The 56288-nt window shown below is 65.4% G+C and carries 52 protein-coding genes and 1 tRNA gene (1 of these 53 running past the window's edge); 19 read left to right on the top strand and 34 right to left on the bottom strand.

Annotated elements, in window-relative coordinates:
- The 10 genes from CO675_RS32790 to CO675_RS32745 form a co-directional block, all read right to left on the bottom strand.
- Window positions 1-157: the start of a divergent polysaccharide deacetylase family protein gene (locus tag CO675_RS32790; protein WP_097675901.1), read on the bottom strand. It extends 1070 nt beyond the left edge of the window; 157 of the gene's 1227 nt are visible here — the first part of the coding sequence; the start codon lies at window positions 155-157; its stop codon lies beyond the left edge, outside the window.
- A 150-nt stretch (window positions 158-307) separates the two neighbouring features.
- Entirely contained in the window at window positions 308-1693 is a 1386-nt protein-coding gene (locus tag CO675_RS32785; protein ID WP_097675900.1) for a S41 family peptidase, read from the bottom strand.
- Entirely contained in the window at window positions 1690-3090 is a 1401-nt protein-coding gene (locus CO675_RS32780; RefSeq protein WP_097675899.1) for a murein hydrolase activator EnvC family protein, read from the bottom strand. Before CO675_RS32780 ends, CO675_RS32785 begins: the two co-directional genes overlap by 4 nt.
- A 40-nt stretch (window positions 3091-3130) precedes the next feature.
- Entirely contained in the window at window positions 3131-3613 is a 483-nt protein-coding gene (rlmH, locus tag CO675_RS32775) for a 23S rRNA (pseudouridine(1915)-N(3))-methyltransferase RlmH (protein WP_097675898.1), read from the bottom strand.
- Between the two features lie 129 nt (window positions 3614-3742).
- A complete protein-coding gene (rsfS, locus tag CO675_RS32770; protein ID WP_092121653.1) occupies window positions 3743-4111 on the bottom strand; it encodes a ribosome silencing factor in 369 nt (122 codons plus the stop codon).
- Window positions 4112-4297: 186 nt separating this feature from the next.
- The gene (locus tag CO675_RS32765; protein ID WP_097675897.1) at window positions 4298-4921 is read right to left on the bottom strand and encodes a nicotinate-nucleotide adenylyltransferase; all 624 of its coding nucleotides are present in this window, start codon (window positions 4919-4921) and stop codon (window positions 4298-4300) included.
- Between the two features lie 45 nt (window positions 4922-4966).
- Complete coding sequence (locus CO675_RS32760; RefSeq protein WP_097675896.1) at window positions 4967-6259, bottom strand: glutamate-5-semialdehyde dehydrogenase; 1293 nt, start codon at window positions 6257-6259, stop codon at window positions 4967-4969.
- A gap of 111 nt (window positions 6260-6370) precedes the next feature.
- A complete protein-coding gene (proB, locus tag CO675_RS32755) occupies window positions 6371-7513 on the bottom strand; it encodes a glutamate 5-kinase (protein WP_097675895.1) in 1143 nt (380 codons plus the stop codon).
- 92 nt (window positions 7514-7605) lie between these two features.
- Window positions 7606-8655: a GTPase ObgE gene (obgE, locus tag CO675_RS32750; protein WP_097675894.1), complete on the bottom strand. Its 1050-nt coding sequence runs from the start codon at window positions 8653-8655 to the stop codon at window positions 7606-7608.
- 203 nt (window positions 8656-8858) lie between these two features.
- Window positions 8859-9338: a MaoC family dehydratase gene (locus CO675_RS32745; RefSeq protein ID WP_097675893.1), complete on the bottom strand. Its 480-nt coding sequence runs from the start codon at window positions 9336-9338 to the stop codon at window positions 8859-8861.
- 157 nt (window positions 9339-9495) lie between these two features.
- On the opposite strand from CO675_RS32745, the gene CO675_RS32740 reads away from it, so the two are divergent.
- Entirely contained in the window at window positions 9496-10410 is a 915-nt protein-coding gene (locus CO675_RS32740) for a DMT family transporter (RefSeq protein ID WP_097675892.1), read from the top strand.
- Between the two features lie 141 nt (window positions 10411-10551).
- Here the strand turns inward: CO675_RS32740 and CO675_RS32735 are convergent, their stop codons facing one another.
- From CO675_RS32735 to CO675_RS32720, 4 genes are all read right to left on the bottom strand, one after another.
- Window positions 10552-11172 (bottom strand): GNAT family N-acetyltransferase, encoded by a 621-nt coding sequence (locus CO675_RS32735; protein ID WP_097675891.1) that lies wholly within the window; start codon window positions 11170-11172, stop codon window positions 10552-10554.
- 169 nt (window positions 11173-11341) lie between these two features.
- Window positions 11342-11611, bottom strand: a complete 270-nt coding sequence (gene rpmA, locus CO675_RS32730; protein WP_024583287.1) for a 50S ribosomal protein L27 — start codon at window positions 11609-11611, stop codon at window positions 11342-11344.
- Window positions 11612-11703: 92 nt separating this feature from the next.
- Complete coding sequence (gene rplU / locus CO675_RS32725; protein ID WP_097675890.1) at window positions 11704-12186, bottom strand: 50S ribosomal protein L21; 483 nt, start codon at window positions 12184-12186, stop codon at window positions 11704-11706.
- 255 nt (window positions 12187-12441) lie between these two features.
- Entirely contained in the window at window positions 12442-13392 is a 951-nt protein-coding gene (locus CO675_RS32720; RefSeq protein ID WP_097675889.1) for a GlxA family transcriptional regulator, read from the bottom strand.
- Between the two features lie 124 nt (window positions 13393-13516).
- Between CO675_RS32720 and CO675_RS32715 the strand changes: the two genes are divergently transcribed.
- Together CO675_RS32715 and CO675_RS32710 are read left to right on the top strand one after the other, a co-directional pair.
- The gene (locus CO675_RS32715; protein WP_097675888.1) at window positions 13517-14320 is read left to right on the top strand and encodes an SDR family NAD(P)-dependent oxidoreductase; all 804 of its coding nucleotides are present in this window, start codon (window positions 13517-13519) and stop codon (window positions 14318-14320) included.
- Between the two features lie 106 nt (window positions 14321-14426).
- Window positions 14427-15584 (top strand): ROK family protein, encoded by a 1158-nt coding sequence (locus CO675_RS32710; protein ID WP_097675887.1) that lies wholly within the window; start codon window positions 14427-14429, stop codon window positions 15582-15584.
- Window positions 15585-15784: 200 nt separating this feature from the next.
- On the opposite strand, the gene CO675_RS32705 is transcribed toward CO675_RS32710, so the two are convergent.
- Window positions 15785-16648 carry an alpha/beta fold hydrolase gene (locus CO675_RS32705; RefSeq protein WP_097675886.1) on the bottom strand — a complete coding sequence of 288 codons (864 nt, stop codon included), beginning with the start codon at window positions 16646-16648 and terminating at the stop codon, window positions 15785-15787.
- A gap of 212 nt (window positions 16649-16860) precedes the next feature.
- On the opposite strand from CO675_RS32705, the gene CO675_RS32700 reads away from it, so the two are divergent.
- Window positions 16861-16950, top strand: a tRNA-Ser gene (locus tag CO675_RS32700).
- A 194-nt stretch (window positions 16951-17144) separates the two neighbouring features.
- Here the strand turns inward: CO675_RS32700 and CO675_RS32695 are convergent.
- Window positions 17145-17897: an ArsR/SmtB family transcription factor gene (locus CO675_RS32695; protein ID WP_097675885.1), complete on the bottom strand. Its 753-nt coding sequence runs from the start codon at window positions 17895-17897 to the stop codon at window positions 17145-17147.
- A 251-nt stretch (window positions 17898-18148) separates the two neighbouring features.
- On the opposite strand from CO675_RS32695, the gene CO675_RS32690 reads away from it, so the two are divergent.
- Window positions 18149-19564, top strand: a complete 1416-nt coding sequence (locus CO675_RS32690) for an MFS transporter (protein WP_097675884.1) — start codon at window positions 18149-18151, stop codon at window positions 19562-19564.
- A gap of 36 nt (window positions 19565-19600) precedes the next feature.
- Here the strand turns inward: CO675_RS32690 and CO675_RS32685 are convergent, their stop codons facing one another.
- From CO675_RS32685 to CO675_RS32665, 5 genes are all read right to left on the bottom strand, one after another.
- Window positions 19601-20470: a sigma-70 family RNA polymerase sigma factor gene (locus tag CO675_RS32685; RefSeq protein WP_097675883.1), complete on the bottom strand. Its 870-nt coding sequence runs from the start codon at window positions 20468-20470 to the stop codon at window positions 19601-19603.
- Window positions 20467-21105, bottom strand: a complete 639-nt coding sequence (locus CO675_RS32680; protein WP_097675882.1) for a flavodoxin family protein — start codon at window positions 21103-21105, stop codon at window positions 20467-20469. Before CO675_RS32680 ends, CO675_RS32685 begins: the two co-directional genes overlap by 4 nt.
- Window positions 21106-21880: 775 nt before the next feature.
- On the bottom strand, window positions 21881-23470 hold the full coding sequence (locus tag CO675_RS32675) for an ABC-F family ATP-binding cassette domain-containing protein (RefSeq protein ID WP_097675881.1): 1590 nt from the start codon (window positions 23468-23470) through the stop codon (window positions 21881-21883).
- 138 nt (window positions 23471-23608) lie between these two features.
- Complete coding sequence (locus tag CO675_RS32670) at window positions 23609-24928, bottom strand: Hsp70 family protein (RefSeq protein WP_097675880.1); 1320 nt, start codon at window positions 24926-24928, stop codon at window positions 23609-23611.
- 174 nt (window positions 24929-25102) lie between these two features.
- A complete protein-coding gene (locus CO675_RS32665; RefSeq protein ID WP_097675879.1) occupies window positions 25103-27478 on the bottom strand; it encodes a glucose/quinate/shikimate family membrane-bound PQQ-dependent dehydrogenase in 2376 nt (791 codons plus the stop codon).
- Between the two features lie 348 nt (window positions 27479-27826).
- Between CO675_RS32665 and CO675_RS32660 the strand changes: the two genes are divergently transcribed.
- Complete coding sequence (locus CO675_RS32660; protein ID WP_097675878.1) at window positions 27827-28576, top strand: class I SAM-dependent methyltransferase; 750 nt, start codon at window positions 27827-27829, stop codon at window positions 28574-28576.
- 18 nt (window positions 28577-28594) lie between these two features.
- Here CO675_RS32660 and CO675_RS32655 read toward each other — a convergent pair whose 3' ends face one another.
- Together CO675_RS32655 and CO675_RS32650 are read right to left on the bottom strand one after the other, a co-directional pair.
- A complete protein-coding gene (locus CO675_RS32655; RefSeq protein ID WP_245453027.1) occupies window positions 28595-29062 on the bottom strand; it encodes an SRPBCC family protein in 468 nt (155 codons plus the stop codon).
- 28 nt (window positions 29063-29090) lie between these two features.
- A complete protein-coding gene (locus CO675_RS32650; RefSeq protein ID WP_097675876.1) occupies window positions 29091-30047 on the bottom strand; it encodes a LysR family transcriptional regulator in 957 nt (318 codons plus the stop codon).
- A gap of 100 nt (window positions 30048-30147) precedes the next feature.
- Between CO675_RS32650 and CO675_RS32645 the strand changes: the two genes are divergently transcribed.
- Both CO675_RS32645 and CO675_RS32640 read left to right on the top strand, forming a co-directional pair.
- Entirely contained in the window at window positions 30148-31329 is a 1182-nt protein-coding gene (locus CO675_RS32645) for an MFS transporter (RefSeq protein ID WP_097675875.1), read from the top strand.
- Between the two features lie 23 nt (window positions 31330-31352).
- Window positions 31353-32387, top strand: coding sequence for an aldo/keto reductase (locus CO675_RS32640; RefSeq protein WP_097675874.1), 1035 nt, complete (start codon window positions 31353-31355; stop codon window positions 32385-32387).
- 30 nt (window positions 32388-32417) lie between these two features.
- Here the strand turns inward: CO675_RS32640 and CO675_RS32635 are convergent, their stop codons facing one another.
- Window positions 32418-33320: a helix-turn-helix transcriptional regulator gene (locus CO675_RS32635; RefSeq protein ID WP_097675962.1), complete on the bottom strand. Its 903-nt coding sequence runs from the start codon at window positions 33318-33320 to the stop codon at window positions 32418-32420.
- 293 nt (window positions 33321-33613) lie between these two features.
- Here CO675_RS32635 and CO675_RS32630 point away from each other — a divergent pair, with 293 nt between their 5' ends.
- Both CO675_RS32630 and acmB read left to right on the top strand, forming a co-directional pair.
- Complete coding sequence (locus CO675_RS32630) at window positions 33614-35254, top strand: flavin-containing monooxygenase (protein WP_097675960.1); 1641 nt, start codon at window positions 33614-33616, stop codon at window positions 35252-35254.
- Between the two features lie 91 nt (window positions 35255-35345).
- The gene (gene acmB / locus CO675_RS32625) at window positions 35346-36539 is read left to right on the top strand and encodes a methyl acetate hydrolase AcmB (protein ID WP_097675873.1); all 1194 of its coding nucleotides are present in this window, start codon (window positions 35346-35348) and stop codon (window positions 36537-36539) included.
- On the opposite strand, the gene CO675_RS32620 is transcribed toward acmB, so the two are convergent.
- Both CO675_RS32620 and CO675_RS32615 read right to left on the bottom strand, forming a co-directional pair.
- Entirely contained in the window at window positions 36536-37891 is a 1356-nt protein-coding gene (locus CO675_RS32620) for a sensor histidine kinase (RefSeq protein WP_097675958.1), read from the bottom strand. The genes acmB and CO675_RS32620 overlap by 4 nt on opposite strands.
- A gap of 5 nt (window positions 37892-37896) precedes the next feature.
- Complete coding sequence (locus CO675_RS32615; RefSeq protein WP_097675872.1) at window positions 37897-38571, bottom strand: response regulator transcription factor; 675 nt, start codon at window positions 38569-38571, stop codon at window positions 37897-37899.
- 327 nt (window positions 38572-38898) lie between these two features.
- Between CO675_RS32615 and CO675_RS32610 the strand changes: the two genes are divergently transcribed.
- The 4 genes from CO675_RS32610 (at window position 38899) to CO675_RS32595 (ending at window position 42287) form a co-directional block, all read left to right on the top strand.
- Window positions 38899-39477 carry a class I SAM-dependent methyltransferase gene (locus tag CO675_RS32610; protein WP_097675871.1) on the top strand — a complete coding sequence of 193 codons (579 nt, stop codon included), beginning with the start codon at window positions 38899-38901 and terminating at the stop codon, window positions 39475-39477.
- Between the two features lie 10 nt (window positions 39478-39487).
- Window positions 39488-40147 (top strand): DedA family protein, encoded by a 660-nt coding sequence (locus CO675_RS32605; protein WP_097675870.1) that lies wholly within the window; start codon window positions 39488-39490, stop codon window positions 40145-40147.
- A 263-nt stretch (window positions 40148-40410) separates the two neighbouring features.
- A complete protein-coding gene (locus CO675_RS32600) occupies window positions 40411-41247 on the top strand; it encodes a UDP-2,3-diacylglucosamine diphosphatase (protein ID WP_097675957.1) in 837 nt (278 codons plus the stop codon).
- Entirely contained in the window at window positions 41247-42287 is a 1041-nt protein-coding gene (locus CO675_RS32595) for a glycosyltransferase family 4 protein (protein ID WP_097675955.1), read from the top strand. Before CO675_RS32600 ends, CO675_RS32595 begins: the two co-directional genes overlap by 1 nt.
- Here CO675_RS32595 and CO675_RS32590 read toward each other — a convergent pair whose 3' ends face one another.
- Genes CO675_RS32590 through CO675_RS32580 form a run of 3 tightly spaced genes read right to left on the bottom strand, consistent with a single transcriptional unit; the run spans window position 42288 to window position 45266 of the window.
- Window positions 42288-43418, bottom strand: coding sequence for a threonine synthase (locus CO675_RS32590; RefSeq protein ID WP_097675869.1), 1131 nt, complete (start codon window positions 43416-43418; stop codon window positions 42288-42290).
- A 13-nt stretch (window positions 43419-43431) separates the two neighbouring features.
- The gene (locus CO675_RS32585; protein ID WP_097675868.1) at window positions 43432-44088 is read right to left on the bottom strand and encodes an HAD-IA family hydrolase; all 657 of its coding nucleotides are present in this window, start codon (window positions 44086-44088) and stop codon (window positions 43432-43434) included.
- 17 nt (window positions 44089-44105) lie between these two features.
- Window positions 44106-45266 carry a DSD1 family PLP-dependent enzyme gene (locus CO675_RS32580; RefSeq protein WP_097675867.1) on the bottom strand — a complete coding sequence of 387 codons (1161 nt, stop codon included), beginning with the start codon at window positions 45264-45266 and terminating at the stop codon, window positions 44106-44108.
- 71 nt (window positions 45267-45337) lie between these two features.
- On the opposite strand from CO675_RS32580, the gene CO675_RS32575 reads away from it, so the two are divergent.
- Entirely contained in the window at window positions 45338-46261 is a 924-nt protein-coding gene (locus CO675_RS32575; protein ID WP_097675866.1) for a LysR substrate-binding domain-containing protein, read from the top strand.
- A 15-nt stretch (window positions 46262-46276) separates the two neighbouring features.
- On the opposite strand, the gene CO675_RS32570 is transcribed toward CO675_RS32575, so the two are convergent.
- Window positions 46277-48322, bottom strand: coding sequence for an acetoacetate--CoA ligase (locus tag CO675_RS32570; protein ID WP_097675865.1), 2046 nt, complete (start codon window positions 48320-48322; stop codon window positions 46277-46279).
- A 188-nt stretch (window positions 48323-48510) separates the two neighbouring features.
- Between CO675_RS32570 and CO675_RS32565 the strand changes: the two genes are divergently transcribed.
- Window positions 48511-49512: a glycoside hydrolase family 3 N-terminal domain-containing protein gene (locus CO675_RS32565; protein ID WP_097675864.1), complete on the top strand. Its 1002-nt coding sequence runs from the start codon at window positions 48511-48513 to the stop codon at window positions 49510-49512.
- Between the two features lie 96 nt (window positions 49513-49608).
- Window positions 49609-49791: a hypothetical protein gene (locus CO675_RS32560; protein ID WP_097675863.1), complete on the top strand. Its 183-nt coding sequence runs from the start codon at window positions 49609-49611 to the stop codon at window positions 49789-49791.
- A gap of 89 nt (window positions 49792-49880) precedes the next feature.
- On the opposite strand, the gene CO675_RS32555 is transcribed toward CO675_RS32560, so the two are convergent.
- A complete protein-coding gene (locus CO675_RS32555; protein ID WP_097675862.1) occupies window positions 49881-50303 on the bottom strand; it encodes a hypothetical protein in 423 nt (140 codons plus the stop codon).
- Window positions 50304-50998: 695 nt separating this feature from the next.
- Here CO675_RS32555 and CO675_RS32550 point away from each other — a divergent pair.
- Window positions 50999-51607 (top strand): helix-turn-helix domain-containing protein, encoded by a 609-nt coding sequence (locus CO675_RS32550; RefSeq protein ID WP_097675861.1) that lies wholly within the window; start codon window positions 50999-51001, stop codon window positions 51605-51607.
- 60 nt (window positions 51608-51667) lie between these two features.
- On the opposite strand, the gene CO675_RS32545 is transcribed toward CO675_RS32550, so the two are convergent.
- From CO675_RS32545 to CO675_RS32535, 3 genes are all read right to left on the bottom strand, one after another.
- The gene (locus CO675_RS32545; protein WP_097675860.1) at window positions 51668-51916 is read right to left on the bottom strand and encodes a hypothetical protein; all 249 of its coding nucleotides are present in this window, start codon (window positions 51914-51916) and stop codon (window positions 51668-51670) included.
- 155 nt (window positions 51917-52071) lie between these two features.
- On the bottom strand, window positions 52072-52791 hold the full coding sequence (locus CO675_RS32540; protein WP_097675859.1) for a Crp/Fnr family transcriptional regulator: 720 nt from the start codon (window positions 52789-52791) through the stop codon (window positions 52072-52074).
- Window positions 52792-52986: 195 nt separating this feature from the next.
- Window positions 52987-53697 carry a Crp/Fnr family transcriptional regulator gene (locus tag CO675_RS32535; RefSeq protein ID WP_245453025.1) on the bottom strand — a complete coding sequence of 237 codons (711 nt, stop codon included), beginning with the start codon at window positions 53695-53697 and terminating at the stop codon, window positions 52987-52989.
- A gap of 557 nt (window positions 53698-54254) precedes the next feature.
- On the opposite strand from CO675_RS32535, the gene CO675_RS32530 reads away from it, so the two are divergent.
- Entirely contained in the window at window positions 54255-55853 is a 1599-nt protein-coding gene (locus CO675_RS32530; protein ID WP_097675857.1) for a flagellin N-terminal helical domain-containing protein, read from the top strand.
- The last annotated feature ends 435 nt before the right edge of the window (window positions 55854-56288 follow it).

The following is a 56288-nucleotide window of genomic DNA, read 5'->3' as shown; positions in this document are numbered from 1 at the left end:
TGTCGTTGAACAGCGCGACGCCGGCGAAGCCGACCAATACGAGGCCCAGCAGCACGGCGAGCGCCTGCATCGCCGTGAACGGCAGGCGGATGCGGCGCGTCCTGCCCACGGTCTTTTGCCCAAGCGGCGTGCTCAGTTCATCGGCCGCTTCTGCCATGACCCTCCCCGAATCAACACCGCGAACGATAGCACGATGCGGTGCATTCCCGCGCGCCGGCCGCCCCGTCAAAGCACGGCCGGCGGTGGACGGCGAAAACAGAAAGGGCGGCCCGAGGGCCGCCCTGTTCGCCGAATCAATTGGATGGGATCAGTTCGCCGACTTGTTGGCCGGCTTGTCGGCGGCGGCCTTGTCGCCGGTCGCCTTGTCACCGGACGGAGCGGCCGGTGCCGGCGTCGCGTTCGAGGTCGACTTGATGCCGTGCAAGAGGTCGTCGGCCATCTTCAGCGCCTTATCGTCCTTGGCGTCCGGCGGGACGTAGGACTGCGAGCCGGTCTTCTCGTCGCCGTCGTTCTTCAGATGGCCGCGCAGCGAGGCCTCGCCCTTGGTGTCGGTGCGCGCCTTCAGCTCTTCCGGCACGTCCTGCAGCACCTCGATGTCGGGCACGATGCCCTTCGCCTGGATCGACTTGCCCGACGGCGTGTAGTAGCGCGCGGTGGTCAGGCGCAGCGCGCCGTTGCCCGAGCCGAGCGGGATGATGGTCTGCACCGAGCCCTTGCCGAACGAGCGGGTGCCGACCAGCGTCGCACGCTTGTGGTCCTGCAGCGCGCCGGCGACGATTTCGGAAGCCGATGCCGAGCCGCCGTTGATCAGCACGATGACCGGCTTGCCCTTGGTCAGGTCGCCAGGATGGGCGGCGCGGCGCTGGGTTTCCTCGGCATTGCGTCCGCGGGTCGAGACGATCTCGCCACGCTCCAGGAAGGAGTCGGACACCGTGACCGCTTCTTCGAGCAGGCCGCCGGGGTTGTTGCGGAGATCGATGATGTAGCCCTTCAGCTTGTCGCCGATCTGGCCCTGCAGGTTGGCGACCTCCTTCTTCAGGCCTTCGGTGGTCTGCTCGTTGAAGGTGGTGATGCGGATATAGGCGATGTCGTCGGCCTCCACGCGCGCACGCACCGAGCGGACGCGGATGTTGTCGCGCACCAGCGTGACGTCGATCGGATTGTCCTGGCCCTTGCGGATGATCTTGAGCTTGATCTTGGTGTTGACCGGACCGCGCATCTTCTCGACGGCCTGGTTCAAGGTCAGGCCCTGCACGGCTTCGTCGTCGAGCGTGGTGATGATGTCGTTGGCCATGATGCCGGCCTTCGAGGCCGGGGTGTCGTCGATCGGCGAGACTACCTTGATCAAACCGTCTTCCATCGTGACCTCGATGCCGAGGCCGCCGAACTCGCCGCGAGTCTGCACCTGCATGTCGCGGAAGCTCTTGGCGTCCATGTAGCTCGAGTGCGGGTCGAGGCCGGACAGCATGCCCGAGATCGCGGACTCGACGAGCTTGCTGTCATCCGGCTTCTCGACATAGTCGCTGCGCACCCGTTCGAACACGTCGCCGAACAGATTGAGCTGGCGGTAGGTGTCCGACGTCGCGGCGCGCGCGCTCGATCCCATCAGCACAGCGCGGGGCTGCGTGACGAAAAGCGTCAGGGCCGCGCCGGTGGCGGCGCTAAGGAGAATTACCGAAGTCTTGCGCATCATCCGCGGACCTTTTCGCCTTCATTTGCGGTCCACCATGGACCTGGATCGATTGGAGTGCCGTCTTTCCGGAACTCGACATAGAGCACTGGCTGGCTCGCATTGGTCGCGAGAATGGATGCAACCTGGGACGTCGACCCCATGGTCGCAACCGGCTCCCCCGTTAGCACAAACTGGCCGATGTTTACCGAAATACGCTCCATCCCGGCGATCAGGACATGATACCCGCCCCCGGCATTGAGGATCAAGAGTTGTCCATAGCTGCGGAATGGACCAGCGTAAACAACCCAGCCGTCACACGGGGTTGTGACCTGCGCGCCCGGTTTGGCGGCCAAAGAAATGCCCTTTTGTACGCCCCCCGCGCCGTCGGAACCGCCAAATTCGCGAATCTTGGTGCCATTCACGGGATAGGAGAACAGGCCTTTGGCCGAGGCGAAGGCGATTGCCGGGCTCATGCGGGCCGGGTCCTTGAGAGCCCCCAGATTGGGCTTGCCGTTAACGGTCGCGGGGGCGCCCTGGAGGCTGGCGGTGGCGGCAGCCTTGGCCGCGCTCTTGAGGTCCTGCTCCATCTTGGCGATCAGGCCCTGCAGATCGGCGGCCTGCTTCGACAGCGCGATGGCGCGGGCGCCTTCGGCCTCCATGTCCTTTTCGGCCGCGCTCTGCTGCCGCTGCCGCTCGTCGACCAGCGCCGCGAGGCGGGTCTGGTCTTCCTTCAGCTTGTCGCGGTCGGCCGCCAGCGCATCGCGCTCGGTCGAGATGGTCTTGCGCAGCGCCACCAGTTCGCCGAGATCGGCCGCAAGCTTCTCGGCGCGGACGCGCAATTCCGGCACCACCGCGCCGAGCAGCATCGCGGTGCGCAGCGATTGCAGCGCGTCCTCGGGCCGCACCAGCAGCGCCGGTGGCGTGCGCCGTCCGGCGCGCTGCAGCGCGGCCAGCACCTCGATCACCTCGGAGCGCCGTGAATCGAGCGAGCCGCGGATGTCGCGCTCGCGGCCGTCGAGCGACTGCAGGCGTGCCTCGGCGTCGGCGATCCGCGTCTCGACGCTGCGCACCTGGCCGGCAATGTCGATCAGCTGCTGGTTGAGCTTGCTGCGGTCCTGGCCGATCGCGGCGATATCGGCCTTCAGCTTCTCCTGCAACTCGGTCGCCTTGCGCTGCTGCTCGCGCGCGGCCTCGAGCTCCTGCTCGCGCTGCTTGATGGCGTCGGGCGACGTCTCCGCTGTCGCGGCTTGCTGTGCCGGCGCTGCGGACTGCTGTGCGGGTGGTGTCGCCTGCGCCTGCGCCGCGGTCAGCGGACATGCGGCGAGCATGGCGATCGACAGAGGCAGGGATGCCGGCAGCCAGCGCCGGCGCGCGGTGCCGAGATGCGAATCCGAAGCTGTGTCCCGCTTGTGCTGCATTCGCGTGCGTTCAGCGCTCTCGACTGTCCCTCACCGCGCCTCAGGCGCGATGATAGGGGTGGCCGGCCAAAATGGTCGCGGCCCGATAAATCTGTTCCAGAAGCATGACGCGGACCATTTGATGCGGCCAGGTCGCGGAGCCGAATGCAATACGCAACGAAGCCTTGCGCTGCAATTCAGGCGAAAGTCCGTCGGCGCCGCCGATCACGAAGACGGTATGCGCTGCCCCTTCGTCGCGCCAGCGGCCGAGCTGATGCGCAAAGCTCGCGCTGTCGATGCTCTTGCCGCGTTCGTCGAGCGCGACCAGCATGTGCTTTTCCGGCAGCAGCGCCGCGATCGCCGCGGCCTCTTCAGTGATGCGCGCTCCCGTGTCGCGCGCGCGGCTCTCCGCAATCTCATGGATCTCAAGGCCGCGAAAGCCGAGCTTGCGGCCGATATCTTCGAAGCGCTCGCGGTAGCGCTCGGCGAGCTCCCGTTCAGGGCCCTGTTTCAGGCGGCCGATGCAGATCACGACAAGGCGCATATACGCGTTTTCCGGCAAAGTGGAATCCGGTTTGCCGTAGAAAACGCGTCAAGTCTATAACTCGCGCGCCTCCAGGCGCGCACCCAGACTAGCTGCGCTGCAGCCGATTCGCATCGGCTTCGATACGCCTTAGACCGCCGCGACCGCCGGGTTCTGAGTCCACAACCGCTCGAGGTTGTAGAACTCACGCACCTCAGGCCTGAACACGTGCACGATCACCTCGCCGGAATCGATCAGCACCCAGTCGCAATTGGGCATGCCCTCGACGTGGATGTTCTTGACTCCGTTTTCCTTGAGGCTCTTCGTCACATTTTCCGCGATCGCGCCAACGTGCCGGTTAACCCGGCCGGTGGTGACGATCATGTAGTCGGAATATGCGGATTTGCCGCGAAGGTCGATGGTGACCGTCTCTTCCGCTTTCATGTCGTCGAGGCGGGAGAGGATCAGGCTCAGCGTCTTGTTGGCATCCGGTTTGTCGGCGTCCGGTTGCGCCTGCAAGGCCGCGGTTTTCGTCGATGTTTTACGCGCAGTCTTTGGAACCTTGGGTAAAACAGACTTTGACAATACAGATGTGGCCAGGGACCATTCCTTTCACTGTATCGCGGGTGCCGAATCCTCGACCCCACGCACCATTCTACGCATGTGGGGTTAATGGTTTCAATATTCCAGTAACCCTTTTGCACCTCACGCCGTTCTCCAGCTCCCGTCCGGGTTCCGCAGTCCGGTCGAAGACAGATTGGATTTCATTCCTGTCAGGAACACCCAGGCCGGCGCCCGCTGGTCGGCCAGCCGTGTCGCCTGATTTTCGGGCAGCCGATAGCGCATGAGCGCCTGCGCCGCCGGTGCGGCAAGGGCGCGGAAACTCTGGGGCGGACGGTCGATCACGGCAATCGGCACATCGGACGCGATGCGCCGCCAATCTTTCCAGCGATGAAATTGCGCGAGATTGTCAGCGCCCATGATCCAGACGAAGTGCACGCCGGAAACACGGCGGCGCAAGTGGATGATCGTGTCCACAGTGTACCGGACACCGATGACAGCTTCGAGACAAGAGATGTCGATGCGCGGATCGTCGGCCACCCGGCGCGCGGCCGCGGCACGCTCGTTGAGCGCATGCAGGCCGTCATGGTTCTTCAGCGGATTGCCCGGCGTCAGCAGCCACCACACGCGGTCGAGCTGCAGGCGCTTGAGCGCGAACTGGCTGATGGCGCGATGCGCGGCGTGCGGCGGATTGAACGAGCCGCCGAGCAGCCCGATGCGCATGCCGTTGGTGTAGAACGGAAGCGCCTGGGCTGCGGATGACGGCACGGTGGAAGCTTGTTGCAATGGTCTACCGTGCGCGTGCGACAATAATCACGGCCGTGTCTGCCCGGTGCCGTGGACGCGGTACTTGAAGCTCGTCAGCTGCTCGGCGCCGACCGGGCCGCGGGCGTGGAATTTGCCGGTGGCAATTCCGATCTCGGCGCCGAAGCCGAACTCGCCGCCATCGGCGAACTGGGTCGAGGCGTTGTGCAGCACGATCGCCGAGTCGACCTCGTTGAGGAATTTCTGCGCGGCAGCGGCGTCCTCCGTCACGATCGCATCGGTGTGATGCGAGCCGTGATTTTGAATATGCGCGATCGCATCATCGAGGCTGTTGACGATCTTCGCCGAGATGATCGCGTCCTCATATTCGGTGTTCCAGTCCTCGTCGGACGCGGGCTTCACCCTGGCATCGGCGCCCTGCACGATGTCGTCGCCGCGCACCTCGCAGCCGGCCTCGATCAACAGCTCGACCAGCGGTTTCAGTTTCGTCGCGGCAGCGTTGCGGTCGATCAGCAGGGTTTCGACGGCGCCGCAGACGCCGGGACGGCGCATCTTGGCGTTCAGCACCACCGCCTTGGCCATATCGAGTCTGGCGCTGGCATCGACATAGATGTGGTTGACGCCCTCCAGATGCGCGAACACCGGAACGCGGGCTTCCGCCTCGACGCGTGCGACCAGGCTCTTGCCGCCGCGCGGCACGATCACGTCGATGCCGCCGTTCAATCCCGTCAGCATCAGGCCGACCGCCGTGCGGTCGCGGGTGGGCACCAGGGTGATCGCGGCCTCGGGCAGACCGGCCTCACGCAGGCCCTGCACCAGGCAATCATGGATCGCGCGGCAGGAGCGGAAGCTGTCGGAGCCGCCGCGCAGGATCACGGCGTTGCCGGATTTCAGGCAAAGCACGCCGGCATCGGCGGCGACGTTGGGGCGGCTTTCGAAGATCACGCCGATCACGCCGAGCGGCACGCGGACGCGCTCGATGGTCATGCCGTTCGGCCGCTGCCAGCTCTCGGTGACGGCGCCGACCGGATCAACAATTTCGCGCACCGTAGCTACGCCATCGGCCATGCCGTCGACGCGCGCCGGCGTCAGCGTCAGGCGGTCGACGAAGGCTGCGGTCATGCCGCCCGCGCGCGCCTCGGCGACGTCCTCGGCATTGGCGGCGAGAATGGCCGGCGCGTTGGCGCGGATCGCGCGCTCGATCGCGGCGAGCGCCCGGTTCTTCTGCTCCGGCGGCGCCAGCGCCAGCACCCGCGCGGCGGCGCGCGCCTTGGCGGCGAGGTCGGTCATCAGGGCGACGAGATCGGCGTTGCCGTCGATCGCCTTCAGGGGGGCGCTCATGGAAGTCCCGGCTTTCGATTAAGGCCATGTTCTAGCATGGCAATTGAGGGGTGGCGAGGCGCGGAACCGGCATGGCAGGTGGGCGGCGGGCCGCCCCGCTCGGCCAATGGCCTATTTGGCCGGGATCGCCCCGGCCGGGCCGATCACGAGGTCGTCGCGGTGGATCATCTCGGAGCGGCCGCTGATGCCCAGAATGACCATCACGTCCGGCGAGGAGCGGCCCTTGATCTTCTCGGCGTTCTCGGCGTCGTAGGCGACGAGGCCCCGGCCGATCTCATGGGTGTCGGGACCGCGCACCACCACGGCGTCGCCGCGGGCGAACTGGCCGTCGACCCGGATCACGCCGGCCGGCAGCAGGCTCTTGCCGGCGCGCAGCGCCGCCACCGCACCGGCATCGATGGTCAGCGTGCCCTTCGGCTCCAGCGAGCCCGCGATCCAGCGCTTGCGCGCGGTGACGGGATTGGCCGGGGTCAGGAACCAGGTGCAGCGGCCACCGTCGGCGATCGCCTGCAACGGATGCTCGATCTTGCCGGAGGCGATCAGCATGTGGGTGCCGGCGGTGGTCGCGATCTTCGCGGCCTCGATCTTGGTGGTCATGCCGCCGCGCGACAGTTCGGAGCCGGCCGAGCCCGCCATCCCTTCGATCTCCGAGGTGATACTCTCGACCACCGGGATCAGCTTCGCATCGGGATCGACCGCGGGCGGCGCAGTGTAGAGGCCGTCGATATCGGACAGCAGGATCAGCAGATCCGCGCTCGCCATGGTGGCGACGCGGGCGGCGAGGCGATCATTGTCGCCGTAGCGGATCTCGGTGGTCGCGACCGTGTCGTTCTCATTGATCACGGGCACTGCGCCCCATTCCAGCAGCTTGGCGATGGTCGAGCGCGCATTGAGATAGCGGCGGCGCTCCTCGGTGTCCTGCAACGTCACCAGGATCTGCCCGGCGCCGATGCCGTGATGGCCGAGCACTTCCGACCAGGTTCGCGCCAGCGCGATCTGGCCGACCGCGGCGGCAGCCTGGCTCTCCTCGAGCTTCAGCGGGCCGCGCGGCAGCTTCAGGCGGCTGCGGCCGAGCGCGATCGAGCCCGACGACACCACCATGACCTCGCAGCCGCGCTTGTGGAGCTTTGCGATGTCGTCGACCAGCGCGGCGAGCCAGGACGCGCGGACCTCGCCGGCCTGCGAATCGACCAATAGCGACGAGCCGACCTTGACGACGATGCGGCGAAAGTTCTTGAGCGCGGGGCGTTTCATGGGTTCGGTCTGGCAGGAAGGTGGAAGCAAGAGGCGCCACGATGTGGCTTAGGAAGTGCTTGTGAGGCGCAGGCGTTGTTCGGACTTGCCGTTCAACCCTGCGGCAGCGGCGTCGCCCACGGCTCCGACTGAGCCTTGGCCTTGTTCGACACCGGCGCCTCGCCGATCACCTCGACCAGCGCGCGCAGCGCGTCCTGCACGCCTGCGCCGGTTACGCCCGAGATCAGCAGCGGCGTCTTCTTCGCCGCCCGCTTGAGGCGGTCCTTCTGCTTCTTCAACTCGTCCGGCTCCACCGCGTCGATCTTGTTGAGCGCGACGATCTCGATCTTGTCGGCGAGATGGCCCTCATAGGCTTCGAGCTCGGTGCGCACCGTCTTGTAGGCCTTGCCGGCATGTTCGCAGGTCGCATCGACCAGATGCAGCAGCACCCGGCAGCGCTCGACATGGCCGAGGAAGCGGTCGCCGAGGCCGGCACCTTCATGCGCGCCTTCGATCAGCCCGGGAATGTCGGCGAGCACGAATTCGCGGCCGCCGTAATTCACGACGCCGAGCTGCGGATGCAGCGTGGTGAAGGGATAGTCGGCGATCTTCGGTCGCGCCGCACTGACCACCGACAGGAAGGTCGATTTGCCGGCGTTGGGCAGGCCGACCAGGCCGGCATCGGCGATCAGCTTCAGCCGCAGCCAGATCCAGCGCTCCTCACCTGGCGCGCCGGGATTGGCGTTGCGCGGCGTGCGGTTGGTGGAGGACTTGAAATGCGCGTTGCCAAAGCCGCCATTGCCGCCTTCAGCCAGCACGAATTTCTCGCCGAGTTCGGTGAAATCGTGCAGCAGCGTCTCGCGGTCCTCGTCGAACACCTGGGTGCCGACCGGCACTTTCAGCACGATCGATTTGCCGTTGGCGCCATGGCGATCCTTGCCCATGCCGTTGGTGCCTTTCGGCGCCTTGAAGTGCTGCTGGTAGCGGTAGTCGATCAGCGTGTTCAGGCCGTCGACGGCTTCGATGATGACGTCGCCACCGCGGCCGCCATTGCCGCCGGAGGGGCCGCCGAACTCGATGAACTTCTCGCGCCGGAACGCGACGCAGCCGTTGCCGCCGTCGCCGGAGCGAATATAGACCTTGGCTTCATCGAGGAATTTCATGATCCGTTACTATAGCGTTTTCGAGCGAAGTGGTCGCCGGTTCGCGTGAAGAAAACGCGTCAAAATGAGAATCGAGAGCGCACCGGTTCTGTCATCAGGACCGGTGTGCTCTAGTTAAGGCAGGCCGGTCCCTGCGGCAACCCGCAAGCGCGCCGACTTCGGCGAAAAGCCTTAATTTTCGGGCCTTTTTGCGGCCCGGAGCGTTAGGCAGGCCGCCGCCGCACCAGGAATTTCTGCATCCCCTCCAGCACCAGCTCGCGGCGCTGGTTGTGCACGGTCGAGCGCAGTGTCACGACACCCGTGGTCCGGCCCGGGGCGAGCTCGATCACCTCCAGCGCAGGGTAGATGGTATCGCCGGCATAGACCGGCTTCAGGAACTTGCTCGACTGTTCCAGGAAGCCGACCAGCGACTCCTCCACGACATAGGGAAACAGCCCGGCGCCGGGCGCAGTGTGCACCAGGGTCTGGAAGCCGTGCGCGAGCAGGTCCGGCATGCCGCGCGTGCGGCAATATTCGACGTCGTAATGGATCGGATGGGTATCGCCGCTGGCGGTCTGGAACGCCGCGAACACCGCCGAGGTCTGGGTCCGGCTCGGAATCACGAAGCGCTCGCCGAGCACGAAATCCTCGAACCACCGCTGCGCGGGGACCATGCGATGCTGGGTGGGGTCGAATTCGCTCATGCGGCGTTTCCTGCTCTTTTTGTTGCCGGGATCACCTACCGGTATCGCAGCGATGCGGGTGCGGCAATCCGTTCAATTCGTCCCCGTTCAATTCGTCATGGCCGGGCTTGTCCCGGGCAGCCACGGCTCTTAAACCGGACGACCCGGGAAGCCCGCCATGAGCCTGTTCGCAAAACTGTCCTCCTACGACGATCGATCGGCGCGGCTCGCCGGCATTGGCCTGATGCTGCTGTCGATCTTCATGTTCTCGTTCGGCGACGCGATGGGCAAATTCCTCGTCGCAACCTATTCGGTCGGGCAATTGCTGTGGCTGCGCGCCTGCGCGGCGCTGCTGGTGCTGCTGCCGATCGTGTGGAAGCGGCGCGCGGATTTCCTGCATCTGGAGCGGCCGTGGCTGCAATTGCTGCGCGTCACGCTGTCGACGCTGGAGGTCGCGGCGTTCTTCCTCGCGACCGTCTATCTGCCGCTCGCCGACGTCATCACCTACTATCTGGCCGGACCGATCTTCGTCACCGCGATGTCGGGCCTCGTGCTCGGCGAGCATATCGGCTGGCGGCGCTGGACCGCGATCCTGGTTGGCTTTTGCGGCGTGCTGATCGCGCTCAGGCCATCGGCGCAGACCATCAGCTGGCCGGCGATGATCGCGCTTGGCGGCAGCCTGTCGTTTGCGGTGCTGATGCTGATCACGCGCTCGCTGCGCGCGACGCCCGATATCGTGCTGGCGACGTCGCAATTCGTCGGCACCTTCATGCTGGGCCTCGTGCTCTCGCCGATCGGCTGGGTGACGCCATCGGCCGGCAGCCTCGTGCTGTTCTTCACCGCCGGCATTATCTCGGTCGCGGCGCTGCTGTGCGTGAACCGCTCGCTGAAACTCGCGCCGGCCAGCGTGGTGGTGCCGTACCAGTATTCGATGATCGTCTGGGCGGTGATCTTCGGCTTCGTGGTGTTCGGCGACGTGCCGTCCTGGGCCACCATCATCGGCGCCGCAATCATCATCGCGGCCGGCCTCTACATCTTCGTGCGCGAGCAGCAGCTCGGGCGGGCGGAGACGTCGGTCAATCCGCCGGCGTAACCATCGTTGTCGTCCCGGCGAAGGCCGGGACCCATTACCCCAGCTGGTAGTTGTTCTAGCGCGGCGTCGGCCAGATTGCCTTATTGAGAAGCCGCGGCGTATGGGTCCCGGCTTTCGCCGGGACGACACCGTTATACTAGTCTAGCTCTCCCGCCGCTTCGAGCTATTCCAGCTCTTCAGCGAAGCCCAGACGCCGCGCGACAGCCGGAAGGCATCGACCGGGCTCGATGAGCCCAGCGCCTCGAAGCGGTGCAGCTCGACGCCGCTCCACTGGAAGCCGCACTTTTCGAGGATGTTGCGCGACGACGGATTGACGACGCGGGCGCCCGCGATCAGCTGGTCGAGATCGAATTCCTCGAAGAAATAATCGATCACCGCGCGCGCGGCCTCGGTGCCAAAGCCCTGGCCCCAATGGTCGACGCCGAGCCAGTAGCCGAGTTCGGCCGCGGTCTCCTCGCGCCAGTCGATGCCGTCAGGCTTGCGCCAGTCAATGCCGACCATGCCGATCGGCGTGTGATTGTTCTCGATCAGGAAAACGGTTTCGCGTCCGCCGGCGCCGAGCGCGCGCACGAAGTCGATGGCGTCGTCCTGGGTATAGGGATGCGGCAGGCGGCGGGTGTTCTCCGCGATGCGGCGGTCATTGGCGAGGCGTGCGATGGCTTTTACGTCCGCGAGCGTCGGCTTGCGCAAGGTCAGCCGTTCGGTCTCGAGGACGCATGCTCTTGCCTCGCGCAAGGTCGGCGTCGGGATGTCCTGCAACATGTCGAGCTCCTGTGATGCGACAATCGGTACGCAACGCTTGGAACGTCACGCGCGGTCGAACCGGATCGCGCGCAACGAAAAGGGGAGGCCGGTCATCCCGCCTCCCCTTAGAGCCCTTTGCGACTCCGCCGGTTCAACAGGACCCGGCGGACTCATGTGTGTCCACCGTCTACTCGGCCGCTTCTGCCATCGGAATAACCGAGATGAATGTGCGGCCATTGGCTTTGGCACGGAACTCGACATGACCCTCGACCTTGGCGAAGAGAGTATGATCGGTGCCCATGCCGACATTAAGGCCAGGATGCCAGGTGGTGCCGCGCTGACGCGCGATGATGTTTCCGGGGATCACGCGCTCGCCACCGAACGCCTTGATGCCAAGGCGCTTGCCCTTGGAATCACGTCCGTTGCGCGATGAACCGCCTGCTTTTTTATGAGCCATAGCTCGTCTCCGACTTCGCTTTGATCTCTAGATCAATTCCTTGACGGAATCATTTCACGTTTTGTCACGCTTCAAATCTGAAAGCGCGACGATCACTTCTTCTCGCTCTTGGCCGCGGCCTTCTTGGCCGGAGCCTTCTTCGCGGCCGGCGCCTTTGCGGGCGCCTTCTTCTTGGCCGCCTTCGGCGCTGCGTCCTCGCCATCCTCGGCGGGCGCTGCGACGACCTTTTCCTTCTTCGGCCGCGGGCCGATGGTCGGCTTGGCGTTATCGGCGAGGATCTCGGTGATGCGAAGCACCGTCAGCTCGTCGCGATAGCCGCGCTTGCGGCGTGAATTCTTGCGGCGACGCTTCTTGAACGCGATCACCTTGGCGCCGCGCTTGTGCTGCAGCACTTCGGCCGCAACGGTGGCGCCTGCCACGGTGGGCGTTCCCAGCACCGGCGTGTCACCGCCGAGCACCAGAACTTCGCCTAGCTGCACGATCGTGCCGACATCGCCGGCGATCTTGCCAATCTCGAGTACATCATTCGGAACGACACGGTACTGCCGGCCGCCGGTTTTGATGACTGCGAACATCGTTTGATTCCTTCGTGTTCGGTTCCGGCCTCGGACGGATCGCCCGGGTCGGCTTTTTGTTCAGTCGCTATGGGTTATGTGTTTCGCGCGAAGGGAATGAATTCCCAAACAGGATCGCACAAAAACGATCGGCGCGAGAAATCGCCGCGCCGGATGGGCGGACTTATAGCCGCTGCCGACGCGGAGTCAAGGTAAAGCAGGGCAAAAACCGGCCAAAAATGAAGGGTTTGGCACGATTTTGGCCTGGATTGCCCCTCAGGCCGCGGTCTTGGCCGCGGCCCGCCCGTGCCGGCGGATGGTCTGGGGCGGCTGGCCCAGCACCCGCAGGAACGCCCGCCGCATCCGTTCCCGATCGGCAAAGCCGGTCTCGCCGGCAATTTCGTCCATCGAATGGCGGCCATCGCCGATCAATTCGCGGGCCGCCTCGACCCGGAGCTGCTCGATCGCCTTGGCGGGCGACTGGCCGGTCTCGGCGCGGAAGGCGCGGCTGAACTGGCGCGGGCTGAGCCGCGCCACCTCGGCCAATTCCTCGACCGAGAGCTCGTTGCGCAGATGCGCCTTGGCGTAGTGGAGGGCGTTCTGGATGCGGTCGGATTTCGGGTCGAGCTCGAGCAGTGCCGAGAACTGCGACTGTCCGCCGGTGCGGCGATGATAGACGACGAGCTTGCGCGCCACCGAACGGGCGACCTCGATGCCCAAATCATGCTCGATCATCGCCAGCGCCAGATCGATCGTCGCGGTCATGCCGGCCGACGTCCAGATCGGCCCGTCGACGATGTAGATGCGGTCCTGCTCGACCTTGAGGCCGGGAAATCGGGCCTGCAATTCCGGGGCGAATTGCCAGTGCGTGGAGACACGCCGGCCGTCGAGCAGGCCGGCTTCAGCCAGTGAGAAGGCGCCGATACAGGGCGCGGCGATGCGCTGCGATGTCGTCATGGCGCGCCGCATGTAGTCGATCAGCTTTGGGGATGCCGGATGAAGCTCGTGGCCGGCGCCGATGAACAGCGTGTCGAAGCTGCGCTCGCCGAAGGCTTCGGTTTCGACATTGAAGCCGGCGGAGGACCGCACCGGGCCGCCGTTCTCCGACAGCAGCGTGACCTCATAGAAGGGCGCGCCCGCGATCAAATTGGCGACCTCGAAGGCGGTGATGGCGCTGAAGCCCATCACCTGGAACTCCGGGAAGACGACGAAGCCGATCTCCTGCATGGAACTCTCCGGCGGCAATCTGTGTCCTAAAAAGGTGTATATATGACATTTGAGACATGCAAGGGCGCCTGTAGAACCTGGGCAACGGCCAAGTCCGGCCGTTCAGGTCAAACAGGAGACCAACATGACCAAGTCAGCCAAGGGCACGGCGCTCGTTACCGGTGCGTCGTCCGGAATCGGTGCCATCTATGCGGACCGGCTCGCACGGCGTGGCTACGATCTGATCCTCGTTGCACGTAACCGAGAGCGCCTCGACGGGCTCGCCAAGCGGCTCGCGACGGAGACAGGCCGATCGATCGAGATCGTCGCCGCCGACCTCAGCAAGCGTGCCGATGTGTCGCGGATCGAATCCATTCTGCGCAGCAACGAAGCCATCAGCGTGCTGGTGAACAACGCCGGCGTCGGCGCCACCGCGCCGCTGCTCGCATCCGATGTCGACAAGATGAGCGACATGATCGCGCTCAATGTCGACGCGTTGATGCGCCTCACCTATGCGGCGGTGCCGGGTTTCGTCGCTCGCGGCGGCGGCACGATCATCAACATCGCCTCGGTCGTCGGCGTCCAGCCGGAATTGCTCAACGGCGTCTACGGCGGCAGCAAGGCCTTCGTGCTGGCGCTGACCCACTCGCTGCAGCACGAGCTGAAGGACAAGAACATTCGCGTTCAGGCCGTGCTGCCGGGAGCCACCGCCACCGAGTTCTGGGACATCGCCGGCACGCCGGTCGCGCATCTGCCCGGCGAGATCGTGATGAAGGCCGAGGACATGGTGAACGCTGCGCTGGCCGGCCTCGACCAGGGCGAGGTCTTCACCGTGCCGTCGCTGCCGGAGGCTGCGGATTGGCACGCCTATGAGGCGGCTCGCCAGAAGCTGATGCCGAACCTGTCGCGCAGCACGCCCGCGGCGCGCTACGGGGTGATAGCGGCCTGACGCCCCTGCGATCATTGCGTCCCGCGCAGGCCGAGCGCCGGAGTGCGGGACGCAACCATTTGAGTTCCCGATTGTTAGTGCTGGGAATCTCAAGCGGGCAGGGCGAATGGCTGAAGACACCGGACTGACCACGGGAATTGCGCACCATGGCGCCGCGCGGCTGCCATCCGTCGACATCGACAGCTTCAACATCGAGCTGAAGGACGACGACGGCTTTCTCGGCGATCGCGCCTCCAAGGGCGCTTTCCGCAAGATCCTCGACCGCTGGCGCAAGCCGCGGCGCAAATCGGACGAGGACCCGTTCGGCGACGAGCCGTCGGACAAGATCAGCAAGAAGAAGCTCGACGAATTGCTGGTCGGCGACGACACCGAGGCCTCCGCGGTGGTGCACAGCGCGATCGAGGAGTTCGCCCAGGAGCTCGCCTATGTGACGCGGCGCTTCCTCGGCACCAAGGCCTGGGCCAGGACCGAGCGCATCGTGGTCGGCGGTGGCTTTCGCGACTCCAGGCTCGGCGAGCTCGCCATCGCGCGGACCGACATCATCCTGAAGTCGGAGGATTTCAAGGTCGACCTGGTGCCGATCCGCTTTCACCCCGACGATGCTGGGCTGATCGGCACGCTGCATCTGGCGCCGTCGTGGATCTTCGAGGCCCATGACGGCGTGCTCGCGGTCGATATCGGCGGCACCAACATCCGCTGCGGCGTGGTCGAGACGCGCTGGAAGAAGGCGCCTGATCTGTCCAAGGCGGCAGTCTGGAAATCCGAGCTGTGGCGCCACGCCGACGACGAGCCGACGCGCGAGGGCGCGGTGAAGCGGCTGGTGAAGATGCTGAAGGATCTGATCGCCGCCGCCGAGAAGGAGAACCTCAGGCTCGCGCCGTTCATTGGCATCTCCTGTCCCGGCGTCATTAAGGAGGACGGCTCGATCGAGAAGGGCGCACAGAATCTGCCGGGCAATTGGGAGAGCAGCAAATTCAACCTGCCGGCGAGCCTTGTCGAGGCGATCCCGCAGATCGGCGATCATGATACCGCGATCGTCATGCACAATGACGGCGTGGCGCAGGGACTGGCCGAGGTGCCGTTCATGCAGGATGTCGCGCGCTGGGGCGTGCTGACGATCGGGACCGGGCTCGGCAATGCCCGCTACACCAATCGCAAGAAGGACAACGGCAAGGACGACAAGAAGGCCGAGAAAAAGGACAAGGACGACGAGGACGACAAGGGCGAGAAAAAGGCCAGGAAAGCCAGGAAGGCCGATGCCTGAGACGATACGGGCGCAGCCGATCGCGCGGTAAGGTTGATCGGTTAGGTTAAGATCGGCTTCGCGTTGCCGTTTCGGCGCCGGCCGCTACCGTGATCCGTGTCGCTCCCGCCGACCGGCGAAGCCGCACTTCCCGGCCAGCAATATTGAGAAGCGGCACGGGACCGCCAGTTTTTGTCGCGTCCTGGCGGTCCCACCATTTTCTACTTCCAATTGATCCGCCGGAAGAAGCCGGCGATCTCGCTCGCCGCGCGGTCGGGGTCCTCGCGATGCGGGAAATGGCCGACATCGGGAAACATCTTCAGGTCCAGGTTCGAGAAGGTCTCGCTCAGCCGGTCGGTCCAGGCATAGGGAAACAGCGGGTCGTGCTCGGCCCAGCGGATGCAGGTCGGCACCGTGATCGGCGGCAGCGCGGGCGCCTCGCCCTGCATCATCTTCACGCGCCCCGCATGCGACGCGCGATAATGCGCGAAGCCGCCGGCGAGGTTGCCCGGCTTGTAGAAGTTGTCGGCGAAGTCCTCGATCACGTCGTCGAACGCGGCCTTGCGATGCGTCCAGTTGTGCAGGAAATGGCCGATATAAATGCGGCAGCTCTCCCTGGTGGCGCCGACCAGCGCGGGCGCCATCTCCATCTGGTGGAACGACTGGTACCAGATGTGGTTCAGCCGGTCGGGCGCCGCCATCCGCGGCCCGATGCCGGGATAGACGAAATCGAAGAAGAACAATCCGGCGATGCGCTCCGGCGCCTTGCGCGCAAGCGGCTGCATCACCGCGCCGCCGACGTCGTGGCCGACCACACCGGCCTTTTCGATTTGAAGCGCGTCCAGCAGCGCCAGCATGTCGTCGGTATGCTGATCGGGGCCAAACGGGCCTTGCGGTTTGTCGCTGTCGCCGAAGCCGCGCAGGTCGGGCGCGATCAGGGTGTAGCGGTCGGCCAGGCGCGCCATGACCGGCTTCCAGGTCAGCCAGAATTCCGGCCAGCCGTGCAACAGCAGCAGCGGCGGGCCGCTCCCGGTCCGCGCGAGGTGGAACGCCGCGCCATTGGCTCGAATCGTCACGTGCTCCATGGGGCCGCTCCTGCTTCTTCTGGCTCGCTTCCCGCCCAGCGAGCCAAAACTGTCCGCTAGCGCCTTGTTTCCGCGCACTTTCTCGGCGCACCCCCGGTGCCTCGCCGGGACGAAGCGCCGGTGGCGGAAATATTATTGCAGCGCCTTGTCTGTCCCGCCATCCTCGCCTAGAACACGCCCGACCGCGGGTGGTGCAAATCACCTGGGCCGCTGGAGAGGTGGCAGAGTGGTTGATTGTACCGCACTCGAAATGCGGCATAGGTGCAAGCCTATCGGGGGTTCGAATCCCCCCCTCTCCGCCACCCTTTCAGACCAGGGCGAAGGGTGTCTCCGAAGCTTCGGAGAAGCGTAGGGCCAACGCCCGCTGACATTCCAACGATCTCGACCGCTCGCCTGACGCTCCGTGCGCAGGTTGTCCATGACTTCCCCGCCTACCAGGCGTTCCTGGCTTCGTCCCGATCCGCCGGCTCCGGGTATTGGACGCGCTGGCGCTGACTCAACCCGAGATCGCCGCTACCCGTCCTCTGGACAGTGATGCAACCCGCCCTTCGCGGCCGTCCCTCGAGGGGGCGCCCTCGATGCCGAACGTTTTGGCAAGTCCTCTAACGCCAGCAGGCGTCACGACGAGCGCGCGGCTATCCCGGACATGCGCAACCCAATCGTGCGCGAGAGCGTGATGAAGAATGGCGGCGCCGAGCGCGCCGGCCAGATGCGGCCGGCGCTCGCTCCAGTCGAGACAGGGGCGACAGAACACGCGGCGCTTGGAGGCGAGGCGAAGATCAACGCCGAGCTCATCGAAGAATGACCGACCGGCATCGGTCAGTTGTCCGCCATCCTCGTCGAGCAGAATGAACGACCGTTGGACAAGCTGGTCGGCGATCGCGACGGCGATGCGGCCGGCCATGTGGTCATAGCACGTCCGCGCGTGTCGGAGCGTCTCTCCGCCGCGCCAGAGATCGCGCCGGGCCGGCCCTTCCTGGGCCACGACCATGAGGCCTTCCAGCACGCGCGCGACGTGCGGAGAGGCCAGGCGAAAATATCGGCGTCGGCCTCTCTTTGCGAGCGCGAGCAATCCGGCGTCGCTGAGTTTCGCAAGATGGCCACTCGCTGTCTGCGGCGCCACGCCAGACACATAGGCGAGCTCGGAGGCAGTCAACGTTCGACCATCCATCAGCGCGCTGAGCATGTTGGCGCGCGCCGGATCGCCGATGAGTGCCGCGACCTGGGCGATTTTGGGTCCCGTGTCCATGTCTTATTTTACGCCGACGAGGACGCAGCGCCAAGCACGAATACTTCGGTCGAGATCGTAGTGTTTATGCAAGACCGATTCAATCGCGGGACATAGGTTGTCTGGACACCACCAAGCCCAAGCGAAAGGCATCGCCGCGACGGGACGAAAGATCGTCTCGCGGATCCAAGCATTCGATTGGCATCGAATGACAATCGCAAAAACGGGCTGGTCTGAGCCGTCAAAATCTCACAGACAACCGAGTGTGATCAATGCAAGCAACTTCGCTCAATGCAAGGCAACCGCAACAAGCCGGCTCCGACAACACGCCATCCCGCTCGCCGTTCGCGGCGGCGCTGGCGCTTGCCGCCACGAGCCTCGGCCTCGGCGTCGTGCAGTTGGATATCACCATCGTCAATACCGCGCTGAGCAGCATCAGCACCTCGCTCCGCGGCAGCGTGGCCGAGCTGCAATGGGTGGTGACCGCCTATACCATCGCATTCGCTGCCTTCATTCTGACCGCCGGTGCGCTCGGTGATCGCCTCGGCGCCAAGCGGATATTCATCGGAGGCTTCGCAATCTTCACGTTGGCTTCGCTCGCCTGCGCATTGGCTCCGTCGGCGATGTTCCTGATCGTTGCTCGCTCCGTGCAGGGCCTGGCGGCAGCAATCCTGGTGCCGAACTCGCTGACGCTGCTCAATCACGCCTATACCGATCCGAAGGCGCGCGGCCGCGCGGTCGGCTTCTGGGCCGCGGGTGCGAGCGTCGCACTGACTGCGGGGCCGCTGGTTGGCGGCGCGCTGATCGCACTGGTCGGCTGGCGCGCGATCTTTCTCGTCAACTTGCCGATCGGCGCCGCCGGCCTCTGGCTCGCCTGGCGTTATGCCGAGGAGACGCCGCGGCTCGCGCAGCGCGAGATTGATCTGCCGGGACAGATCGCGGCGATTGCAACCCTCGGCACGCTGGCCGGCGCCCTGATCGAGGGTGGCGTACTGGGCTGGAGCCATCCGCTCGTCATCGCGGGCTTCGCGGTGGCGGCCGTCACCGGGCTCCTGTTCGTATGGCGCGAGGCGCGCACGCTGCAACCCATGCTGCCGCTGTCGCTGCTTCGCCATCGCATGTTCGCGCTGACCGCTCTGGTCGGGCTTCTCTTCAACATCGCCTTCTACGGCCTGATCTTCGTGCTCAGTCTCTACTTCCAGAACGTCAATGGCTGGTCGCCGTTCGCAACGGGCCTCGCCTTCGTACCCATGATGGCCATGGTGCTCCCCGCCAACCTGATCGCCGCGTCGGTCAGCGAGCGCCTTGGCGCGCCGCAAACCATTGCGCTGGCCTGTGTGATCACCGCCGTGGGCTGCGTTGCGCTGCTGCCGATGGCTTCAGGCACCAGCTACCGGGCGATCGGCGCTCAGCTCATCATCCTCGGCGGCGGGCTCGGCCTGCTCGTGCCGTGCTTGACCTCGACGCTGCTCGGCAGTGTCGAGAAGTCGCGATCCGGCATCGCCGCCGGTGTATTGAACGCGACGCGGCAGACCGGCAGCGTGCTTGGCGTTGCCCTGTTCGGCTCGCTGGTCGGAGCGAACAGCGCGTTCATGGCAGGCGCGCATGCCTCGCTCGTGATATCGGCCGCCGTGTTGCTCGCAGGGGCGGTCGCGATCGCGCAGGGCGGGGCAAAGGAGAGGCGATGAAGGAGAGTTGCAGGTCGAGCCCGTGTGGTGCCCGCATCAGGCATCAGGCACGTTGTGCAGCTTGTCGGGATTGCGGGTCACATAAACAGCGACGACCCGTTCGTTCTCGACATGCAGCGCTGTCGTTTGAACGAGGTCGTCCTCTATGGTGATGAAGCCCGGCAATCCGTTGATGATGGCGTAGCGGATCAAGCGTGAGGGATGCACGGCGAACAGGCGGGCGAGCCCCGCGAAACGCTCCATCGCGGCTTCAAGCCCAAGCAGTGGTCGCGTCGGCGCGGGGACCTGGCCACCACCATCGGCATAGACCACGACATCTTCGGCGAGCATCGCGCGCAACGCGGCGAGGTCGCCGGTGCGTGTGGCGGTGAAGAAAGCGTTTGCGAGCCGCAAGCCCTCTTCATTGCCGACAACGAATCTCGGCTTGGCAGCGTGGATATGGGCGCGTGCGCGGCTGGCAAGCTTGCGGCAGGTCGCAGCCTCGCGCCCGATCGTCTCGGATACGGCATCGAACTCCAATCCGAACACGTCATGCAGCAGGAAGGCCGCCCGTTCCAACGGCGACAAGCGCTCCAGCGCGATCATCAACGGCAGGGTCAGATCGTCGGCCGCTTCCTCTTCTTCGGGGTCGAAGAAGGGCTCGGGGAGCCACGGTCCGATATAGGTGACGCGCCGGCGCCGCGCGGATTTCAATTCGTTGAGGGATAATCGGGTGACGATGGTGTGCAGGAGGGCCTTGGGATCGCGCACCTGATCGCGATCGGCGGCGAGCCAGCGCAGCCAGGCGTCGTGCACGACATCTTCTGCGTCCGCGACCGAGCCGAGCATCCGATAGGCCAGCCGGATCAGGCGCGGACGCAGCTCGGCGAAGATTTCGGCCGCCGATGTTTCGGCTGCATCTTTCATGATGCCGCCCGAACGGCCGCTGCGGCCGCATCACGGCCGCGCGCAAACTGCTGTGCTGCCTTCGCCACCCGCTGTCCGAGGTGACGGGCGGTTGCGAGATCGGAGTCCGGCGGCGCGGTCTCCGGGCCCTCGTCGGTGTTCGATTGCGCGCCGGCGCCGAGCCAGAACCCCAGCCGGTTCGGATCGGCGTCCGATCCCGATGCGGAGTTGTTTCCGGGCGGCAGATCGAGATTGATCCAATGCATTCCATGCTGGGCGGCGAACAATGCGAGTTGGATCAGCGTGGAGAGCTTGTCGCCGGCGTGTGCTCCCGAATTGGTGAAGCCCGCCGCGAGCTTGTCCTTCCAGCGATAGCCCTTGGACATCACCGCGCCTGACGTTGCCTCCTGGAAAGCTTTGAAGGCCGCGGACGCCGCGCCCATGTAGGTCGGCGTGCCGAAGATCAAGGCTTCCGCATCCATCAGCCGATCCCAGTTCTGCTCAGCGCTTTCGACAGGCACCAGCAGCGCCTCCGCGCCCTCGACATTCGCAACGCCGGACCCGACGGCCTCCGCCTGGCGCCGGGTATGGCCGTAAGCGCTATGATAGACGATTGCGATCAGGGTGCGACCGCCTCCGGTTCCGATCGTGTGCATGGTGTCCTCTGCTGCTGGCATTGCAGAAGCTAGGACAAGGCAGCGCGTCGAAACGTGACATGGCGGCCGAAGTTTTGTCCGGGGGATATTGCGCCGATCGACCGCCACTCGGGCCGGGACGGCGCCTGCCGGCTACTGTGCATGGGGTTGTTTTCGATATTTTGGTGGGAGCCGCGGCGGCAAGACCCGATCGGGCATTTGCGGACGCTCGGCCACGCGCCGGTAACCTTAATTTTCCCTTTCGATTGTCAGTAAAATTTTATCGATTATCCTCGTGGTCATTGAGCGGCGTGACGAACCGCACGATGAGAGGCAACAGCCGAGTGGCTCGACGACCTCTTTGAAATCGAAGGGTGGGCAGAGCGCAGTGCCAGCCACCTTTCGGGCTGTCCGGCGGCGGCCGGCGGGGCAAATCCATTTTGAAGTGCATGTGATTGCCAGGTTGCGGCGCATATCGCGCCGCACGATGCTCCTCATTGGGATGTTCCAAGATGACATTCGCGCATTTTTTGATCGCGGTCGGCGGCGGCTTTTTGCTGCTGGCAGGCTTCGTCGCATTTGCCCTCTGGAGAAACGCGCTCCATTCGACCGCGCGGATTTAGCAACCGGCGAGATTGAGCTCCGACGGCCTTGCTCACGGGGACGAGCGAGGTCGGCGGAATGGCCGCACCGCCGCGCGGCCTGACAGCCGAGCACCGCGCCTATACCCTGCCCCTGGCGACGCGTGCTCGGCTGTTCATTTTCTGACCAGCCCTGGTCGGTTGACCTCTCCGCATCACCTCCACGAAGCGAGCTCGAACCTGCGGGTGATCGCGATGGCCTCGAGGAAGGTCTCGTCGTGGCTAACCACCAGCAGGGCGCCGTCATAGGCGCGCAGTCCCGCCTCGACCGCTTCCATCGATTCGATGTCGAGATGGTTGGTCGGCTCATCCAGGATCAGAAGCAGTGGCGGGCTCACGCCGCCCAGCACGCAGGCGAGGCCGGCGCGCAGCAACTGGCCGCCGCTGAGGCTCGCGACGCTCTGCAGGGCGGCATCGGCGCGAAACATGAAGCGCGCCAGCGCGGCGCGACAGGCGTTCTCGCTCGCATCCGGATTGATGTGCCGGAAATTGTCCAGGATGGAGGTTGAAGCATCGAGCAGGCTGACCGCCTGATCGAACATCGCAAAGCGGGTCATCACCTCGACGCTCCCGCGCGCCGCGGTCAGCTCGCCGCTGACGAGCTTGAGCAGCGTCGTCTTGCCGGCGCCGTTGGGACCTGTGATCGCGACGCGCTCCGGCCCTGACATCGAGAAGGTGAGATCACGCAGGATCGGCGCGTCGGCGCTGTAGCCGGCGTCGGCGGCCTCGATCCGCAGCACCATCCGGCCCGCAGGCAGATTGGTTGACGGCAGTTGCACCGAGAACGGTTGCAGCACCTCGATGCGCTGGCGCGCCGTGGTGGCCAATTCGAGCGCTTGCGTCCGCCGTCGCTCGGCGAGGCGTGCGTTCTCGCCGCCGGTGTCCTCGCTGCGATCCTTGCGCAGTCCGGCGGCAATGCGCGGCAGATCGCCCTTGGCGCGCTTCCTCGCGCCGGCGCCGTCCTTGCGCGCCTGCCGCTCAGACGTCTCCCTTGCCTTGCGGTCGATCTCGGCGACGCGCTTCTCGGCATCGGCCAGATCGTGTCGTGCTGCCGACAGCTCGACGGCCCTGCGCGCACGGTACTGGCTCCAATTGCCGCCATAGCGTCGGGCTTCCAGCGAGGTCAGTTCGACGATCGCATCCATCGTTTCCAGCAGTTCGCGGTCGTGGCTGACGATGACGGCGCCTTGCCGCCAGTCGGCGAGCAGGTCGATCACCGCCTGGCGTCCGGCGCGGTCGAGATTGTTGGTCGGTTCATCCAGCAGCAGAAAGTCAGGTTGCGCGAAGGTCAGCGCGGCGAGGCGCGCCCTGGTGGCCTGTCCGCCGGACAGTGTCACCAGCGGGGCTTCGAGCACATCGCTCAGCCCGACCCGCGCGAGCGCGGACGCGATGCGCGTATCGAGCGTCCAGTCGATATCCGCAAGCTCTTCAGTGCTCGCCAGGCCCTGTTCGGCCCGGCGCAATGCGGCCAGCGCACCGCGCGCGCCGAACAGATCGACGACGCATTCGTCCGGCTTCAGTTGAACCGTCTGATGCAGCATCGCGACGCGTCCCTGAACCGCGACCGTGCCGGATTGCGGCGTGCGCGTGCCTGCGATCAGGCCGAGCAGCGTCGTCTTGCCGACGCCGTTGCGGCCGACAAGGCCGGTCCGTTCAGGGCCAAAGTTGAGGTCGAGATTGGAGAGGAGAACCCGGCCGTCAGGCGCGGACAGGGTCAGATGGGAGAGCGTGATCGATGCAGGCATGGCAATGGATATCCCGGTGGGCAAGGCTGATGGGCGTTGCTGTCCGGATGAAATCCATGGCTGTCGGCATCCTCTCGAATTGATGATTGAAGTGATGTAACCGCGCATTGGGCCGGGATCAAGGCGCGAGGCGAACCGTCACGCCGCTTCGGCGAAGGTCCAGCGATCGGGATCCGGCGTGCGGCCGATCAAGGCGAGACCATAGGCGATCGATTCGAACTGGTCAGCCGAGGTCAGCCGCGCTTCGCCGAAGCGTTCGGCGAACAGGCGCTGCACGGCCGGCACGAACGAGGTGCCGCCGGTCAAAAACACCTTCTCCACGTCGCGCGCGGTGATGCCGGATTTGGCCAGCGCCTCGTCCACCGTCGCGCCCAGCCGCTCGATGTCGTCGGCGATCCAGGCTTCGAAATCGTCGCGGGTCACGGTCGCGCCGATATCGATGCCTTGGCGAGCGAAGCGGAACTCGACGCGGTCGCGGCTCGACAACGCGACCTTGGTGTCGGAGACGGCGCGGTACAGCGCAAAGCCGAGATCGTGATCGACGATGGTGATGAAGTCGTGCAGCGGCGCCGGATCGATCGCGGTGCGTGCGAGCTGCTGCAACTCGCGCAGATCGCCGTTGCCCCGCATCATCGCGAGCTGATGCCAGCGCGCGAGGCTCGAATAATAGTGATTGGGGATCGGCAGCACCTTGTCGAACGAGCGGTAGTTGGTGCCCTTGCCGAGCCGCGGCGAGACGATGTGGTCGACGATGCGGTAGTCGAAGGTGTCGCCGGCGATGCCAATGCCGGAATGTCCGAGCGGCTCGGCGCGCAGCACGCCGCCCTTGCGCGAGAAGCGCATGACTGAGAAGTCGCTGGTGCCGCCGCCGAAATCGGCGACCAGCACGGTGGCATCGTGATCGAGGCTGCGCGCAAAGGAGAACGCCGCGCCGACCGGCTCGTAGACGTAGCGCGCATGGCCGGCGCCGAGCCGCTCGAATGCGGCCCGGTAGCGCTGCATCGCGAGCTCGTCATTGGGATTGCCGCCGGCAAACTTCACCGGGCGGCCGACCATGATGGTCGGCGCGCCCAAGTCGAAGCCTTCGCCGGCATGGCGCGTCAGCGTGCGCAGGAACGCGGCGAGCAAATCCTCGAACTTGTAGCGTTGCCGGAAGATCTGGGTGGTGTTGAACGCCGAGCTCGCCGCAAACGTCTTGAACGACTGGATGAAGCGATGGATCGTGCGTCCCTCGAGGAACTGCTCGATCGCCCACGGACCGCCCTCGGCGCGCGGATGCAGCCCGGCGCCGGGCCGGTCCTCCCAGAAGCACAGCGCGGAGACATAGACGCTATGCGTGCGGCCGCCATGGTCGAATCGAACAGCCTCGACGCGGCCGTCGGCATCGGACAGCGCGACCACGGTGTTGCTGGTGCCAAAATCGACGCCAATCGAGACGGCGGGCGGGGCGCTCGTCATGTCATGCTCGGATTGTCTGTGAAAGGGGGCGGACCTTTAGCGGCTTTGGCCGGATTTGCCAACCCTTCCGGACGCCGCGGAACTCATTTGGAGTGCGACGTCTCATCACCACTGCGTCATATCCGGATGCTTGCCGCGTCCCGGTCGTGGCACTTGTCGCATCCCGGATTGATTTCAATCCTTCAACGCGTAGGCGATGACGTAGTCGCCGCGCTTGGTGCCGAACGAGCCGTGTCCGCCGGCCGCGGTGACGACATACTGCTTGCCGCCGGCCTCGTAGCTCATCGGCGTCGATTGCGCGCCGGCCGGCAGGCGATCTTCCCAGAGCACCTTGCCGTCGCGCACGTCATAGGCGCGGATCGTGTACTCATAGGTGCCGGTGTAGAACGCGACGCCGCCGGCGGTGGTGATCGGCCCGCCCAGCATCGGCACGCCCATCTTGAACGGAAGCGGCAGCGGCGTGGTGTCCCTGATCGTGCCGTTGGGATGCTGCCAGACGATCTTCATCGTCTTCAGATCAATGGCGGCCATCGAGCCCCATGGCGGCCGGTAGCACGGCACGGAGAGCGGCGAGAGGAAGCTCGAAATATCCACCCCGAACGGCGTGCCGTACATCGGTTGCGTCCCGACCTCGCTGCCGACCGGCTTCTCGGCGGTCGGCGCCGGCGGATTTTGCGGGCCGCGCGGAATCAGCCGTGATGCGAACGGCAACGACATCGGATTGGCGATCGCGATCTGCCTGACAGGATCGACCGCGATGCCTCCCCATTCGAACATGCCGAGATTGCCCGGGAAGACCAGCGTGCCCTGCAACGACGGCGGTGTGAACGTGCCCTCGTAGCGCAGCCGGTGGAACATGATCCGGCACAGCAGCTGGTCGAAGATCGTGCCGCCCCACATGTCGGCGCCGGTCAGCTTTGCCTCCGGCCGGAATGTCAGTTCGGAAAACGGCTGGGTCGGCGCGGAGCGGTCGCCGGGCGCGGGACCCTGCGGCACCGGACGTTCCGGCGCCGGCACGATCAATTCGCCGGTCCTGCGGTCGAGCACGAAGATGTTGCCCACCTTGGTCGGCTGGATGATGGCGGGAACGACGCCCTTGGCCGTCGTCACGTCGACCAGGCTCGGTTGCGACGGAACGTCCATATCCCAGAGATCGTGATGCACGGTCTGGTACGACCAGACACGCTTGCCGGTGTCGACATCAAGCGCGACGATGGAGCTGGAATAGCGTTCGACCAGCGCATCGCGATTGCCGCCCCAGATGTCCGGTCCGTTGTTGCCGGTCGGGATGTAGACGAGGTTCAATTTCGGATCGAACGAGGCCGTGATCCAGGAATTCGGTGAGCCGTTGGTGTAATGCCGCGTCGGCGACGGCAGCGCGTTCTCGTCGGCCGCGGCGGAGTCCCAGGCCCAGACCAGCTTGCCGGTGTAGACATCGAAGCCGCGGATCACGCCCGACGGCACTTCGACGGCGTAATTGTCGATCACCGCGGCGGCGACGACCAGGATCCTGTCACTGACGACCGGTGGTGAGGTCGGCTCGAAGAAGCCGGCAGTCTTGATCCCCATCCCCTGCTGCAGGTCGAGGACGCCGTGATCGGCAAAGCCGTCGCAGAGCTTGCCGCTGTCGGCATCGAGCGCGATCATGCGGCCGTCATTGACCGGCAGGAAGATCCGGCGTGGGCATTCGGCGGGCGCAGGACCGCCGCCAGAGTCGACGGCACCAGCCGCGGTCTCGTGATAGGAGACCCCGCGGCAGGTCATGTGCTGGAACGTCTTGTTGTGCACCAGCTTGGGGTCGTATCGCCAGCGCTCGGTGCCGGTCCCGGCGTCGAGCGCAAACAGCACCTGGTGCTGCGAACAGAGATAGAGCGTGTCGCGCACCTTGATCGGGGTGACCTCGAACGTGGTCTCGCCGGAATCCTCCGGTGTCTTCACGTCGCCGGTGCGGAAGGTCCAGGCGACCTTGAGCTTGCCGACATTGTCTGATGTGATTTGCTTCAGCGGCGAATAGCGCTGTCCGAATTGCGTGCGGCCATAGGCACGCCAATCGCCATCGGGTTGCGGATCGGCCTCGCTTTGCTGCACGGCGGAGCCAGACTCGGCGATCGTGCCGTTGATGTCGTGATAGCTGGACAGGAGGCCAACGACGAGAACGGCTGCCGCGGCCACGACGCCGACCCAGAGCGGCGCAGTGGCGCGTGCGTATGACACCGGCTCGTTTCGGACCAGCCCGCGAACCATCACCGGCGTCAGCAGCCAGAGCGCCATCGGGAAGATGATGTCGCCGCGCGCCGCAAGCGGCCACCAGTCGAAACGCACCTCGTAGACGGCCCATGCCAGCGTGCCGACCAGCACGATCGCAAACAGCCAGAGCGCGGACCGGTGCCGCGCCAGCAACAGCGCAGCCGTAGCGAGAATGCCGACGCCGATGACAATGTAAGAGATCGATCCACCGAGCGCGGCGAGCCAGATGCCGCCGCCCGCGAGGACCAGACCAATCAAGGCGTAGACGATACCCGTGATAAAGACGGCCCTGGATCGCTGCATGGCTGCACCAGTGCGGAAGAGGCACCGGGCTTGTCCTGCGCAAGCGCAACAGACCGCGTCCGCTTTCAAGAACTGTGGTTCAATCAACAGCAACTTGCAACCGGGAACTGCGACGTTGACGCAACACAAGCGTGCAAAGTTGCGATATTGATTCTCGCCGAAGCAGGATCGTTCAAACTGCGCGCACTTTGTTCAACAAGGAGCAACGCCAGGCGCCTGGCGCGGACGCAGAGGTGATGGACTTCAGCGAATCTTGACGCGGCGTGCTCTTCCAGTTCTGCAGCCAGCGCTGCTTTATATCGTTCCGCACATTTCATTGCAGATGCTAGGTTCGCAGGAGAAGCGCAAATGACACTGAACCCTACGGCCAGGAATTATCGTGTCGCGGTTGCAGCCTATGAGGCGGGCCGACCGAGCTACCCGGCGGAGATCGTCGCTGCGCTGCCGCTTGGGGACGCGCGTTGCGTCGTCGATCTCGGCGCCGGAACCGGCAAGTTCACGCGCCTGCTGCGTCTGCATTTGTCCGAGACGGCGCGCCTGGTCGCGATCGAGCCGGTCGCCGAGATGTCGGCGAAACTCGCGAACGAAGCCGGGATCGAGGTCATCAACACCCGCGCCGATGCGATCGGACTTGAAACCGGCTGCGTCGATCTCGTGACCTGCGCTCAGGCGTTCCACTGGTTCGACAACGAACCGTCGGTCGCCGAGATCGCGCGCCTGCTGCGCCCCGGCGGAACGCTGGCGCTGGTCTGGAACAACAGGGATGACCGCGCGCCGTGGGTCGACGCGTTGTCGGCCATGATCGAGAAATACGCGGGAGACACGCCCAGGCAACGCTCCGGGCACTGGCGCTGGATCCTGCAGGACTCTCGCTTCTTGCTCGAGAAGCAAATCGAGCAGGAGCATCCGCACCGGATGCCGCGCCAGGGCGTCTACGAGCGCGTCGTGTCGACGAGCTATGTCGCCAACCTTCCCGACGCGGAGAAGGCGGCTATCCGCGACAAGACCGACGCCATCCTGCGCGAGGCCGGCCTCGGTGACGCCGACGAAGTGGTGTTTCCCTATGTCACGCAGCTCTTTTTGCTGAAGCGGATCTAGCGCGTTTTCGAGGCCGCGCTATTGCGCGGCGCGTCCTTGCTCGACGGCCTGCTTCAGGCGCGGCAGCGCCATGCGCCAGCAGAACGCGACATGTTTCGCACCGGACTCGGCGCCGATTTCCCAACCGTTCCCGCGCCGAATTGGCGACGGCGGCACCTGCTGGGTGACGGTCAGCAACGTCTCGCCGCCGTCAGCCGCGAGCGTCATCGTGATCGTCGCATAGGACTGCGGAACATCGGGCAGGCCGGAGACCTGTGACCAATAGGAATATGCGAGCCGTGATGGCGGTTCGATGTGGAGGACGCGTCCTTTGTCGCGATAGCGCTTCGCGCCGATCTCCGCCTCGATCTCGACTGGTGCGCCGATCTGCCAATCGGTGCTGAAATGCGCGTTGCGCCATGCCTCGCCGGCGTTGGGGGCGATGATCGCATCCCATACCTGCTCCGGCTGCGCCGCAATGCGGATCGACTCGGTGACGGTCTGCAAGACCGGGGTTGCATTCGTCATCGCATGCTCACTTGCCGCCCACGATCTTCCATTTTCCATCCGCACCACGCCGCAGCGCCGGGTCGCCGATGCGGATGTGCTGCGCGAGAAAGTCGATGAAGGCGCGGACCCGCGCCGGCAGAGGGCCGGCGTGGCCGACATAGACCGCGTGGATGTCCTCGCGATCGCCGGGATTGAGATTCTGTAGCACCGGCACCAGACGCCCGGCCTCGATATCGGGGCCGATGTGGAACAACGCCAGCCGTGCCACGCCAATGCCGCCGAGCGTGAGCTGGCGCGCGGTCTCGCCGTCGCTGGCGCGGGCGACCGGCGGCGGCAGCGCTTCCTCGATCTTTTCGGCGCGACGGAACGGCCAGCCGCGGATGCTGCGCGGAAAGGTCCAGCCGATGCCGCGATGGGCGGCGAGGTCGGCCGGGGTCTTCGGCGTGCCGAAGCGCGCGAGATAGGAGGGAGCTGCGACCACCGCCATGCGGCTGGTGCCGAGCTTGCGCGCGATCAGCCGCGAGGCTCCGAGTGGGCCGGCGCGAATCGCGACGTCGGCGCGCGCCTGCATCAGATCGACCAGCGTATCGGTCAGCACGATGTCGAGCGTGACGTCGGGATGCTCGCGCATGAAGCGCGGCAGCAGCGGCATCACGTGCAGCATGCCGAACGGGATGTTGCTGTTCACGGTGAGATGGCCGCGCGGCACGCAGGAGGCGGCCTCGCGTTCGGCCTCGTCGATGTCGGCGAGGATGCGCTGGGCGCGCTGATAGAAGGCCTGGCCCTCCTCGGTCAGTTGCAGCTTGCGCGTGGTGCGGTTGACCAGCCGCGTGCCGAGCCGCGTCTCGAGCCGGGAGACCAGTTTGCTGACGCCGGACGGTGTCTGGCGCAGGCTGTTCGCAGCCGCCGTGAAGCCGCCGAGATCGACGACGCGGACGAACACGTCCATCTCGCCGGAGCGGTTGGTGTCTGTACGGGACATCTTGAATTCACGTCACAAATGATTGGATTGCGGCCATTCTAATCCTTCCGCGTCCGGACCGCTATCTCGCATTGCGGAATCATTCCCTCCGGAGCGACACATGCCTCTCGCAGTCCTTGCCTTGACCGCCGGCGCCTTTGGCATCGGCACCACCGAATTCCTCATCATGGGGCTGTTGCTGCAGGTCGCCGCCGATATGCAGGTATCCGTGTCCGCGGCGGGCCTGCTGATCTCCGGCTATGCGCTCGGCGTGTTCGTCGGCGCGCCGATCCTGACGCTCGCCACGCGCAAAGTGCCGCGCAAAGCGGTGCTGCTGGCGTTGATGGCGATCTTCACGCTCGGCAATGCCGCCTGCGCGCTGGCGCCGAACTACGAGCTCTTGATGGCGGCGCGCATCCTGACCTCGCTGGCGCACGGCACCTTCTTCGGTGTCGGCTCGGTGGTTGCGACGAGTCTTGTGCCCGAGGACAAGCGCGCATCGGCGATCGCCACGATGTTCATTGGTCTCACGGTCGCGACCCTGCTCGGCGTTCCCTTCGGCGCCTGGTTCGGCCTGATGCTTGGCTGGCGGGCGGCGTTCTGGGCGGTGGCTGTCATCGGCGTGGTCGCGTTCATCGTGCTCGCGGTGCTGGTCCCCGGTCATGTCGGCGCCAACGACAAGCCGGCGCCGTTGCGCGAGGAGCTGGCCGTGCTGGGCCGCCCGCAAGTCCTGCTCGGGCTTGCCATGACGGTGTTCGGCTTCGGCGGCCTGTTCGCGGTCTTCACCTATGTGCAACCGATCCTGACCCGGCTCACCGGATTTTCCGATGCTGCGGTGTCGCCGATCCTGCTGGTGTTCGGCGCCGGCCTTGCGATCGGCAATGTCGCGGGCGGACGGCTCGCCGACAAGGGACTGGCACGTGCGTTGCTGGTGTCGCTCGGTGGCCTTGCCGCCGTCCTCGTCGCGCTGGCGGCGGTGGTCTCGATCAAGGCGCTGGCAGTCGTGCTGCTGTTCGTGCTGGGTATCGCCTCATTTGCGACGGTCGCGCCGCTGCAGCTTCGCGTGCTCGAGGCCGCCGGCGTCGAAGGGCGAACGCTGGCGTCCAGCCTGAACATCGCAGCCTTCAATCTCGGCAACGCGCTCGGCGCCTGGGCCGGCGGCGTGACCATCGATCGTGGCCTTGGCCTCGGTACGCTGCCGCTGGTCGCCGCCGTCATCACCGCGATTGGACTGCTGCTTGCGCTGTGGAGCCTGCGCCTCGACCGGCCGGTCGTCCTCGCCACGCAGTGCCCGGCGGAATGAACGGCATCACAAGGAGCATGACCATGGAATATCGCAATCTCGGCGCCTCCGGACTGAAGGTCCCGGTGCTCAGCTTCGGCACCGGCACCTTCGGCGGCCAGGGACCCTTGTTCTCGGCCTGGGGCCGCAGCGACGCCAGCGAGGCGCGACGGCTGATCGACATCTGTCTAGAGGCCGGCGTCAATTTGTTCGACACCGCTGACGTCTATTCGAACGGCGCCTCGGAGGAGATCCTCGGCGCCGCGATCAAGGGCCGCCGCGACAAGGTCTTGATCTCGACCAAGACCGGCCTGCCGATGGGCGACGGTCCGCTCGATGCCGGCACGTCGCGCTATCGCCTCGTCGCTTCGGTCGATGCCGCGCTGAAACGGCTCAATACCGATTATATCGACCTCCTGCAGCTCCATGCCTTCGATGCCTTTACGCCGATCGACGAGGTGCTGTCGACGCTCGATGCGCTGGTGCGTGCCGGCAAGCTGCGCTATGTCGGCGCCTCGAATTTCTCCGGCTGGCACCTGATGAAATCGCTTGCCGTTGCCGAGCGGCACGGCTGGCCGCGCCATGTGGCGCACCAGGTCTACTACTCGCTGGTCGGCCGCGACTATGAATCCGAGCTGATGCCGCTCGCGCTCGACCAAGGCGTCGGCGCGCTGGTCTGGAGCCCGCTTGGCTGGGGCCGGCTCACCGGCAAGATCAGGCGTGGGCAGCCGTTGCCGAAGACCAGCCGTTTGCATGAGACCGCGCAGTTCGGGCCGGCGGTCGACGACGAGAGACTTTATTCGATCGTCGACGCGCTTGACGTCGTCGCCACGGAGACCGGGCGCAGCGTGCCGCAGGTCGCGATTGCGTGGCTGCTGACGCGGCCGAGTGTTTCGTCCGTGATAACAGGCGCGCGCGATGAGGCGCAGCTTCGCGACAATCTCGGCGCAGTCGGATGGTCGCTCTCGGCAGACCAGATCGCGCGTCTCGACAAGGCCAGCGCGGTGATGCCGGCCTATCCGTACTACCCCTACCGGATCCAGGACGGCTTTGCGCGGCTCAATCCGCCGCCTGTGTGAGCCGGCCGCGTGGCTGCCGGCATCGCGGCCTCACGCCTGCGCGGAATGTTCGCAGACCTGCCGGCGGTATTCCGCCGGCGTGACGTTCATGTGCTGCCGGAACACGCGATTGAGGTGGCTCTGATCGGCAAAGCCGCTCAGCAGCGCGATCTCCTTCAGCGCCACGCGGTCCTTGCGCAGATGCTGGCACGCGTGCTCCACCTTGCGTCGCAGGACATAGGCATGCGGCCGCGTGCCGTAATGCACGCGGAATTTGCGGGCGAACTGGATCGGCGTGCAGTTGCAGATGTTCGCCAGCTCCTCCAGCGTGATGTTCCGGAAGATGTTCTGCTCGATATAGTCCTCGATCAGTCGCGCATGCGCCGGGCGAAAGCGTCCTTGCGCGCACGGCATCTTGAACTCGATCGCGGCATATTTCCGCAGAATGTGCACGCTCGCCTGCAATGCCAGCGCGTCGTAGCAGAGGCGTCCGCCCGGACCGCCTGCTGCAACCTCCTGAACCATCTGATCGTTGATCCAGGTCAGCATCGGGTCTTCGGCCTTGAGCAAATCGTGCAGTTCGATCGCCTCGGCATCGCGGTCGAAGGCATCGCTCGCAGTCTTCATCATGAGCGCAGGGGCGATATAGAAATGGGTGACCTCGATGTCGTTCTTCCAGTGCCAGCTTGATGGCTCGGCGCGGGTCAATAGCGACGTGACGCCGCGACCGACGTGATCCTGCTTCCACGCGCCGGTGACGCGACGGTTCATCGACGTCACGCCGTCGCGATAGAGCACAAGCAGGAAGTTTTCCGACGGGGGAACCCAGATATCCGACGGCTGATAGCGGAAAATCCGCAGCCGGAAATCGTTCCTCCCGACTGAGGCGCTGTCCAGCTTCAGCTCACCGGGCGCATAGCGCGGCAGCTCCTCGACCGTGATCAATTGGCCCATCGCGCGAGCCTCCTCCGTGGAATCCGTGGCGCGGTTGACCGCTTGTTCTTGGCCGAATGTCTGAGCGCAGGATAGGCCGCTTTCGCGGTTTGCCAAGGCGACCAACGGCCGATGGCTCGATTGCGAGGCCGCATTCCAGAGATTGTCGGTTTCATCCAAGCCGCTCGGCCGCACGACCCGTAGCCTGCTCTGCGTCTCGGCGACAGCGGCCGAGACCCAATTGACGCAACGCACCATCACCCGGCGACGCGGCGGGCATGAGCGCGTGCGAAGCAGGACAACAGGAGGAAACGATGACCGAGACCGTCACAAGGTCGAATGGAAGCAATGGTGCGCATGCAACGACCAAGCTCGACGCCGTGGTCGTCGGCGCCGGCGTCGCCGGTCTCTATCAACTGTTCCGCCTGCGTGAGCAGGGACTGAGCGTGAAGGCGATCGATGCCGGGTCAAGCGTCGGTGGCACCTGGTACTGGAACCGCTACCCCGGCGCGCGCTTCGATTCCGAAGGCCACACCTATCAGTACCTGTTCTCCGAGGAACTCTACAAGGGTTGGAGCTGGAGCGAGCGGTTCCCCGGCCAGCCTGAAATCGAGCGCTGGCTGAACTACGTCGCCGACCGCCTCGATCTCAGGAAGGACATCCAGTTCGGCACCACGGTCAAGAGCGCGCATCTCAACGAGGCGACGCAGCGCTGGCTGGTGGCGACGGACAAAGGCGAGGTGATCGACGCCCAGTTCCTGGTCACCTGCTGCGGCATGCTCTCGGCGCCGCACGTGTCCTTCCCGGGACAGGAGACCTTCAAGGGCGAGCTGTTCCACACCGCGCGCTGGCCGAAGGGACCGATCGAGCTCGCGGGAAAGCGCGTCGGCGTGGTCGGCAACGGCGCGACCGGAATCCAGGTGATCCAGTCGATCGCCGGCGAGGTCGGTCATCTCAAGGTGTTCATCCGCACCCCGCAATACATCATCCCGATGAAGAACCCGAAATGGGACGCGGCGGATGCCGAGGCCTACAAGTCGAAGTTCAAGTTCCTGACCGAGCGGCTGCCGAAGACGTTCACCGGCTTCGAGTTCGACTTCGAGCACGCCTGGGCCGACCTGACGCCGCAGCAGCGCCGCCAGGTGATCGAGGATTGCTGGAATGACGGGTCGCTCAAGCTGTGGGTTTCGTCCTTTGCCGAATTGTTCTTCGACGAAGCCATCAACGCCGAGATCACCGAATTCGTGCGCGAAAAGATGCGCGAGCGGATCAAGGATCCCAAGCTGTGCGAACAGCTGATTCCGTCCGACTACGGTTTCGGCACGCACCGGGTGCCGCTGGAGAGCAATTTCCTCGAGGCCTTCCACCGGCCCAATGTCGAGATCGTCGGCGTCAAGAATAATCCGATCGCCCGCATCACGCCTGAAGGCATCCAGACCGCCGACGGCACGGTGCACGAATTCGACGTCATCATCCTTGCCACCGGCTTCGACGCCGGAACGGGAGCGTTGACGCGGATCGACATCCGCGGTCGCGAGGGGCGGTCGCTGAAGGACGATTGGGGTAGGGACATCCGCACCACGATGGGCTTGCAGGTCCATGGCTATCCGAACCTGTTCACGACCGCGGTGCCGCTCGCGCCATCGGCCGCGCTTTGCAACATGACCACCTGCCTGCAGCAGCAGGTCGAGTGGATCGCCGATTGCATCAAATATCTGCGCGGCAAGAACCTCAACGTCATCGAGCCGACCAGGGATACCGAGGATCAGTGGGTGGCGCACCATGACGAGACCGCCAACGCAACGCTGATCGCCAAGACCAACTCCTGGTACCTCGGCTCGAATGTCGAGGGCAAGCCGCGCCGGGTGCTGTCCTATTGCGGCGGCGTCGGCACCTATCGCCAGAAATGCGACGAGGTCGCCGCGAGCGGCTATCAGGGCTTTGCCATTCAGTAGCCCCTGATCGCGATCCGGCACCGCGGTCTTTGCGGACCGCGGCGTCACCCACGATCGATCACATCACAAGATAGAATATGGGAGGACGACAATGAGCATGAATTTTGGTGCGGCAGCAGATGCGATTCTCGACCGCGTCGTGACATCCAACCCGCGCGTTCCCGGCGTCGTTGCCATGGTGACCGACCGCCATCGCAACATCTACGAAGGCGCCGCCGGCAAGCGCCGTCTCGACCAGCCCGCGGACATGACGACCGACAGCGTGTTCGCCATCTTCTCGACCACCAAGGCGATCACAGGGACGGCCGTCCTGCAACTCGTCGAGGAAGGCAAGCTCGATCTCGACGCGCCGGCCAAGACCTATGCGCCCGATCTCGGCAAGCTCCAGGTCATCGAAGGCTTTGACGACAACGGCGAACCGCGGCTGCGCGCGCCGAAGCGCGACATCACCACACGCATGCTGATGGTCCACAGCGCGGGCCTCGGCTACGACTTCATCAATCACAACTACAATCGCCTCGCGCAGGAGAAGGGGCAGCCCAGCGTGATCACGGCGTCCAAGGCTTCGTTGATGACGCCGCTGCTGTTCGATCCCGGCGAGCGATGGGAGTACGGCACCAACATGGATTGGTGTGGCCAGATCGTCGAGGCGATCGCCGGCCGCCGGCTCGGCGAGGTCTTCAAGACGCGGATCTTCGAGCCGCTCGGAATCCAGGACACGGCATTTGAGCTCACCGACGCGATGCGCCGCCGGCTCGCCGGCATTCACGCCCGCAACGCCGACGGCTCGCTCACGCCGATGGATTTCGAGTTGCCGCCTAACCCGGAGATCCACATGGGCGGCCACGGACTCTACGGCACCATCGGCGACTATATGCGCTTCATCCGGATGTGGCTGAACGACGGCGCCGGCGAGCATGGCCGGGTCTTGAAAGCCGAAACCGTGCGGATGGCGGAGAAGAACCATCTCGGCAACAACAAGGTCACCGCCATTACCGGCGTGATCACCTCGCTCGCCAACGACGCCGAGTTCTTCCCCGGCCAGTCGAAATCATGGGCGCTCAGCTTCATGATCAATGACGAGCAGGCGCCGACCGGCCGCCCCGCCGGCGCGCTCGGCTGGGCCGGCCTCGCCAACCTGTTCTACTGGATCGATCGCCAGAACGGTTTCGGCGGATTCTGGGCGACGCAGATCCTGCCGTTTGGTGATCCGACATCGTTCATCGGCTACATCAATTTCGAGACCGCGTTCTACGAGGCCCTGAAGCTGCGCAAGGCGGGCTAATCCTTCGGAAACACCATGCGCATGCAGGTGCCGCCGGACGGGGCCTGATCGACCTCGATCCGGCCGCCGTGCAGACGCATGATGCTCTGCACCAGATCGAGGCCGAGGCCGGCGCCACGCCCGCCCGGCTGCAGCCGGCGGAACGGCTCCAAAATCTGCTCGCGCTGGTCGGGCGGAATGCCGTCGCCGTCGTCGCTGACCTCGATCTGGCCGGCTGTCGCCACCCGAACCAGGATCGTGCCGCGCCGTTGCCCGTGGTCGACGGCGTTCTGCACGAGATTGGTGAGCGCCCGTTCGAGCGAGGTCTGGTCGCCGGTCACCATGACGGTCTCGCCATCATGCTCGAACGACATCTCATATCCGGCCGCGAAAGCCAGCGGCGCGAGGTCGAGCACGACCTGCCGCGCGATGCCGACGAGATTGACGGGGCCGAACGTGTCGGCGCGCTGATCGAGCCGTTGCAGGTCCAGCAGCTGGCCGGCCATCACGCTGAGGCGGGTCGCATCCTCGAGCAGATGGGTCTTCTCCGGTCCGGCCTCCAGCGAAGCGACCCGTGTCGAGAGGATAGCGATCGGCGTGCGCAGCTCGTGCGCGGCATCGGCGAGGAAGCGGCGGTGGCGCTCATAACCCTTGTCGAGGCGGTCGAGCGCGGCATTGATGGCCTTGACCAGCGGGGTGATCTCGATCGGGACCTCGTCGAGCGGCAACTGCGCGCCGCGCTGGTCGATGTCGATGCGCTCGGCCTGCGCCGCCACCTGCGCAAGGCCCTTCATGGCCCGGCGCACCACGAACGGGGTCGCGACCAGCGTCGCCAGCGTCATCAGCACGACGATCGGCAGGATCATGTTGAGGAACAGCAGCGGCGTGCTCTCCAGCGCGCGCCACATCGAGAGCTCGCCGTAGGTGCCGGTCAGGATCTGGATCCGTCCTGCAGAGGTGTCGACCCATTTGACGAGACCCGCCGGCCGCGCGGCTTCCGCTGGATTCCATTTGAGCCGCGCCTCGCTCACGCGATCGAGGCTTGCTGCGATCGGCGCGAATTGCGCGGGCACCGCGCCTTCAGCGAGCTGGTGTCCCTCGGTGTCGCGGATGATAAACCAGAGATCAGCGTGCTCGGCGCGCAGGGCGGCCAGCTCCGGCGTTTGGCGCAGCGTCAGTCCGCCCGCTTCATCGCGCGTGACGGCGTCGCGCAGCGTATCGAGCGTGCTGCCTTCGTACTCGCCGATCAGGAGCCCCGCCCGCAGCAGCCCGATCACCGCGGCTCCGATCAGCAGGATCAGGAGGGTCAGCGTAACGGCTTGCAGGCCCGCGAGGCGCCCGACCAGGCGCCAGGTGAGGGATCGCGGTCGCAGCACGCTCACGGTGTCTCCCGCAGCACATAGCCGAGGCCGCGAACGCCGTTGATGGTGACGCCGGCGTCGGCCTCGGCGAGCCTGCGGCGCAAACGCGACACATGGGAGTCCAGCGCGTTGGGCTGCACCTCGTCGTCGAGGCCATAGACCGCCTCCATCAGCGCGGAGCGCTGCACCATGCGTCCCATCCGATGCAGCAGTGCCTCGAGCACCAGCCGCTCGCGACGCGGCATCTCCAGCGGGCGTCCCTCGACGCTGGCCTCGCGATGGGCGAAGTCGAACGACAGGCGGCCGATCCGGGCGGCATCCTGCTGCACATTGGCGGGCCGGCGCAGCAGCGCGCGCAACCGTGCCAGCAGCTCCTCGAACGCAAACGGTTTGCCGAGATAATCGTCCGCGCCGCTGTCGAGACCCGAGATCCGGTCTGCGAGCTCGCCGCGGGCGGTCAGCACCAGCACCGGCACGGTGTTGCCGCTCGCGCGCAATTTCGGAATCAGCGACAGCCCGTCGCCGTCAGGCAGCTGGCGATCCAGCACGATCGCATCATAGCTTCCTGCTGTGGCAATCGCCTCGGCTTCCAGAAGATCCGGCGCGTGATCGACCAGCATGTCATGGCGTGCGAGTGCCGCACGTAGCGCCGCGACCATGTCCGGCTGGTCCTCCACCAACAGCACCCGCATTTCGTTGTCTGCCTCAGTTCATCGCTCGATTTGCCGGTTTTATGTCCGCTTCATTGCGGCAACCTTGCGGCTTGCTCATTCTGAATACGTCGCAGCGTGAAAAATCGCACGCGCGCGGATTCACGACAGGCTTGCGCAAGCTTCGCATGAGACAGAGACGTGCATCGGGGCGATCGAATCGTCCCAACACCGACCGGCACTGCTCAACCGACGGGAGCCTACCACACATGATGGTGGGTACCCGCAATGCGAAAGACACGCGAATGCCCTTGTCAACGAACTTCCGCCGAGGCATCGGCCAGGCGCATATCGTGCGGGAGCTCCAGCATGTCGGCCGCTGACATCCTGCCGTTCGTCCGCGCCTGGGTGCGTAATCCGTTGCGTGTCGCCGCGGTCGCGCCGTCGGGGCCGGCAATCTCGTCGCTCATGACGCAGGAGATCACCGCGGATACCGGCCCCGTGCTCGAGCTCGGCCCCGGCACCGGCGTCTTCACCCGCGCTTTGCTGAAGCGTGGCGTGAGGCAGCAGGATCTGACGCTGGTGGAGTATGGCTCCGAGTTCATCCCGCTGCTGCAGCGACGCTTCCCTGGCGCGCGGGTGCTCTGGATGGACGCGGCCTGGCTGCGCAGGGACCGTCTGTTCGACGGGGCGCCGGTCGGCGCGATCGTGAGCGGCCTCGGGCTTCTCATCATGCCGCCGGAGAAAGTCACAACCATCCTGCACGGTGCCTTCGGCTATCTCCGCGCCGGCGGGGCGTTCTACCAGATCACCTATGGTCCGCGTTGTCCGGTCGCAGACGCGATCCTGGATCGCCTCGATCTGCAGGCGAGCTGCATCGGGCAGACGTTCCTCAACCTGCCGCCGGCGTCCGTGTACCGGATCAGCCGCCGCCACACCTACGCTTGATCGAGGCGCCATGGACACGTCGAGCACGATCGCGATGTTTCTGCACTTCGGCCTGGTGGGAGTTGGCTGCCTCGCCGTCGCCGAGAAGTTCATTCCGCTGTTGCCTTCTTACGTGCTGCTGATGCTGCTCGGCTTGACGGTCTCCGACGGCTCGATGCTCGCGATGACCATCCTCGCGACCAGCGTCGGGTCTGTCGTCGGTGCCATCGGCTGGTATGGGCTCGGGCGCGCGCTCGGCTCGCGGCGCATCGAGGGGCTGGTGGCGCGCTATGGCAAGTTCGTGTTGCTGCGGCCCTCGCTCTACCGACAGCTCACCGACGCCTATCGCGGCAATCATTTCTGGGTGACGCTGATCGGTCAGACCCTGCCCACCGTGCGGATCTACCTCGCGCTCCCGGCCGGTGTGTTGCACCTGGAGCCGCGCGCCTTCGTGATGGCGACGGCGATCGGTACCGTGATCTGGAATATGCCGTTCCTCACGCTCGGCTATGTCCTGCGCGGCGGCGGCCACGATCCCATCAGCCTCGGCTTCTGGGTGGTGGTCATCCTGATTGCCGTGGAGGTCGCGCTCTTCCTCGGATTTCGCTTCTACAAGCGCTCGCTCGCGCCGCAGCCTTTGGCGAAGGTGCGCGCGGTGCCCTCACGCTTGCCGGTGGAGGAAGGCGTATGAGAACCCTGCTGTCCCGCCTGCGGCCGGGCTCGGATACGCTCGAGCGTGCCGCCGCGACCCTGCTGGTCCTCGCCGCGAGCTATCAGTTCGGTCACGCGGCTTCCGCCGGGCGATATCGCGCGGCCGAGTTCGCGCTGCTGGTGCTCATTGCAGGTATCTATTGGCATCGCTCGATCTTCAGGCGATGCGCCAGCCGCGATGTCACGAAGGTTCTCGCGGGATTGGCCGAGGCCATGGCGGCGGCGTTTCGGCCGGACGGCGGCATGCATGGATCTGGCGATCACGTGGACGGCAGGCGGGTCTCGCCGCGGGATGTCGTCAAGGTCAGGAGCCTGTTCATCTCGGACGTCCATCTCGGGACCAGGGGATGCCAGGCCGAGCGGTTGATCGACTTCCTTCGTCACCATGATGCCGAAACCGTATTTCTGGTCGGCGACATCGTCGACGGCTGGTACCTGCGCTCGAGCTGGTACTGGCCCACGGCGCACAATGCGGTCGTGCGCGAGCTGATCGAGCTCGCGCAACGGGGCGGTCGCCTGGTCTACATTCCCGGCAACCACGACGAGTTCCTGCGCGACTATGCCGGCGCGGTGTTCGGCGGCGTCGAGATTGTCGAACGGGCAATCCATCGTGGCCTCGACGGCGGCGACTATCTCGTCGTTCACGGCGATCATTTCGATCTCGTGGTGCGGCATGCGCGCTGGCTCGCGCTGATCGGCGATGCCGGCTATCGGGCTGCGCTCGCATGCAACGTCTGGCTCAACTGGATCAGGCGCCGATTTGGTTTCGGCTATTGGTCGTTCTCGTCCTGGGCGAAGTTGCGGGTCAAGAATGCGGTCAACCACATCGGCCGGTTCGAGGAGGTGCTGTCGTCGGAAGCCGCGCGCAGCAACGTTCAAGGCGTGATCTGCGGCCACATTCATCACGCGGCGCTGCACGACGATTTCGGTGTCCGCTACATCAACACCGGGGATTGGGTGGAGTCCTGCACGGGTGTAATCGAACGCTATGATGGGCAGTTTGAAATCGTCCGATGGACGGAGGCGCGAACGACGCCGGATGCGGCGGAGTTTGCGCCGCTCGCGCAGGCGGCCGCCTGATGCGCGTGCTGGTGGCAACCGACGCCTGGCGGCCGCAGATCAATGGTGTGGTCCGCTCGCTCGAATATCTCGCCAGTGAGGCGCCGTCGCTCGGCGCGGAGATTACGTTTCTGACGCCGGCCGATTTCCGCACCGTGCCGTTGCCCGGCTATCCGGAAATCCGGCTCGCGCTGCCGACGATCGGGCGTATCGCGCGCGCCATCGCGGCTGCGCGCCCGGACTCGGTGCACATCGCGACCGAGGGCCCGATCGGCTGGATCAGCCGGCACGTCTGCCAGACCCGCGGCTATCCGTTCACGACCAGTTATCACACGCGCTTTCCCGAATATCTCGCCGCGCGGCTGCCGGTCCCGCTGCGGTGGAGCTACGCGGCCTTGCGTCGTTTCCATAATAGCGGAGACGGCATCATGGTCGGCTCGGCGTCGCTCGAGCAGGCGCTGAAGGCGCATGGCTTCCGCAAATTGATGCCGTGGTCGCGCGGCGTCGATGCCGAGCTGTTTTGTCCGCGTTCAGAACGGCCGATCGCCTTCCCGGCGCCGGTGTTCCTCTATGTCGGCCGCGTCGCGGTCGAGAAGAATCTCGACGCCTTTCTCGGTCTCGACCTGCCGGGCTCGAAAGTCGTGGTCGGGGACGGGCCCCAGCGCAGCAGCTTGCAGTCCCGGTTTCCGCAGGTGCATTTTCTCGGCACGCGGACCGGCCGGGCGCTCGCCGATGTCTATGCGTCGGCCGACGTCATGGTGTTTCCGAGTCTGACCGATACGTTCGGGATGGTGATCCTCGAGGCGCTGGCCAGCGGCCTGCCGGTTGCGGCCTTTCCGGTGATGGGGCCGCTCGACGTGATCGGCAAGTCCGGCTGCGGCTGTCTCGATCACGATCTGCGCCGCGCGGCGCTCGGTGCGCTGCAGGTGCCACGCGAGAAATGCCGTGCCCACGCGCTGACGTTTACCTGGCAGGAAAGCGTGCGGCAGTTCCTCGACAATATCGGGCGGGCGCACGCCTCGCCGGCGCGCGCAGCAGCCGCGGGCGCGATGGCAGGTTGATTAGTTGCCGAGCAGCTCCGTGATCAGGCCGGCTGCCTTGATCCCGGTCCCGCTGATGATGACGACGGTGCGCTCTGTCGGCCTGATCGCGCCGCGCTCCTTCAGGACGTCGAGCGCGGCGGCGGCCGAGGCCGAGGTCGGCTCGACGAACAGGCCGGTACGCGCCATCCGCTTCAATGCGGCGACGATGCCGTCTTCGGGAATCGCGACCGTGCCGCCGCCGCTCTCCTTCAGCGCCGCGATCATCTGCTTCAGGCGCAACGGATGCTTGATCGCGGTGCCCTCGGCGATGGTCTTGCTGACCGCGCGATCGACGGGCGTGTCGACGCCGGCGGCGAAGCTGGCATCAACCGGTGAGCAATTGAGTGGTTGCGCGGCAAAGAGCCGCGGCAGCCGTGCGATCTGTCCGGCGGCGAGCAGCTCCTTGAAGCCGATATAGCAGCCGAGCAGGCTGCTGCCGGCGCCGACGGGCATGATGACATTGTCGGGCGCGGTGAAGCCGAAGTCTTCCCAGATCTCGTAGGCCAGCGACTTGGTGCCTTGCAGGAAGAACGGCTGCCAGTTGTGGCTGGAGTAGAAGATCTGCTTCGAGTGGCGGATCGCTTCCGCCTCGGATTCCTCGCGCGGGCCCTCGACCAGCTGCACCTCGGCGCCGAAGGCGTGCATCTGCGCCACCTTCATCGGCGATGTCGTCGCCGGCGCAAGGATCCTGACCCGCATGCCGCCCGCCGCGCCATAGGCCGAGACCGACGCGCCGCCATTGCCGGAGCTATCCTCCAGAACCGCGTCGACGCCGAGCTGGCGCAGGAACGACAGCATCACGGTAGTGCCGCGATCCTTGAAGCTCGCGGTCGGGTTGAACCATTCGAGCTTGAAATGCGGCCGCAGGTCGCCCCACGTCTTCTCGACCGTAGGTGTGCAGCCTTCGCCCATCGTGATCGGCTGCCTGATCTCGACCGGCAGCGCCGCGCGATAGCGCCACAGCGACCGCGTGCCGCGCTCGATGTCGTCGCGCGAGATGCCGGGCAGCGGCGTGATGAGCAGCGGCTTGCCTTCGTCGGAGCACCAGCGCGGGATATCCAGCGGGTAGAGCTTGCCGTTGAGCGGGTCGATGTAGCTGGGGGATGGCATCTCGGTTCAGTCCTCAAGGGGCGCGCCGGCCGGACATCTCGCGACCGAGCACGAAAGCCGGCAAGGTCGCAAGGTTGTCACGGACCATGATCGGGGCGGGCGCCCCTTCCGGCGGGTTCATTCCGGCCCGATTATGCCACCAAGTCGGCAGATGCACACGTGCCGTGCCGAGCAGATCGTAGCCCGATCCTGCAACGAACAGGCATCGATTGGTCGGGACCGGAAGTTCGTCGAGCGCGAGCTGATAGGGCTCTGGCTGCGGCTTGTAATAGCCGGCGCGCTCGGCCGTCACGAACACGGTGAGGGGAACGCCGAGGCGATCGGCGGCGATGCGGCCCAGCCGCTCCGAGCAGTTGGTCACGACGCCGACCGCGACGCCGGCGCTGTGCAGCGTTTGCAAGACATCGTGAACCTCGGGCCAGGGATCGAGCTCTGCATAGCGTGCGCCGAGCTCCGCAGCCCGTTCGAACGGCAGCCCGACATTGCGCGCGGCCTCGCCTACCAGATCCTCATAGGGACGATAGCGTCCGGTGGCGTAGGTGTTCCTGAGATACTCGGCGCGCCAGCGAAGGCCGGCTTCGTCGGAGCCCGCCACCTTATTCCAGAGCGTCCAGCTGTCGAGCAGCGCGGTCAGCAGGTCGAACAGAACAGCGTCATAGGCTCGAATCATGGGCTGCGCTCCATTTGCTACCATCCGCGAAACCGCTCCCATTGCCGGACCGAGCCGGAGCCGGAAGCGACGACATGGTAGCGGTCGTGCTGGGCTCCGGTCGCGCAGGCATGGTTCGGCAGGACTCGCACCTTGGTGCCGACCGGCAAAGTTACCTGCGGTGCGGTACTGCCTGGGCGGAGCGCGATGATGCCGTGCTCCTGATTGGTTTCGGTCACGATCAAATCGGGATAGGGCCGGCCATCGATGTCGCAGACGATGCCGTAGCCCTGGTCGATCGGCTGCTTCGCGGTGCCGCGATCGCGCGACAGCGCCATCCAACCGGCGTCGATGAAGGTCCAGCCGCGGTCGGCGCGATGGCCGATCACCGTCGCGAGCACCGACAGCGCGATGTCCTCGACCGCGCAGACCCCGATCCCGGCCATCACAAGGTCGAACATCACGAACACGCCGGCGCGCACCTCGGTGACGCCATCGAGCCGGCGCGCGAAATGCGCTGTCGGTGTCGAGCCGACACTGACCACGGGGCAGGCTAGGCCAGCCGCGCGCAACGCCTCGGCGCAGGCGACCGCGGCGGCGCGCTCCTGCTCGGCGGCATGCTCGAGTGCCGCCACGTTGCGGCAGGAATAGGATTCGCCGGCATGCGCCATGACGCCGCGCAGCTCCGCGCCGCCTCGATGCAACGCGTGGCCGATCTCGACCAGCAGCGGGTCGTGCGCGCCGACGCCGGCACGATGGCCGTCGCAATCGATCTCGATCAGCACGGGAATGCGGTCGTTCGTCATGCGCGCCGTCGCGGCGACGGCGTCCGCCTGCTCGATGCTGTCGAGCACCACGGCAAGATCCACGCCCTGCCGCCGCAGCGCGGCGACGCGATCGAGCTTCTGCGGCGCGATGCCGACGGCATAGAGGATGTCTTTCACGCCCGCCGCGGCAAACATCTCGGCCTCCTGCAACGTGGAGACCGCAGCCGGGCCGCCTGGGCGGTCCATCACGGCACGCGCCGCCGGAATCGATTTCGCGGTCTTCAGGTGCGGGCGCAGCGGTACGCCGAGCCGCGACAGCCGCGTCTTCAGGCGGGCGATGTTGTGCAGCATCCGGTCTTCGTCGAGCACGAGGCATGGCGTCTCGATCGCGGCAAGCGGATGCGGTGCATTCAAGGCAGGGGCTGACGACATGCGGCAAGACTAGCCGTTTCCATGCTAAGTACAATTTACCGAAGGTCATTCTTGGATTAAGGCTGAACTTAATGCTCTCGACCGACGATATCCGCTTCTTCCTGGCCATCGCCGCGGCCCGGTCGCTCGCGGCTGCGGCCCGGGCGCTCGACGTGACACCGTCGGCAGTGTCGCAACGGCTGCAGGGCCTCAAGCAGCGTCTCGGCGTCCAACTGGTCAGCCGGTCGGCCCGGCGGCTGACATTGACCGATGAGGGCGAGCTCCTGGTGCTGCGCGGCGGCACGCTGCTCGACGAGGCCGCGGAGCTGACGGACGCGCTGCAGGCGCGCCGCGGCACCATCGCAGGCCATCTGAAGATTCTTGCGCCGCTCGGCTTCGGACGCCGCTACATTGCCCCGGTCGTTGCCGGCTTCCGAACCCAGCATCCCGACATCTCGGTCGAGCTCGAACTGTCCGATCGGCCGGCGCGTGCCGCCGCGGGCGCGTGGGATGTCATGATCCATATCGGCGCGTTGAAGGATTCCACGCTTCGCTTGCTGCGCCTTGCGCCCAACGAACGCTTTCTCTGCGCCTCGCCGGCCTATCTGAAGCGCAAGGGAATGCCGGCGAGCCCACAGCAGCTTCGCGGGCATGATTGCATCGCGTTGCGTGAGAACGAGGAGGACGTGACGCTCTGGCGCTTCGCGCGCCGGCGCGCGGCGCTGGAGCCTGACGTCATCAGGATCGAGCCGATGCTGTCGAGCAATGACGGCGAGGTCGTGAAGGCCTGGGCGCTGGCGGATCACGGCCTGATCGTCAGATCGGAGTGGGATGTCGCCGAGGAGCTCGCCTCCGGCCGGCTGGTGCGGGTGCTGTCGAACTTCCGCCTGCCGCCGGCCGACATCGTTGCGCTGCTCAATCCGGGCCGCGGTGGCCGGGCGAGGCGCACGCAAGCTTTCGTCGAGCATCTGCGCGCCGCGCTCGCGCCGCCGCCATGGCGCGGCAGGCCGCGCTGACAGCGACGCAATCGCTCACGCCGCGCCGGCTTGCCTGCTCAGATAGCTCCTGGCAAAGTCGAGATACCAGTCGAGGCAGCCGGGATTGGCCATCGCATCGCGGTTGATGACCTTCTCGACGGGATGGCCAAGCAACAGCTTCTTGACCGGCAGCTCCTGCTTCTTGCCCGACAGCGTGCGCGGAATTTCCGCGACGACGAAGATGTCGTTGGGCAGGAATCGGCGCGACAGCCCGGCCTCGACCGCCTTGTTGATCTTCGCCTTCATCGCAGCATCGAGGGCGACGCCCTCGCGCAGTACCACGAACAGCGGCATGTAGCTGTCGCGGCCGAGATATTCGAGGTCGACAACCATCGAATCCAGCACCTCCGGCAGCGCTTCGATCGCCGAATAGAGCTCGCTGGTGCCCATCCGCAGTCCGTGGCGGTTGATGGTCGCGTCGCTGCGGCCGTAGATCACGCAGGAGCCGTCGGGATTGATCTTGAGCCAGTCGCCATGCCGCCACACCGGGCCGCGGCCGCTTCCGTCGAAATTGTCGGGATAGGTCTCGAAATAGCTCGCGATGTAGCGCGTATTGCCGGGATCGTTCCAGAACCGCAGCGGCATCGAGGGCAGCGGCTCGGTGCAGACGAGCTCGCCGACCTCGTCGATCACGGCGCGGCCCTGCTCGTCAAACGCATCGACCGCGCAGCCGAGCAGGCGGCACTGCATGATGCCGGGGGTCTGCGGCAGTTCGCGATTGCCGCCGATGAAGGCGCCGGCGAAATCGGTGCCGCCGGAGATATTGGCCCACCACATATCGGCCTGCGCGGCGTTGCCGTTGCGCTTCGAGAGCGCGGCGAAGCGTTCGTTGAACCAGGCCTGCGTGTCGGCTGAGAGCGGCGAGCCGGTCGAGCCGAGCGTGCGCAGGGCCGAAAGGTCGCCGACATCTGCGAGATCGATCTCGGCCTTGGTGCAATTGGCGAAGAACGCCGCGCCCGCGCCGAAGAAGGTCGCCTTGGCATCGGCGACGAAGCGCCACAGCGTGGTCCAGTCCGGCTTGTCCTTGGTACCGCCGGGACTGCCGTCGAAGATGCAGCAGGTCGTGCCGTTGAGCAAACCGTTGGCCTGGCAATTCCACATGATCCAGCCGGTCGACGAGTACCAGTGGAAGCGTTCGCCGAACGAGTTTTGCTGATAGCTGCAGCCGATGTCGTTGTGCAGGGTCGCGAGCGGCAGCGCCACGACGATGATGCCGCCATGGCTGTGCAGGATCGGCTTCGGCAATCCCGTGGTGCCCGAGGAATAGACGATCCAGAGCGGATGATCGAACGGCAGCCATTCCGGCTCGAAGGCGTCGATCTCGGCGCTGCGGCCCGCGAGGATGGACGACAAACGAGTCTCGGACGGCGCGGCATCGCTGTGCAGGATGACATGCTCGACCGTCGGCAGCGCGCGCCGCAATTCCTCGATCACCGGCTTCCGGTCATGGCGCTTGCCGGCATAGGTCACGGCGTCGCAGGCGATCAATACCTTGGGCTCGATCTGCTTGAAGCGGTCGATCACCGCGGGTGCGGCCATGTCGGGCGCGCAGACGCTCCAGATCGCACCCAGGCTCGCGGTCGCCAGGAACGCGATGATCGTCTCGGCGATGTTCGGCAAGTATGCGGCGACGCGGTCGCCGGCGCGGACGCCTTGGGCCCTCAGGTGCAGCGCAAGCGCTGCCGATTTGCGCTGCAGCTCCGGCCAGCTCGTCTCCGACAGCTTGCCGTCCTCGCCGCTCGAGATCAGGGCCGGCAAGCCGGCGGCATGCGCCGGCGCGACGTGCCGGAAAACCTGGCGCGCATAATTCACCGAAGCGCCGGGAAACCACACCGCGCCCGGCATCTTGCGCTCGGCCAGCACCACCGAATGCGGCGTCGGCGAGCGCAGGTCGAAATAATCCCAAACGCTCTGCCAGAAAGCGTCGATTTCGGTCACCGACCAGCGCCGCATCGCCTCGAAATCCGCGAACTCAAGGCCGCGCGTGTCCTTCAGCCATTGGCGGTAAAGGGTCATTTGCGGGACGTAAGGTGCTGTCATGGGCGTTTCCGGAATCTCTTGTGTTTATGGCATGCGTGATCGAGGCAAGCCTTCGTGTCTTAACATAGGGATGCGAGCACGGGGAACGCAGTCGCGCGGCAAGCTGGCGTCATATTCTTACCGCCGTCGCAGCGTGCTATTGCGTTCGGTGCGGGGCTGATTCCATGCACATCCGATAGCGAGCGGCCATGTCCGTCGGCGAACTTTTCATCCTCGGCTTCTACGGCAAGGTCATTCCGCCTTGGCTGAAGCAATTTGCCGCGCAATTCGGGCTCGGCGGGGTGATCCTGTTCGATTACTCGTGCCAGACCCGGCAGTACGACAACAACATCGCTTCGCCCGCGCAGGTGCAGTCGCTGTGCGCCGAGATCGCGGCGCTGCCGTCACGGCCGCTGGTCTTCATCGACCAGGAGGGCGGCCTGGTGCGCCGGCTGAAGGAGGGCCTCGGCTTTCAGCCGCTGCCGAGCGCGAGGGATTTCAACCGGCTCGCGCATGCGGACAAGCAGGCGATCCTGGCCGCAAGCTACGGCGAGTTGCGTCGGCTCGGCATCCGCTACAATTTCGCGCCGGTCATCGACGTCGATTACAATTCCGACAATCCCAACATCGGCAAGATCAAGCGGTCCTATTCGTCCGAGATCGGCGAGGTCGAAGCCAACGCCCGCCTGGTCGACGCTGCGGCGCGGCAGGCACGCGTCGGTCTTTGCCTGAAGCATTTTCCGGGCATCGGCGGTGCGCACGTCGATTCACATCTGGAGTTCATGGACATCTCCGATTCGCTGCGGCCGGAGCAGGAAGAACTGTTCTACGCGCTGGCGCCGCAGGTCTTCGGCGATGCGGTGCTGGTCAGCCACGCCATTGTCCGCCAGTGGGACACGCAGCATCCGATGACCCTGTCGTCGGCGGGGATCGACCGGCTTCGCCGCCGGCTGCCCGATACGCTGCTGATCACCGACGACATGCAGATGCAGGGGCTGCAGAAGGCGCTCGGCACCAGCGCGGCCAGCCTGCAGGCGATCGCCGCCGGCATGGATATGATCTGCATCGGCAACAATCTGCTCGACCAGGAGCAGGCGATGGCCGGCATCGCGGCGGCAGTCGCGGGTGCGGTGCGGGACGGATCGCTGGATCAGGCCGCGCTACGCCGATCCATTGCGCGGGTGCAAGCGCGCAAGGCACTGCTCGCCTGATCGTATTGAACCAAATTCTGCGCCGGGCGACCACAAGGAGCGGAACCAAACTTCATTACCGCGATTTAACAAAGACGCTCATCGGGGCTAACAACCATGAAGATGCTCAAGCGTCTCTTCCGATTGACCTGGCTACGCCGCGTCGCACGCAGCCCAGCCGATTTGCCGCCCGCCTGCATCGATCCCGACGAATTCACCCGCCTGCTCTGCAGCGGGCGTCGCGAGGATTTGCGGACACTGGCCAAGCGGCTGAGCCAGCGCTCGCGGGCCCACGCCTAGGCCGTGGAGCAGTTCATTCGTGCGCCGGTTCACGCCGGACCCGGCAACGCGGCGCGGCCGCGATGCCGGTCGGTTCTCATGCGATCGATCTATTGCTTCGCCCTCTCGTGATTGCCGATCCCGACGGCCTTGTAGTCGTAGGTCGGGTAGAACTCGGTGTGGTAGGCGCCCCAGGCGCTGTTCTCGATGACACCATTGACCTCGCGCAGGCGCGAGGCCGGCAGCCGCAGGGTCACCACCTGGCCGACCCCCATCATCACATACCAGCTCACGACCTCGACACCTTCGGGCGGAAACGCCTTGTAGAAGCCCTGCCGCTCGAGTTGTGCATTCAACTCGCTGAGCGGGCGTGACTGATCATGCTTGAAGAAGATGGTGACCATGATCGCGTTGTCCGACGTCGGTTCTGCGTTGCCGGTCGGCGTGGTCTGGGCCCGCGCGCCGCTGCCGGACAGCAGTGCTGCGGCCAGCGCCGCAATCGCCATCCAGGATCCATTCCGCCCTCGCTTCATTGTCGTGCCCGTTTGTTGTTGCTCGAGACGCGGCGATCATCGCGGCGCATGCCGGGGCTGTAAATTGACATTCGCCTGACCCGCGGAGGCGTGGAGCATTTTCGGTTCTGATAGATTCAGAACCGAAGCTCCAGTTTGTCGTCTTGCCGCGTTTTGTTGACACGAACCGGCGTCCACCCCGCATCAAGTGCGGGGCAGGCTTCGCTCGAAAACGCTCTGGCCCGATGTGATCCGTCTCATACGCGCGTCGCCCGGCGTGCGGTAAGCCGATGCGATCCCGATGCCCGGAGGGCCGGTCGATGACGACCCGGCGAATGGCGTATTGGTGGTTCAGGATCGTCCTTTCGGGACGCTTCCTGGACAAGTTCCTTCGGCTCCGGCGCTCTTGATGTTCCAGGGGGCGGCCCGAGTCCCGCCCATTGCAACCTGAGCCCAGCGGGCGGATGTGGGTGCGGACGCGCCCCCGGAGCGCCTGGGAAGGGTAGAGCCCCACCCGTGCGATCGCGGAGCTGAAACGCCTCGGCGTCCCGTAAGAATACCGTCCTTCGCCTCCAACAAGCGAGATTCGTTGCCAAATCAGTGGTAATCTGCGCCTGCTTGGCAGGTCGGGGCCCGAGGTCACAGTTGCGTCACCCGTAGTTTTACGGAGTCCCGTGTTAACGCGGCCACAAGTTCACCTTCGGTAAACCATACTTATGACGCAACATGACAACCGAGCCGAGGCGCGCCTTCCGACGTGGATGGGCGGAACCGCGACGCTCGAGGCGCAGCCGCCCGAGATTCCGGGAGCCGCTGCGCCGCGAGCGCAGGCGACCGCGGACGCCGGTGTGGCGATCGTCCGGCAGTTCAATGGGCCGGTGACGGCGCTGCTGCTCTACATGAACGAGCTCAAACAGCACAGCCAGCAGTTCGCGCATGCGCCCGGCAACGGCGTCTATCTGCGGCAGGTGATCGAGAACGCGCTCGAGCAGACCGAGCGGGTGTCCGCGATGCTGAAGCAGATCTCCGATCTCTATCCGAACGCGCTTCCGGCAACCGATCTCAGGCCACAGCTCGACGACAAGCCGGCAGGCGCCCGATCACCCGATGTCATGTTCACACCGGAGGCAGGCCGCAAGCCGCTGACCAAGCGCGAGCGTGAGGTGCTCAGCCTGATCAGCGACGGCTATTCCAACAAGCAGGGCGCGCTGCGGATGAACATCAGCCCGCGCACGTTCGAGAGCCATCGTGCCGAGGCCATGCGCAAGCTCGGTGCGCGCAACACCGCAGATTTGGTCCGCAAGGCCTTGTTGCATTCCGCATAGAGCGTTTTCAAGCCGAGCCTGCCCAGCACTTGATGCGGGGTGGGTGCCGGTTCGCGGTTCTCAGAAATCGTCTTCCGCGGCGAAGCACAGGCGCGGCGCGAGCCGCGCGGCGGAGGCGGCTGTCTTCGGCTCGTCCGGAACGATCGTGACCACCCATGCCGCCGTCGCGCCGGACTTGCTCTCGACGATCGCGCGCACACGCCCCGTCACTATCGCGCCGGCGGACCTGACGGTGGCGGGCCGGCCGTTGAACTGGGCCATGCGGAAGCGCCGGGCTTCCTTCCGGTCGGTCGTCTCGTACGTGAACATCGGCTCCCCCGTGCGTCGATGCGACTTTGCGGATGTAGCGTTATCCGACGGTGAAAATCGTACGCCGTAGAAGTACGGCTTGTACGCCGGCGGAGCGTTTTCGCGGGAAGCGGGTAGCGGTTCGCGCGAACAAGACGCGTCAAGACTAGCAAGCTCTAGCCACCGGTTTGCTGGCAACTCAGCAGCCGGGCATACTGCGCCTTGACCGTGGCGTAGCATTCGCACGCGGTCCGGATCAGTCCATCCGCATTGGTGATCTCGATATGGCCGCGGCTGTAGTGGATGAAATTCGCCTGTTGCAGGGTATGCGCGACCAGCGAAACGCTGTTGCGCCGTGCGCCGATCATCTGCGCCATCGCCTCCTGCGTCAAAGCGATCTTGTTGCTGCCGGAGAGATCGCGCACGTGCAGCAGGCATCGCGCCAGCCGCGACTCCACGGTGTGCGCGGCATTGCAGCCGGCGGTCTGCTGAATCTGGGCATAGACGGCGAGGCCGTGCCGCATCAGCATCGCGCGCAGAGTCGGGCTCTGGCCAGCGGCTGCCCGCAAGGGTTCGACCTCGATCGTCGAAGCGACTCCCGGTACCAGCACCACGGCGCTGTTCAGCGTGGGAGCTTCACCAAGCCCCGCGAACGCGCCATAGATGCTGTCGCGGCCGACCATCGCGATCTGGACACGCTCGCCTCTTGCCAGCCTCACCACCAGCGAGATCACCCCCTTGTGCGGCATGTATGTCCGCTTGAGCATCTCGTCGGTCTCGATCAGGACCGAATCGGCGGCGAGGTCGACCATCCGCAAATGGGGCCGGATCAGCCCAAAATCGCTCTCCGAGAGCGAAGCCAGAAATCCGTTAGGAGATCGCGGAACCGTATCCAAAGCAACCTCCTGCCTTCCGGCAAAGCTTGTCTCTGGTCATCGAGGCTGACGCGTGCAACTTGGCCTTCCTGCAACTTATTCTGGCATGTCCTGGTTCCAATGGAAACATATCTTGGTTCCATTAGGAACAGCTATCGCCACAGGATCGCGTTTGTGTTGCCTGGCAAAATCAATTGAGCGTGCGCGCTCCCTCGATCAATCTTCCGGCCCGATCAATTGTTCGGCGTGCGCCCTGACGGTCGCATAACATTCACACGCCGCCTTCCGCAGGCCCTCAATATCTGTGATCTCGATATGGCCGCGGCTGTAGCGCAGGATCCCGGCCTGCTGAAACCCATGCGCGACGATCGAAACCGCGTTGCGCCGCACACCGATCATCTGCGCCAGCATCTCCTGGGTCAGCGGCAAGGCCTCGCTGCCGCACAGGTCGCGCGCGCGCAGCAGCCAGCGCGACAGGCGCGCCTCCACCGGGTGCGACACGTTGCAGGCGACGGATTGCTGGGTCTGCGCCATCAGCGCCTGCTCATAGAGCGCAACAAGGGTCCGGAACTCCGCGCTGCGATTGGCGGCCTCGCGGAAATCTTCCGCGCGCAGCATCGAGGCCGTGCCCGGCACCACGACAATCGCGTCGGCGAGCAGCGGCCGCTCGTGCAGGGCGGCGGATGCGCCGACGATGCCATCACGACCGATGGTTGCAATCTCAACGGACTGCCCGTCGGATAGATTGACCATCATCGAAACCACGCCGCCGTGCGGGAAATAAACCCGCTGCACCGGCGCACCGGCGTCGGCGAGCACCGTTTCCTTGGTCAGGTCGACGGTTTCCAGAAGGGGATGAAGTTGCGCGTATTCCGTGGAGGGAAGTGCTTGCAACAGGCGATTGGGCGGACGCGTTACCGCGGACATTGGAGCTCCTGCCGAGGGCGGGAGCACTATGGTCTCGCATCACCTACTCTTGGCGTGTGGAGTGCGAACATAGCTTGCCTGTCCAATAGCACAAGGGTTGTGGTGCGAACTCTATACCCTCTAGGGGGCAGACGGCCGGCAATCGCGCCGGCCCGCGCGGTGCTTGAGGCGATTTGCATGCCGCAGATCCCGGCCGAGACAGTTGCGGCATTGTCTCGCATTTATTGATTTCCATTAACTCTGACGCGGACCGAAGCATGCGTCGTCGCGCTTGCCGCTGCGGATATCGAAGCGCGCGGCCGCCAGTGCGCGCAGGTGGGCAAGTCCCGCAAAGCCGAGGACAAATTCGCTGTCACGAGATTTGATCCGGCGACGACTCCGCGCCGTTCAACGAGGCGTCTGCGCGACGCCCGCATCATTACCGGCAAAGCCGTTCTGGGTATTTGTACGGAGCAGCCCTTTAACGAACGGGTAGCGCGGACGGACCAGTGTGGCAGCGGTCGCCGTGCGAAATTTACGGCGTCGCGTCAATCGTGTTCATCCAGAAGGGTACCAGTATGTCCGGCATCGTCCTTTCGTCATCGGTCCGTCAGAACCTGCTTTCGCTGCAGTCGACGGCCGACCTGCTCGCCACCACGCAGAACCGCTTGTCGACCGGCAAGAAGGTCAACACCGCGCTCGACAATCCGACCAACTTCTTCACGGCGCAGTCGCTCGACAACCGCGCCAGCGACATCAACAATCTGCTGGACGGAATCGGCAACGGCGTGCAGGTGCTGCAGGCCGCCAACACCGGCATCACCTCGCTGCAGAAGCTCGTTGACAGCGCCAAGTCGGTCGCCAACCAGGCCCTGCAGGCCGCGGTCGGCTATTCCCAGAAGTCGCAGGTGACGACCGCCGTGGTCACCGGCGCGACCACCGACGATATCCGTGGCACCGCCACCTACAGCAATGCGACCCTCGCTGGTACGGTCGTCAACAACAATCTCTCGACACCCGTGCCGATCACGGCAGCCACCAAGCTCGTCACCGCGGCCAACTCCGACAGCCTTGCGGCGACCCCGACCGGTACGATCAGCGTCAACGGCAAGTCGATCACGTTCTCGACCTCGCAGACCACTTCGACGACCGATTCGTCCGGCAACGTCACCCTCGGCACCGGCGCGGGCAGCACGCTGACGGTCGGCGACCTGCTTACCGCGATCGACGGCATCACCGGCACGGCCACCGCCTCCACGGTGTCGGCTGGTGCGCTCCAGATCAGCACCGGCACCAACCAGGACCTCAACATCTCCGGCTCGGGTCTCGCTGCTTTCGGCCTTACGGCCACGACCAAGGCACGCACTGTGGCGACGCCGTCGCCGCTGGACGGCTTGACGCTGACGATCGGCGCGACCGGCAACGGCAAGGCCACCAACATTACGTTTGGTAGCGGCGCGGGTCAGGTGAAGTCCCTCAACGACCTGAACAACGCGCTGTCGGCGAACAACCTGCAGGCGTCGCTCAGCGCCGGCGGAGCGCTCACCATCAGCACCACCAACGATGCTGCGTCTTCGACCATCGGCACGATCGGCGGCACGGCAGCTGCTTCCGGCAAGCTGTTCAACGGCCTTGCGGGCAGCGCCCCGGTGCAGGATCCGAATGGGTTGTCGAACCGCGCCAACCTGGTCAACCAGTACAACAACATCCTGGACCAGATCACCACGACCGCCCAGGACGCCTCGTACAACGGCATCAACCTGCTCAATGGCGATCAGCTCAAGCTGACCTTCAACGAGACGGGCTCCTCGACGCTGAAGATCCAGGGCGTTACCTTCGATGCCTCCGGCCTGAACCTCACCAAGCTGACCGCCGGCACGGACTTCATCGACAACGCTTCGGCCAACGCCACGCTGAAGACGCTCAACAGCGCGAGCGGCCTGCTGCGCACCCAGGCTTCGACCCTCGGTTCGAACCTGTCGATCGTGCAGATCCGCCAGGACTTCTCGAAGAACCTGATCAACGTGCTGCAGACCGGCTCGTCCAACCTGACGCTGGCCGACACCAACGAGGAAGCGGCCAACAGCCAGGCGCTGTCGACCCGCCAGTCGATCGCGGTGTCCGCGCTGGCTCTGGCCAACCAGTCGCAGCAGAGCGTTCTGCAGCTGCTCCGCTAAGCGTAGCGCGACAGACAACGACTATCGAGGCGGCGGAGGAAACTCCGCCGCCTTTGCTTTTGGGTTCGCTTAACCATGCCGCCGGTTTCAACCCATGGGCGATCGCGCTCTGTTAATGGCAGCCGCGATGGCCGCCTGTTTTGCTGGACTTGAGCGTCCCCGATCTCATTTGGTTCAAATTGCGAGTGCCGGTGGAACGAGCTCTTTCCCGTCCGGGTGGTAAGGCCTGTCGCTGTGCGATGGGCTGTGATGTCGTGATGCGTCGTCCAATTGCTTGAAGGGCTTCGTCCGTATTTGCACGGACGGCGAAATTAACGTCGCTGTGAAGCCGGCCAAGTTATCGATGCGAGGCGAGCGTTCCGTAGCACCTTGAGGGGACCGATTCATGGACGATCTGTTGCGCGAGTTCCTGACGGAGAGCAGCGAGAGCCTGGA

The organism is Bradyrhizobium sp. C9 (genome assembly GCF_002532045.1).
In the GTDB taxonomy this organism is placed as follows: domain Bacteria; phylum Pseudomonadota; class Alphaproteobacteria; order Rhizobiales; family Xanthobacteraceae; genus Bradyrhizobium.
This window is presented reverse-complemented; position numbering and strand designations above follow the sequence as displayed.

Excerpts from the sequence above, each read along its gene's own strand:
- CO675_RS32785 (WP_097675900.1), bottom strand. The coding sequence starts at position 1,693 with ATGATGCGCAAGACTTCGGTAATTCTCCTTAGCGCCGCCACCGGCGCG.
- CO675_RS32780 (WP_097675899.1), bottom strand. The coding sequence starts at position 3,090 with ATGCAGCACAAGCGGGACACAGCTTCGGATTCGCATCTCGGCACCGCG.
- rlmH (WP_097675898.1), bottom strand. The coding sequence starts at position 3,613 with ATGCGCCTTGTCGTGATCTGCATCGGCCGCCTGAAACAGGGCCCTGAA.
- CO675_RS32760 (WP_097675896.1), bottom strand. The coding sequence starts at position 6,259 with ATGAGCGCCCCCCTGAAGGCGATCGACGGCAACGCCGATCTCGTCGCC.
- proB (WP_097675895.1), bottom strand. The coding sequence starts at position 7,513 with ATGAAACGCCCCGCGCTCAAGAACTTTCGCCGCATCGTCGTCAAGGTC.
- obgE (WP_097675894.1), bottom strand. The coding sequence starts at position 8,655 with ATGAAATTCCTCGATGAAGCCAAGGTCTATATTCGCTCCGGCGACGGC.
- CO675_RS32745 (WP_097675893.1), bottom strand. The coding sequence starts at position 9,338 with ATGAGCGAATTCGACCCCACCCAGCATCGCATGGTCCCCGCGCAGCGG.
- CO675_RS32740 (WP_097675892.1), top strand. The coding sequence starts at position 9,496 with ATGAGCCTGTTCGCAAAACTGTCCTCCTACGACGATCGATCGGCGCGG.
- CO675_RS32735 (WP_097675891.1), bottom strand. The coding sequence starts at position 11,172 with ATGTTGCAGGACATCCCGACGCCGACCTTGCGCGAGGCAAGAGCATGC.
- rpmA (WP_024583287.1), bottom strand. The coding sequence starts at position 11,611 with ATGGCTCATAAAAAAGCAGGCGGTTCATCGCGCAACGGACGTGATTCC.
- rplU (WP_097675890.1), bottom strand. The coding sequence starts at position 12,186 with ATGTTCGCAGTCATCAAAACCGGCGGCCGGCAGTACCGTGTCGTTCCG.
- CO675_RS32720 (WP_097675889.1), bottom strand. The coding sequence starts at position 13,392 with ATGCAGGAGATCGGCTTCGTCGTCTTCCCGGAGTTCCAGGTGATGGGC.
- CO675_RS32715 (WP_097675888.1), top strand. The coding sequence starts at position 13,517 with ATGACCAAGTCAGCCAAGGGCACGGCGCTCGTTACCGGTGCGTCGTCC.
- CO675_RS32710 (WP_097675887.1), top strand. The coding sequence starts at position 14,427 with ATGGCTGAAGACACCGGACTGACCACGGGAATTGCGCACCATGGCGCC.
- CO675_RS32705 (WP_097675886.1), bottom strand. The coding sequence starts at position 16,648 with ATGGAGCACGTGACGATTCGAGCCAATGGCGCGGCGTTCCACCTCGCG.
- CO675_RS32695 (WP_097675885.1), bottom strand. The coding sequence starts at position 17,897 with ATGGACACGGGACCCAAAATCGCCCAGGTCGCGGCACTCATCGGCGAT.
- CO675_RS32690 (WP_097675884.1), top strand. The coding sequence starts at position 18,149 with ATGCAAGCAACTTCGCTCAATGCAAGGCAACCGCAACAAGCCGGCTCC.
- CO675_RS32685 (WP_097675883.1), bottom strand. The coding sequence starts at position 20,470 with ATGAAAGATGCAGCCGAAACATCGGCGGCCGAAATCTTCGCCGAGCTG.
- CO675_RS32680 (WP_097675882.1), bottom strand. The coding sequence starts at position 21,105 with ATGCACACGATCGGAACCGGAGGCGGTCGCACCCTGATCGCAATCGTC.
- CO675_RS32675 (WP_097675881.1), bottom strand. The coding sequence starts at position 23,470 with ATGCCTGCATCGATCACGCTCTCCCATCTGACCCTGTCCGCGCCTGAC.
- CO675_RS32670 (WP_097675880.1), bottom strand. The coding sequence starts at position 24,928 with ATGACGAGCGCCCCGCCCGCCGTCTCGATTGGCGTCGATTTTGGCACC.
- CO675_RS32665 (WP_097675879.1), bottom strand. The coding sequence starts at position 27,478 with ATGCAGCGATCCAGGGCCGTCTTTATCACGGGTATCGTCTACGCCTTG.
- CO675_RS32660 (WP_097675878.1), top strand. The coding sequence starts at position 27,827 with ATGACACTGAACCCTACGGCCAGGAATTATCGTGTCGCGGTTGCAGCC.
- CO675_RS32650 (WP_097675876.1), bottom strand. The coding sequence starts at position 30,047 with ATGTCCCGTACAGACACCAACCGCTCCGGCGAGATGGACGTGTTCGTC.
- CO675_RS32645 (WP_097675875.1), top strand. The coding sequence starts at position 30,148 with ATGCCTCTCGCAGTCCTTGCCTTGACCGCCGGCGCCTTTGGCATCGGC.
- CO675_RS32640 (WP_097675874.1), top strand. The coding sequence starts at position 31,353 with ATGGAATATCGCAATCTCGGCGCCTCCGGACTGAAGGTCCCGGTGCTC.
- CO675_RS32635 (WP_097675962.1), bottom strand. The coding sequence starts at position 33,320 with ATGGGCCAATTGATCACGGTCGAGGAGCTGCCGCGCTATGCGCCCGGT.
- CO675_RS32630 (WP_097675960.1), top strand. The coding sequence starts at position 33,614 with ATGACCGAGACCGTCACAAGGTCGAATGGAAGCAATGGTGCGCATGCA.
- acmB (WP_097675873.1), top strand. The coding sequence starts at position 35,346 with ATGAGCATGAATTTTGGTGCGGCAGCAGATGCGATTCTCGACCGCGTC.
- CO675_RS32615 (WP_097675872.1), bottom strand. The coding sequence starts at position 38,571 with ATGCGGGTGCTGTTGGTGGAGGACCAGCCGGACATGGTCGCGGCGCTA.
- CO675_RS32610 (WP_097675871.1), top strand. The coding sequence starts at position 38,899 with ATGTCGGCCGCTGACATCCTGCCGTTCGTCCGCGCCTGGGTGCGTAAT.
- CO675_RS32605 (WP_097675870.1), top strand. The coding sequence starts at position 39,488 with ATGGACACGTCGAGCACGATCGCGATGTTTCTGCACTTCGGCCTGGTG.
- CO675_RS32600 (WP_097675957.1), top strand. The coding sequence starts at position 40,411 with ATGCATGGATCTGGCGATCACGTGGACGGCAGGCGGGTCTCGCCGCGG.
- CO675_RS32595 (WP_097675955.1), top strand. The coding sequence starts at position 41,247 with ATGCGCGTGCTGGTGGCAACCGACGCCTGGCGGCCGCAGATCAATGGT.
- CO675_RS32590 (WP_097675869.1), bottom strand. The coding sequence starts at position 43,418 with ATGCCATCCCCCAGCTACATCGACCCGCTCAACGGCAAGCTCTACCCG.
- CO675_RS32585 (WP_097675868.1), bottom strand. The coding sequence starts at position 44,088 with ATGATTCGAGCCTATGACGCTGTTCTGTTCGACCTGCTGACCGCGCTG.
- CO675_RS32580 (WP_097675867.1), bottom strand. The coding sequence starts at position 45,266 with ATGTCGTCAGCCCCTGCCTTGAATGCACCGCATCCGCTTGCCGCGATC.
- CO675_RS32575 (WP_097675866.1), top strand. The coding sequence starts at position 45,338 with ATGCTCTCGACCGACGATATCCGCTTCTTCCTGGCCATCGCCGCGGCC.
- CO675_RS32570 (WP_097675865.1), bottom strand. The coding sequence starts at position 48,322 with ATGACAGCACCTTACGTCCCGCAAATGACCCTTTACCGCCAATGGCTG.
- CO675_RS32565 (WP_097675864.1), top strand. The coding sequence starts at position 48,511 with ATGTCCGTCGGCGAACTTTTCATCCTCGGCTTCTACGGCAAGGTCATT.
- CO675_RS32560 (WP_097675863.1), top strand. The coding sequence starts at position 49,609 with ATGAAGATGCTCAAGCGTCTCTTCCGATTGACCTGGCTACGCCGCGTC.
- CO675_RS32555 (WP_097675862.1), bottom strand. The coding sequence starts at position 50,303 with ATGAAGCGAGGGCGGAATGGATCCTGGATGGCGATTGCGGCGCTGGCC.
- CO675_RS32550 (WP_097675861.1), top strand. The coding sequence starts at position 50,999 with ATGACGCAACATGACAACCGAGCCGAGGCGCGCCTTCCGACGTGGATG.
- CO675_RS32545 (WP_097675860.1), bottom strand. The coding sequence starts at position 51,916 with ATGTTCACGTACGAGACGACCGACCGGAAGGAAGCCCGGCGCTTCCGC.
- CO675_RS32535 (WP_245453025.1), bottom strand. The coding sequence starts at position 53,697 with ATGTCCGCGGTAACGCGTCCGCCCAATCGCCTGTTGCAAGCACTTCCC.
- CO675_RS32530 (WP_097675857.1), top strand. The coding sequence starts at position 54,255 with ATGTCCGGCATCGTCCTTTCGTCATCGGTCCGTCAGAACCTGCTTTCG.